48 protein-coding genes (1 of these 48 cut by a window edge) are annotated in these 57,671 nt (G+C 45.3%); 31 read left to right on the top strand and 17 right to left on the bottom strand.

The features are described 5' to 3' along the window. The 5 genes from AB4154_RS12925 to AB4154_RS12905 form a co-directional block, all read left to right on the top strand. Positions 1-673 carry the 3' portion of a carbohydrate ABC transporter permease gene (locus tag AB4154_RS12925; protein ID WP_372123252.1) on the top strand. The gene continues 275 nt to the left of window position 1, outside the view, so the window shows 673 of its 948 coding nt (coding positions 276-948); the start codon falls outside the window, past its left edge; it ends in the stop codon at positions 671-673. A 6-nt stretch (positions 674-679) separates the two neighbouring features. Beyond that, positions 680-1,960 (top strand): extracellular solute-binding protein, encoded by a 1,281-nt coding sequence (locus tag AB4154_RS12920; RefSeq protein ID WP_017064951.1) that lies wholly within the window; start codon positions 680-682, stop codon positions 1,958-1,960. Positions 1,961-2,065: 105 nt separating this feature from the next. After that, entirely contained in the window at positions 2,066-3,535 is a 1,470-nt protein-coding gene (locus tag AB4154_RS12915) for a CehA/McbA family metallohydrolase (protein ID WP_065584078.1), read from the top strand. Next, positions 3,525-4,259, top strand: a complete 735-nt coding sequence (locus AB4154_RS12910; RefSeq protein WP_017064949.1) for an HAD family hydrolase — start codon at positions 3,525-3,527, stop codon at positions 4,257-4,259. Before AB4154_RS12915 ends, AB4154_RS12910 begins: the two co-directional genes overlap by 11 nt. Before the next feature lie 56 nt (positions 4,260-4,315). Further along, positions 4,316-5,452 (top strand): ABC transporter ATP-binding protein, encoded by a 1,137-nt coding sequence (locus AB4154_RS12905; RefSeq protein ID WP_372123249.1) that lies wholly within the window; start codon positions 4,316-4,318, stop codon positions 5,450-5,452. 159 nt (positions 5,453-5,611) lie between these two features. Here AB4154_RS12905 and AB4154_RS12900 read toward each other — a convergent pair whose 3' ends face one another. The 4 genes from AB4154_RS12900 to AB4154_RS12885 form a co-directional block, all read right to left on the bottom strand. After that, positions 5,612-7,024 carry a fructose-specific PTS transporter subunit EIIC gene (locus tag AB4154_RS12900; RefSeq protein WP_102320881.1) on the bottom strand — a complete coding sequence of 471 codons (1,413 nt, stop codon included), beginning with the start codon at positions 7,022-7,024 and terminating at the stop codon, positions 5,612-5,614. Positions 7,025-7,037: 13 nt separating this feature from the next. Then, a complete protein-coding gene (locus tag AB4154_RS12895) occupies positions 7,038-7,478 on the bottom strand; it encodes a PTS sugar transporter subunit IIA (protein ID WP_017071406.1) in 441 nt (146 codons plus the stop codon). 266 nt (positions 7,479-7,744) lie between these two features. Further along, entirely contained in the window at positions 7,745-8,962 is a 1,218-nt protein-coding gene (manA, locus tag AB4154_RS12890; protein WP_372123247.1) for a mannose-6-phosphate isomerase, class I, read from the bottom strand. A gap of 89 nt (positions 8,963-9,051) precedes the next feature. Next, positions 9,052-10,956: a fructose-specific PTS transporter subunit EIIC gene (locus tag AB4154_RS12885; protein ID WP_372123245.1), complete on the bottom strand. Its 1,905-nt coding sequence runs from the start codon at positions 10,954-10,956 to the stop codon at positions 9,052-9,054. Between the two features lie 379 nt (positions 10,957-11,335). Here AB4154_RS12885 and AB4154_RS12880 point away from each other — a divergent pair, with 379 nt between their 5' ends. Then, complete coding sequence (locus AB4154_RS12880; protein WP_017061655.1) at positions 11,336-12,175, top strand: helix-turn-helix transcriptional regulator; 840 nt, start codon at positions 11,336-11,338, stop codon at positions 12,173-12,175. Positions 12,176-12,739: 564 nt separating this feature from the next. Beyond that, complete coding sequence (locus AB4154_RS12875) at positions 12,740-14,518, top strand: sodium:solute symporter family transporter (RefSeq protein ID WP_029236500.1); 1,779 nt, start codon at positions 12,740-12,742, stop codon at positions 14,516-14,518. Positions 14,519-14,673: 155 nt separating this feature from the next. Here the strand turns inward: AB4154_RS12875 and AB4154_RS12870 are convergent, their stop codons facing one another. Beyond that, positions 14,674-15,447 carry a PTS sugar transporter subunit IIA gene (locus AB4154_RS12870; protein WP_017092229.1) on the bottom strand — a complete coding sequence of 258 codons (774 nt, stop codon included), beginning with the start codon at positions 15,445-15,447 and terminating at the stop codon, positions 14,674-14,676. A gap of 7 nt (positions 15,448-15,454) precedes the next feature. Next, a complete protein-coding gene (locus AB4154_RS12865; RefSeq protein WP_017069788.1) occupies positions 15,455-15,757 on the bottom strand; it encodes a PTS fructose transporter subunit IIB in 303 nt (100 codons plus the stop codon). Between the two features lie 328 nt (positions 15,758-16,085). On the opposite strand from AB4154_RS12865, the gene AB4154_RS12860 reads away from it, so the two are divergent. Further along, positions 16,086-17,951, top strand: coding sequence for a fructose-specific PTS transporter subunit EIIC (locus tag AB4154_RS12860; RefSeq protein ID WP_372123243.1), 1,866 nt, complete (start codon positions 16,086-16,088; stop codon positions 17,949-17,951). A 125-nt stretch (positions 17,952-18,076) separates the two neighbouring features. Here AB4154_RS12860 and AB4154_RS12855 read toward each other — a convergent pair whose 3' ends face one another. Both AB4154_RS12855 and AB4154_RS12850 read right to left on the bottom strand, forming a co-directional pair. After that, positions 18,077-18,661, bottom strand: a complete 585-nt coding sequence (locus AB4154_RS12855; RefSeq protein ID WP_017064940.1) for a TetR/AcrR family transcriptional regulator — start codon at positions 18,659-18,661, stop codon at positions 18,077-18,079. Between the two features lie 139 nt (positions 18,662-18,800). Further along, on the bottom strand, positions 18,801-18,974 hold the full coding sequence (locus tag AB4154_RS12850) for a hypothetical protein (protein ID WP_372056339.1): 174 nt from the start codon (positions 18,972-18,974) through the stop codon (positions 18,801-18,803). 399 nt (positions 18,975-19,373) lie between these two features. Here AB4154_RS12850 and AB4154_RS12845 point away from each other — a divergent pair, with 399 nt between their 5' ends. Then, the gene (locus AB4154_RS12845) at positions 19,374-21,353 is read left to right on the top strand and encodes a methyl-accepting chemotaxis protein (RefSeq protein WP_372123240.1); all 1,980 of its coding nucleotides are present in this window, start codon (positions 19,374-19,376) and stop codon (positions 21,351-21,353) included. Between the two features lie 121 nt (positions 21,354-21,474). Here AB4154_RS12845 and AB4154_RS12840 read toward each other — a convergent pair whose 3' ends face one another. Continuing rightward, a complete protein-coding gene (locus tag AB4154_RS12840; RefSeq protein WP_102445711.1) occupies positions 21,475-22,638 on the bottom strand; it encodes an amino acid permease in 1,164 nt (387 codons plus the stop codon). Positions 22,639-23,119: 481 nt separating this feature from the next. Here AB4154_RS12840 and AB4154_RS12835 point away from each other — a divergent pair, with 481 nt between their 5' ends. The 3 genes from AB4154_RS12835 to AB4154_RS12825 all read left to right on the top strand — a co-directional run bounded on the left by AB4154_RS12835 (position 23,120) and on the right by AB4154_RS12825 (position 26,182). After that, positions 23,120-24,358, top strand: coding sequence for an MFS transporter (locus AB4154_RS12835; protein WP_102450448.1), 1,239 nt, complete (start codon positions 23,120-23,122; stop codon positions 24,356-24,358). Then, on the top strand, positions 24,333-25,301 hold the full coding sequence (gene yidZ, locus AB4154_RS12830; RefSeq protein ID WP_004732954.1) for an HTH-type transcriptional regulator YidZ: 969 nt from the start codon (positions 24,333-24,335) through the stop codon (positions 25,299-25,301). The genes AB4154_RS12835 and yidZ overlap by 26 nt, the downstream gene beginning before the upstream one ends. Before the next feature lie 332 nt (positions 25,302-25,633). After that, positions 25,634-26,182 carry a carboxymuconolactone decarboxylase family protein gene (locus tag AB4154_RS12825; protein WP_372123237.1) on the top strand — a complete coding sequence of 183 codons (549 nt, stop codon included), beginning with the start codon at positions 25,634-25,636 and terminating at the stop codon, positions 26,180-26,182. Between the two features lie 114 nt (positions 26,183-26,296). Here the strand turns inward: AB4154_RS12825 and AB4154_RS12820 are convergent, their stop codons facing one another. Further along, entirely contained in the window at positions 26,297-27,724 is a 1,428-nt protein-coding gene (locus AB4154_RS12820; protein ID WP_372123235.1) for a PLP-dependent aminotransferase family protein, read from the bottom strand. 124 nt (positions 27,725-27,848) lie between these two features. Here AB4154_RS12820 and AB4154_RS12815 point away from each other — a divergent pair, with 124 nt between their 5' ends. Continuing rightward, positions 27,849-28,748, top strand: a complete 900-nt coding sequence (locus AB4154_RS12815) for a DMT family transporter (protein WP_102429238.1) — start codon at positions 27,849-27,851, stop codon at positions 28,746-28,748. 103 nt (positions 28,749-28,851) lie between these two features. On the opposite strand, the gene AB4154_RS12810 is transcribed toward AB4154_RS12815, so the two are convergent. Further along, complete coding sequence (locus tag AB4154_RS12810; RefSeq protein ID WP_017061669.1) at positions 28,852-29,277, bottom strand: DUF3010 family protein; 426 nt, start codon at positions 29,275-29,277, stop codon at positions 28,852-28,854. 259 nt (positions 29,278-29,536) lie between these two features. Between AB4154_RS12810 and AB4154_RS12805 the strand changes: the two genes are divergently transcribed. Next, positions 29,537-31,174 (top strand): methyl-accepting chemotaxis protein, encoded by a 1,638-nt coding sequence (locus AB4154_RS12805; RefSeq protein ID WP_017069798.1) that lies wholly within the window; start codon positions 29,537-29,539, stop codon positions 31,172-31,174. Positions 31,175-31,326: 152 nt separating this feature from the next. On the opposite strand, the gene AB4154_RS12800 is transcribed toward AB4154_RS12805, so the two are convergent. Next, the gene (locus tag AB4154_RS12800) at positions 31,327-31,674 is read right to left on the bottom strand and encodes a DUF3316 domain-containing protein (protein WP_136974139.1); all 348 of its coding nucleotides are present in this window, start codon (positions 31,672-31,674) and stop codon (positions 31,327-31,329) included. A gap of 209 nt (positions 31,675-31,883) precedes the next feature. On the opposite strand from AB4154_RS12800, the gene AB4154_RS12795 reads away from it, so the two are divergent. After that, positions 31,884-32,753, top strand: coding sequence for a LysR family transcriptional regulator (locus AB4154_RS12795; RefSeq protein WP_136974138.1), 870 nt, complete (start codon positions 31,884-31,886; stop codon positions 32,751-32,753). Positions 32,754-32,867: 114 nt separating this feature from the next. On the opposite strand, the gene AB4154_RS12790 is transcribed toward AB4154_RS12795, so the two are convergent. Continuing rightward, positions 32,868-34,529, bottom strand: coding sequence for a methyl-accepting chemotaxis protein (locus AB4154_RS12790; protein WP_017088291.1), 1,662 nt, complete (start codon positions 34,527-34,529; stop codon positions 32,868-32,870). 275 nt (positions 34,530-34,804) lie between these two features. On the opposite strand from AB4154_RS12790, the gene AB4154_RS12785 reads away from it, so the two are divergent. From AB4154_RS12785 to phnE (AB4154_RS12730), 12 genes are all read left to right on the top strand, one after another. Further along, positions 34,805-35,317: an RNA methyltransferase gene (locus AB4154_RS12785; protein ID WP_182795505.1), complete on the top strand. Its 513-nt coding sequence runs from the start codon at positions 34,805-34,807 to the stop codon at positions 35,315-35,317. A gap of 110 nt (positions 35,318-35,427) precedes the next feature. Continuing rightward, a complete protein-coding gene (locus AB4154_RS12780) occupies positions 35,428-36,264 on the top strand; it encodes an SGNH/GDSL hydrolase family protein (RefSeq protein ID WP_372123232.1) in 837 nt (278 codons plus the stop codon). Positions 36,265-36,367: 103 nt separating this feature from the next. Then, positions 36,368-37,258, top strand: a complete 891-nt coding sequence (locus tag AB4154_RS12775; protein ID WP_102556975.1) for a LysR family transcriptional regulator — start codon at positions 36,368-36,370, stop codon at positions 37,256-37,258. 91 nt (positions 37,259-37,349) lie between these two features. Beyond that, on the top strand, positions 37,350-38,357 hold the full coding sequence (gene dgcN / locus AB4154_RS12770) for an N-acetyltransferase DgcN (RefSeq protein WP_372123230.1): 1,008 nt from the start codon (positions 37,350-37,352) through the stop codon (positions 38,355-38,357). Positions 38,358-38,414: 57 nt separating this feature from the next. Then, positions 38,415-39,401 (top strand): N-acetyl-D-Glu racemase DgcA, encoded by a 987-nt coding sequence (gene dgcA / locus AB4154_RS12765; protein ID WP_372123228.1) that lies wholly within the window; start codon positions 38,415-38,417, stop codon positions 39,399-39,401. 382 nt (positions 39,402-39,783) lie between these two features. Next, positions 39,784-41,757, top strand: coding sequence for an ATP-binding protein (locus AB4154_RS12760; protein WP_372123225.1), 1,974 nt, complete (start codon positions 39,784-39,786; stop codon positions 41,755-41,757). Next, the gene (locus tag AB4154_RS12755; protein WP_054541528.1) at positions 41,754-43,106 is read left to right on the top strand and encodes a sigma-54 dependent transcriptional regulator; all 1,353 of its coding nucleotides are present in this window, start codon (positions 41,754-41,756) and stop codon (positions 43,104-43,106) included. The genes AB4154_RS12760 and AB4154_RS12755 overlap by 4 nt, the downstream gene beginning before the upstream one ends. A gap of 313 nt (positions 43,107-43,419) precedes the next feature. Next, a complete protein-coding gene (locus AB4154_RS12750) occupies positions 43,420-44,640 on the top strand; it encodes a glycerophosphodiester phosphodiesterase family protein (protein WP_029222231.1) in 1,221 nt (406 codons plus the stop codon). Positions 44,641-44,939: 299 nt separating this feature from the next. Then, positions 44,940-45,980 carry a phosphate/phosphite/phosphonate ABC transporter substrate-binding protein gene (gene phnD / locus AB4154_RS12745; protein WP_004732989.1) on the top strand — a complete coding sequence of 347 codons (1,041 nt, stop codon included), beginning with the start codon at positions 44,940-44,942 and terminating at the stop codon, positions 45,978-45,980. 130 nt (positions 45,981-46,110) lie between these two features. Further along, a complete protein-coding gene (gene phnC, locus AB4154_RS12740) occupies positions 46,111-46,881 on the top strand; it encodes a phosphonate ABC transporter ATP-binding protein (RefSeq protein WP_004732991.1) in 771 nt (256 codons plus the stop codon). Next, positions 46,869-47,693, top strand: a complete 825-nt coding sequence (phnE, locus tag AB4154_RS12735; RefSeq protein WP_017083144.1) for a phosphonate ABC transporter, permease protein PhnE — start codon at positions 46,869-46,871, stop codon at positions 47,691-47,693. Before phnC ends, phnE (AB4154_RS12735) begins: the two co-directional genes overlap by 13 nt. After that, a complete protein-coding gene (gene phnE, locus AB4154_RS12730; RefSeq protein WP_004732994.1) occupies positions 47,693-48,496 on the top strand; it encodes a phosphonate ABC transporter, permease protein PhnE in 804 nt (267 codons plus the stop codon). Before phnE (AB4154_RS12735) ends, phnE (AB4154_RS12730) begins: the two co-directional genes overlap by 1 nt. A gap of 176 nt (positions 48,497-48,672) precedes the next feature. On the opposite strand, the gene AB4154_RS12725 is transcribed toward phnE (AB4154_RS12730), so the two are convergent. From AB4154_RS12725 to hpf, 3 genes are all read right to left on the bottom strand, one after another. Continuing rightward, positions 48,673-49,452, bottom strand: coding sequence for an HAD-IIB family hydrolase (locus tag AB4154_RS12725; protein ID WP_102540843.1), 780 nt, complete (start codon positions 49,450-49,452; stop codon positions 48,673-48,675). A 108-nt stretch (positions 49,453-49,560) separates the two neighbouring features. Beyond that, complete coding sequence (locus AB4154_RS12720) at positions 49,561-49,716, bottom strand: DUF3012 domain-containing protein (RefSeq protein ID WP_372123223.1); 156 nt, start codon at positions 49,714-49,716, stop codon at positions 49,561-49,563. A gap of 278 nt (positions 49,717-49,994) precedes the next feature. After that, positions 49,995-50,351: a ribosome hibernation-promoting factor, HPF/YfiA family gene (gene hpf / locus AB4154_RS12715; RefSeq protein ID WP_004733000.1), complete on the bottom strand. Its 357-nt coding sequence runs from the start codon at positions 50,349-50,351 to the stop codon at positions 49,995-49,997. Positions 50,352-50,771: 420 nt separating this feature from the next. Here hpf and AB4154_RS12710 point away from each other — a divergent pair, with 420 nt between their 5' ends. Together AB4154_RS12710 and AB4154_RS12705 are read left to right on the top strand one after the other, a co-directional pair. Beyond that, positions 50,772-51,356: a hypothetical protein gene (locus tag AB4154_RS12710; RefSeq protein WP_102565991.1), complete on the top strand. Its 585-nt coding sequence runs from the start codon at positions 50,772-50,774 to the stop codon at positions 51,354-51,356. 411 nt (positions 51,357-51,767) lie between these two features. Next, the gene (locus tag AB4154_RS12705; protein WP_004733003.1) at positions 51,768-53,198 is read left to right on the top strand and encodes a YfcC family protein; all 1,431 of its coding nucleotides are present in this window, start codon (positions 51,768-51,770) and stop codon (positions 53,196-53,198) included. A gap of 121 nt (positions 53,199-53,319) precedes the next feature. Here AB4154_RS12705 and glgC read toward each other — a convergent pair whose 3' ends face one another. Further along, positions 53,320-54,540 carry a glucose-1-phosphate adenylyltransferase gene (gene glgC / locus AB4154_RS12700; RefSeq protein ID WP_004733006.1) on the bottom strand — a complete coding sequence of 407 codons (1,221 nt, stop codon included), beginning with the start codon at positions 54,538-54,540 and terminating at the stop codon, positions 53,320-53,322. Positions 54,541-54,939: 399 nt separating this feature from the next. Between glgC and ompW the strand changes: the two genes are divergently transcribed. Beyond that, positions 54,940-55,581, top strand: coding sequence for an outer membrane protein OmpW (ompW, locus tag AB4154_RS12695; RefSeq protein ID WP_050643748.1), 642 nt, complete (start codon positions 54,940-54,942; stop codon positions 55,579-55,581). A 202-nt stretch (positions 55,582-55,783) separates the two neighbouring features. Then, entirely contained in the window at positions 55,784-57,610 is a 1,827-nt protein-coding gene (locus AB4154_RS12690; RefSeq protein WP_372123220.1) for a choice-of-anchor I family protein, read from the top strand. The last annotated feature ends 61 nt before the right edge of the window (positions 57,611-57,671 follow it).

Genomic DNA, 57,671 nt, shown 5'->3' with positions numbered 1-57,671 from the left:
GGAAACCTTTGTCGAAACCTTTCACAGCGCGCCGTTTGGCTTGTACATCTTCAACAGTTTTAGCGTGGCTTTGTTCACTACGTTTTTGGTGATTGTGAATTCGGCGATGTTTGCATATGCGCTGACTCAGCTGAAGTTTCGCTCAAAGACGGTGCTCTATTTCATCGTGATGGGTTGTTACATGCTGCCGGGCGCGGTGACTTACATTCCGTCTTATATCACCTTAGCAAAACTGGGTTTGTTGGATTCGCACATGGGGCTAGTGGCGTCGAACGCGGCGTCGGTTTTCGGTGTGTTCTATCTACGCCAAGTGTTTATCAAGGTGCACCCGTCGCTGATTGAAGCGGCACGAATTGATGGTGCAGGTGAGCTCAAGATCTTATGGACAATCATCTTACCGCAATGCCGAGCAGCAGTCGCAACACTGTTCTTCATCACTTTTATTACCAATTACAACAGCTACATGTGGCCAAGCCTGGTGATTACGACTCAGGATTTAAATCTGATTGCTACTGGTATTCGTCACTACTTTATTGCCGAAGGTAACTATGGGTTGAACTGGTCGCAAATTATGGCGGCGAGCACCATTGCAGTATTGCCTTTGTTAATTCTATTCGTCATTTGTCAAAAGACGATTCTTTCAGGTATCGCCGATAACGGCGTAAAAGAGTAAACGGAAATGAAACTAAAAACTCTCGCACTAGTGTGTGCTGGCGCAGCAAGCGCGTCTATGTTCTCTAGCAGTGTTCTTGCCGCAACCGAAGTTAACTTTTGGTATTCCGGTGGTACTAAGCCACAGCAAATGATGACTAAGCTCATCGAAGAGTTCAACGCGAGCCAAGATGAGTATGTGGTGAAGCCCGCATTGCAAGGTAACTACACGGAAACCTACCAGAAGCTGCAAGCTGGTTTAGCGTCGAAAACGGCACCTGAACTTGTGCTATTAGATTCAGGTCGTGCGGAAGCGATGCACGGGCGTGGTCTGAGCCGTGACCTAACGCCGTTTATGGATGAAGAGTTCAACTTCTCTGATTTCATTGGCGCGTTTAAAGATCAAGTGACGGCAGACGATGGCACCATCATTGGTCTACCTGCTTACGGTACAACTCAAGTGTTCTACTACAACAAGCAAGTATTGGCAGATAACGGCTTTACCGAGCAAGACCTAAACACATGGCAAGGTGTGGCTAAGGTCGCTGAGAAAGTCACACAGCGTGACGAGAAAGGCAACGTGACTTTCTACGGCTGGGAGCCGATGTGGGGTCAGGGCAACATGATTGACGCGGCTTTCTCTAACGGCGCTAAGATCATCAGTGATGACGGTAAGAAAGTGCTGATTGACTCTCCTGAGTGGGTTGAGGTGTGGGACAGCTTCCGTAAGTGGATCCATGATGATCAAATCATGCGAATTCACTACGGTGGTCAAGGCTGGGAATACTGGTATAAAACCATTGATGACGTGATGAAAGACAACGCACTGGGTTATACAGGTTCATCGGGTGACCAAGGTGACTTGGACTTCACTAAGCTTTCGGCAACCACACAACCGGGTTGGGGCTCAAACCCTTCTGCACCACAAGCGGGTGCGCTGGTTTATGTAATGCCAAAAGGTACAGACGAAGCAGCAGCGAAAGGTGCATTTGAGTTTGTTGAGTTCTACACCAACGCGAAAAACACGGCAGCATGGTCGATGTTTACGGGCTACATCCCTGTGCGCAACAGTGTTTCTGAAGTTCCAGAATACCAAGCGTTCACCAAAGACAACCCACAAGCTCTGATTCCGTTGAAGCAAGCAAACACGGCGACCAAAGATTTCCTTGACCCTACCAACGGTAAGATCATGGATGCGCTGAAAGTAGCTGCGGACCAAATTCAAATCCAAAACGTGCCGGCTGACAAAGCGCTAAAACAAGCGGCTAAAAAAGCACAACGTGCACTAGATCGAGCGAATCGTTCTTAATCTGCAAAGTGGATTAACACTATCTTTGCACGCATCAAGGCCCATCTATTCGGGTGGGCCTCTTTTTGACCCAGTCCTTCAATTAGGACGAATTTGGTGAAGACAATGACCCAATTTCAAGGTGAGCTGCCGTTTGGCAGAGTACGTATCCCCTTTGATGTGCCAACAGGTTCTCACAGCGTAATTATTACCGGCACAACGGTGAAAAAAGGATTCTTGTACGCATCGGCGTATGATGCCAACCAAGCATTTCGTGGCAAAGTGCTATTTGAAAAGGCGCACAAGTCACTCTCTATCCAACCGAAAAACTCTGGTTTAGGTGCGATTGATGGTGCGATTCCATCAGGTGAGTGGTTCTTAGAACTTTACAATCTTGAAGGTGAGTTTCGCACCGAGCGTGCGATGCAGTATCAAGTCGATGTACTTTGCTCTGATGAGTCAGTTAATAGCGATGCTGAGTTAGAACTGACTCCAACGGTGACAAGTGATCACGATATCGAGTTTGATTACAGCCATATGCTGAGTTCTGATTCTCGTTGGTATCGCGGCGATTTACACGCTCACACTCAGCTTTCTGATGGTCACAATACCTTGGCCGCGGCCAAAGATATTGTTGAATCACAAGTGCTCGATTTCTTCTTCTTCACCGAGCACAACATCTGCCAGCCTAAGCTGCCTGTATCAAACCAATGTTTGTTTTTACCAGCGTTAGAAGTCACGACCGATCTCGGGCATTTTAATGTGCATGGCCCGGTTAAGTCTTTAGACCTTAGAGACGTTGAGCACAGCAGCCAAGCGACGATGGAAGCAGGATTGAACTTAGCTAAAAGTGGACACAGTTCCCTTGGCATTAATCACCCGATGATGAAGCCGTGGCATTGGCATTACGATCAAGTGGATCTTAGCCAAGTGTCTACGTTTGAAGTGTGTTGTGACCCAACGTGGTCGACCTCGCCAAAAGCGACCGAAGAGGCGTTATTGGTTCTCAATGAAATGTGGAATTGTGGCCAACGCATTACGGCGATTGGCGGCAGTGATTCACACCTTGAACCCCATGAGCGCAATCCAAAATCGGATGAACCTTCTATCTACGGTGACCCATCAACTTTCGTTTACAGCCATGGTTTGAGCGGCGAAGGCATCTTGTCTGGTTTGCGTAATGGGCAGGTTTACCTAGAGCGCCGCTGTGGCCTGAAGTTTGACATCAACTTAGGTGATTTGCTGCCGGGCAACGACTCTCAAGGGCAGGCTCTCACTTATCGTATCGCTGTCACTGATTCAGAAAACCTTTACTACGCTGAGTGCGTGGTGGATGGCGAGATTGTTGAACGAATCGCTCTGAATGATGAGCTGCAAAGTATCCATATTGATGAAGGCTACCGTTGGTGCCGAGTGGATATCCGTCGTGGAGAACTTTCTTCTGCATTAATCAACAGCACTCAATCTGCATGTGACGAACGTGAGTTTGAAGGCTGCATCAATGCCGTATTCGACGGCAAACAACCAGAATTTAACCAACCCCTAGTGCGTACTTGGGGAGAACTAATGGAGCGAATGAGCCGTGATGAAGTTTAAGGCGATGTTATTTGATAAAGACGGCACATTGATAGAGTTCCACAAGATGTGGCTTAACGTTTCTCGTGGTGCTTGTGAGCGTGTGAAATCTTACAGTGACCAGCATCAGGGTAATCAAACTGTCACACCTGCTGAGTTACTCTTGGCTATCGGCGTGGAAGGTGATGTGGTTGATAACTATGGACTATTAGCCTCAAACCCAGTGGAAGATACCGCAACAGCGTGGTTCAACATGCTGCAACCTAATGTCTCGCTCGCTGAGTTCACTAAGGTGACCAAAGCCGCTTTCAATGACGAAGTGGAAGAGAACCCAAGCTGGATTGAAGCACTACCAGGTGTGGCTGAAAAGCTTGGCCTGTTTAAGCAGCAAGGCATGATTTTAGGCATCGCGACCGCAGACACCAAAGACTCAACCATCTACACACTAGAGCAATCGGGTTTGAGCGAGATGTTTGATTATGTCGGTTACTCAGATGGTGATATCGAACCTAAACCAGCGCCAGCACTGCTCAATGCCTTCTGTGAACAATGCGGTATTGAGCCTCATGAGGTGATCATGTTTGGTGACACGGTTTCGGATATGGAATTTGGCCGCAATGCAGGCGCAAGCAATGTCGGTGTTCTGACGGGGACTGCACAACACAGCGAGTTAGAGCCAGTGGCGGATCTGGTTATCGCATCAGTCGCCCATTTTGAGCTCAACCAACTGCAAGAACGTGGCTAAAACGTCCACGACAGATTGCAAAGATAGTATTTAACGAATTGATTTAAGGACAGGTTATGGCTGAAGTCACACTGAGAGGGGTAGAAAAAACCTACCCAAATGGTTTTAAGGCTGTGCACGGTGTCGATCTGAATATTCGCGAAGGTGAGTTCATGGTGTTTGTTGGGCCGTCTGGCTGCGCAAAATCTACGACACTTCGCATGATCGCAGGCCTTGAAGATATCTCAGAAGGCGATGTCTACATTGGCGATAAGCGTGTAAACGAATTGCCACCTAAAGATCGTGGTATCTCGATGGTGTTTCAGAACTACGCGCTTTATCCGCACATGTCGGTGTACGAAAACATGGCTTTTGGCCTGAAGCAACAGAAGCTGCCAAAGCATGAAATCAATGAGCGAATTGAAGATGCAGCCAAGACTCTCGATATCGAACACCTGCTAAATAATAAGCCGGGTGAAATGTCGGGTGGTCAAAGGCAGCGTGTGGCGCTTGGCCGTGCGATGGTGCGTAAGCCAGATGTGTTTTTGTTTGACGAGCCCTTGTCTAACTTGGATGCCAAGCTGCGTGTTTCGACTCGTGTCAGCATTGCACAGCTGCACAATAACCTGAAGCAAGAAGGGCAGAACGCCACCATGATCTATGTGACACACGATCAGGTGGAAGCCATGACCCTTGGCGATCGCATCTGTGTGTTGAATCAAGGTGAGATTATGCAAGTCGATACGCCAATGAACCTTTATCAGTACCCAGCAAACAAGTTTGTCGCAGGCTTTATTGGTTCGCCAGCGATGAATCTTCTCAAGGTGAGATTGGATGAGATTGATGGCGTGATGAACGTGGTCTCTGAAAGTGGGACTCGTTGGACACTGCCACAAGACAAGCAGATTATCGCTCGTGAAAAGATAGGTGAGTGGGTATGGTTTGGTGTTCGTCCAGAGCACATTCAACTGGCTAATCACGATGCGCCGCTGGCGGAAGTGAATACTCAAACGCACAGGCTTGATGTGGTTGAGTCGATGGGTAATGAGCTGTATCTCTACTTTAAACTCGGTGCAGATAAGCTGGTGGCTCGCGTGCCTTTTGATGCGGATCGCACGGCAAACAGTGGTGAAGAAACGGTGCTGCATTTCAACACCAGCCAATGTCACCTGTTCGATTTAGAAACCGAAGAGACGCTCGATCCTAAGAGCTGATTCTGTTGATCCTACGAGTTGTTTTGTAAAAAGAAATCCCCATTCGTTGACTAGACGAATGGGGATTTTAGTTACTAGGGGTAGTTACTTTATCAATAGTGAACATTCACTAATTTATTGATTATTTAGATAACCTTTGGTTTTAAATAATCTTAGGTTTTAGATAGCCACCATAGTCGCGGCTTTCTTCATTGCTTCCTTGGTTGAACACTCAATCACGTTCGCGTTAGCAAAGCGGTGAGCGTCTTTCACTTGAATATCGTGAGCCAAGATAACCAGCTTCGCGTTCGCCACATCTAGGTCGGTGATGCGGTTCTGAATACCGTTTTGACCTTGAGTTTCTACTTTGATTTTCAGACCCGCTGCCGCACCTGCTTTTTCTAGTGCTTTCGCCGCCATGAAGGTGTGTGCAACACCAGAAGGGCAACATGTTACAGCTACGATGTCGTACTCGCCTTCGCCTGCTGCAGGAGCGGCTTGAGCTTGTACTGGCGCTTCAACCATGTCTTCTTCTGTTTCTACCGCTACCGGTTTCCAGAAGCCTACGATAACGGCTGTGGTTAGCGAGCCAAGCGCAATACCGACGACGTACATTGGAATGTTGCTTGATACTGGCGCAGTGATTAGGCCGCCCCACGGTGCGTGCAGTAGAACGTCTGTCATGAAGCCGAATACACAGCCCACGATACCACCGGCAACGATTGAAGGAAGTACGCGCATTGGGTCATTTGCTGCGAACGGGATAGCACCTTCAGAGATACCGATAGAACCCATGATTGCTGCCGCTTTACCTGCTTCTTGCTCTTGTTTAGAGAACTTGTTTTTGAATAGGAAAGTCGCCAGAGCCATACCTAGAGGTGGAGTACAAATCGCGATGCCAACGCCGCCCATTAGCCAAGGTTGTGTGTCTACTTGAGTTTGGGCAAATAGGGTCGCTACTTTGTTTATAGGGCCGCCCATATCAAACGCCGTCATACCGCCAAGGATTGTACCCAGAACCATCTTAGATGCGCCAGCCATTGAAGCTAGGAACTCGTTCATAGAAGACATGAACAGTTTGATTGGTTCACCGATGCCCCACAATACGATACCTGCAGAGATTAACGTGCCTAGAAGCGGGTAGATAAAGTACGCTCCTAGCGCCGTCATATTTGCAGAAAGTGGGATCTTCTTAAGTTGGAACACCACGCCACCGGCGATAAAGCCTGCCACGATACAACCAAGGAAGCCGCCGCCCATGTCAGCCATGATGCCAGAAGAGATCATTGCAGGTGCTAGTGCTGGTTTGTCTGCAATTGAGTAACCAATAAAGCCGCCAAGAATGATTGGGAAAAGAACAAGGCCTTTGATACCGATATTAGAGATGTCTGCCAGCAAGCCGTCTGCTGGTACGGCACCTTTGCCTGATGCCATTACCGCTAACGCCAACAGAACACCACCGGCTACGATGAAAGGCAGCATGTGTGAGGTTCCGAAAAGCAGGTGGCCTTTCATGGTACTAAGGAGTTTTTTAAAGTCGCTACTACTGTTTTTATTATTAGTATTCGTAGCTTGAGTTGTTAGGGTGCTCATAATTTTCTATGCCTTATGAATTAATTAAAATATTAAGGATCTGTTGTTCGTCTTTTGCGTTATGGATATCTTGAATAAATTCATCGCTGAATTTTCCAAATAGTTCTTGTAATACATAAATATGATGGTCAGCACCGTTGTCTGGTGAAGCAATCATAAAAAATACGGTTGGATTAATGCCGTCTTCATCGCCATATTCGATGCCTTCGCACTTTACACCGACAGCGATTGCCGGCTCAGTGACCGCCTTGCTTTTTGAGTGTGGGTAAGCGATGCCGTCCATCGAGGTAATGCTTTGAGATTCACGAATTTCGATGTCTGCCAAGAAGGCTTCTTTATTACTGATTCGGTTGTTCTCAAATAACATGCTTGCCAATTCTTCAAACAGTTCTTTTTTATTATTCGCTTGAAGGTTGTTATTAATTAAGTTGACGTTAGTTAGCTGTGTGATCATTTATTAACTCATTCACTATTGAAGTTCTTGAATTAAAATTAATGGATTAACCCGATTCGCGAAATAGCAAATAAAAGCCCTTCACTGTACATTTGTACCAAGCAAAATTAAGTGTGATTTGCATCATTCATCCAGTGTGAGATGAGTCATATTTAATGGTGTACTTCGGTGTTGAAATAACTTTCTGTAGGAAGAAAAATGCCCCGCAAAGCAGGGCATGATCAGTGTTTGTATCTACTCGGGAGAGCTAGATTTACTTTTGAGAGCTAGCTGTAAGCACGCGCCACGCGTCCAACGCAATCGAGTTTGTAACTCTCAGCGTAAGCGGGAATGAATACCGATTGGCCTTTCTCTATCACGCAGGTTTCACCACATTGGTGAGTGAGCACCATGGACTCGTCGAGTGGCAATAAGATCTCGGCACCTTCGGTAGTGATCTGTCGTTGCTGTGAGTTTTGCACGATAGAGAACTTAAAATCCTCGACTGGAATTTCGTATTCCATCACGTCACCTTGTTCAATCGGGTTGAGCAGTAATCTATCTGCTGGCTTTTCATTAAATCGAGTACAAGAAACCAGTTCGTTCACGTCCATGTACTTAGGCGTTAACCCGGCACGCAGCACATTGTCTGAGTTCGCCATGATCTCTAGACCTGTACCTTTGATGTAAGCGTGAGGTGTTTCAGCGTCTAGATACATGGCTTGCCCCGGCTTTAGGGTAATCACGTTCAATAGTAGCGGAGCGAACAAACCGACATCACCTGGGTATTGAGTTTCAAGCTCTGAAATCAGTTGGAATACACGTTTATCAGAAAGCTTAGCCTTCATGAGCAGTATGGTAAGCGCCATGCCTTTTTGCTCACCCTCCAGAGACAGTAAGCTCGCAAAAAAGCAGGCTAAGCCATTCGGTGTTTGATCGCCCGCGAGATCGTTGACCATCGAATGAAGCTCTGGAATGTCGAGATAATGGAAGTGCTCTAGGATCTCGCTGATCGACCTAAAACCATTCATCGCGGTGTAGTCGGTTAGGGCATACACCAGTTCTGGCTTGTGGTTGGGATCCTTGTAGTTACGGTTGCCCGCTGTCATCGGAATGCCTTGCTGCTCTTCTAGAGCATAGCCAGATTCGGCTTGCTGCTTGTTCGGGTGAACTTGAACAGAGAGCGCTTTCTCCGCCGCTAACACCTTAAACAGATACGGAAGTTCACCAAAACGGCTCGCGACTTTCTCGCTCAGAAACAGGTTTAGGTTCTTAGAAATCAAGTTCGACAACGTGGTTTGATGACCATTGTCAGTGACTATCGAACAACCATTAGGGTGAGCGCCCATCCAGATCTCCGCTTGTGGCTCACCTGATTGGTTATCAATACCAAACAGTTGGCTAAACGAAGAAGGGCTACCCCATGCGTAGTTTTGAATTACGTTGGTCATAGGGTAGAAAAAGCGTTGTACGAACGAGTCGTTCGCTAAAGAAAAATCAGACATCGAAATCACCATGAAGGGAAACATGGCTTGAGCTCTATTCGTTCCTAAAAGGAGAGTAGAAGGGCTCAAGCCATTGGAGTTGAAATGGCTTAAGCCGCTGCTGTTGCTAGCTTGGCTTTGCGTAGATTTTTAAGTGCGATACAAGTAACCGCAGTTACGCCTGCACCAGACGCCATGCACAACAGTGCTAGCAGTGGGTAGTTCATTGCGCCAAGTAGAGCGACCACTGGACCACCGTGAGCAACACTGTTGGTGATACCAAACGAGAACGCCATTACCGCAGCAGTCATTGAGCCAAGCACGTTGGCTGGGATAACTGACATTGGATCTTGAGCCGCGAATGGAATCGCACCTTCAGAGATACCCACCAAGCCCATCGCGCCTGCTGCTTTACCTGCTTCAATCTCAGAAGATTCGAATAGGTCGAACTTACGGCCAAGTCTGGTTGCGATAGCCATACCAAGGGGAGCGACAGGGATTGCACACGCCATTGCACCCATGAATTGAGTTTGACCGCTAGCAATCATGCCGACCGAGAATAGGAACGCTACTTTGTTGAATGGGCCGCCCATATCGAAACCGGCCATGCCACCCAGTACGATGCCAAGCAGAACCACGTTGCCTGTGCTCATGCTCGTTAGTAGTGCAGTAAGCGCATCCATCAGCCCAGCGATAGGTGCACCGATAACAAAGATGAACAGACCCGCGATGAATAGAGAGCCAGTGATCGGAGCGATCATGATAGGCACAAGTGGTTGAACGAATTTGCGGTAGTTAAACGAAGTAATCCATTTAACGAAGTAACCCACTAATAAACCCGCGATGATTGCGCCAATGAAGCCAGTGCCTGCGTCAGCGCCATAGAAAGAGCCGTTGTTGGCAATCCAACCGCCAATTAAGCCAGGGGTTAGGGCTGGGCGGTCAGCAATCGCGTAAGCAATATAACCAGCCAAGATTGGGATCATCAATGTGAAGGCAACCACGCCCACTTCTAGGATTTGGTTCCACATGCTGCCAGCAGGAATCGCCATGCCAGATTCACTTGGCTCGCCGCCAATCGCCAGTGCAAGGGCTATCAATAGGCCACCAGTCACGACGAATGGGATCATGTGAGATACGCCATTCATCAAGTAACGGTAAAGGTCTGAACGTGCTTGTGAGGCTTTTTCTACAACAGATTGGTTGGTCGGCGTTTGTTCAGCTTGGTAACTAGGTGCGTTGAGCGCTTGCTTAATCAAGCCTTGTGCGTCTTTGATTGGTGCTTTTACGTTGGTGCTGATGACGCGTTTTCCGGCAAAGCGAGCCATGTCGACCTGTTTATCACAAGCCACGACAATCGCGTCGGCGCGTTCGATCTCTTCTTGAGTCGGGCTGTTTTTAACACCAATAGAACCGTTAGTTTCGACCTTGATGTCGTAGCCAAGAGCCGCCGCTCCTTTCTCTAGCGCTTCAGCTGCCAAATAAGTGTGCGCAACGCCAGCTGGGCAGCCTGTCACACCAATGATGAAGCCTTGTTTCTCAACGTTGGTTTCGGTTGCTGAAGGCTCAGGTTTGCTAAGCAGTAGTTCTAATGCTTCTTGTTCAGATTGAGCATTCATGAAGCTTTCGATAGAGCCTTCTTCAATCAGTTTTGAAGAAAGCTCTGCCAGTACTTCGATGTGGTGATCATCGCCGCCATCAGGAGAGGCAATCATGAAGAACAGTTTTGATGGCTGACCGTCATCGGCGCCGTATTCGATACCCTGCTTGTGGACGCCGATAACAACCGCGGGTTTGATCACCGCAGCGCTTTTCGCGTGTGGCAGAGCAATACCTTCTTCAAATCCGGTATTACCTTGTTCTTCACGAGCTTTAATGTCGGTAAGGAACTGTGCTTTGTCTGAAATTCGACCTTGTGCGTACAGCACCTCGATCAGCTCTTTAAATACGTCTTCTTTTGAATTAGCGCTAAGCGAAAGCTTAATCAAATTTTGGTTGATCAATGTCGTGATCATAATGAACCCCTACTCTGTTTTTATTTTGTTAGGGGTATTCTGGAATCTACGGCTTGCCTTCTGTAGTGAAGAAAAAATGCATTTACTGGATGATTGTTGCCTTATAAATGGAGTGTGATTTTGATCGGTTAGGAGTGCCTGTTTGGGGGAGTGTTGACAGCTTTTATGAGGTTATAACGCTTTTATTGATAAGGGCTTAGATTGATTTTTCTATCATGATAACAGTGTTCTAAATCTGGCCTTAGACTGGAGATTTATTTCCACTACTGGATTTTTGTAACCTAGATCTCAAATTGTGATTTTGCTCAATAGCGCTATGTTTCACTAAGGAGTATATCTATTCCCGTAGCCTTATTGCTGCTTATAAGAGTTCGAAACAATGATATTTCATGACCTAATCTCGTCGGTATTAAACGAGCGAGAACCGTTTCATAACATCTGGTTTGCGGGAGATTTTCACACGCCTTCAGCATTCAGTTATCAGGTGAACTTTCCGCGTTTAGAGCTGGTGCTCGACGGTGAGTATATTAATGAAATGGAGAGTCATGATCGCAAGATCACCAATGTTGTTGCGAAAGCAGGGGATGCGATTTTCATCCCGCCTAACTGTTGGAACAAGCCGAACTGGGATACTGATTGTTCGGTACTGAGTATGTTGTTTGGGCGTCGTCAGCTTGGTTTAAGCTTGGTGAGCAAGCGCAAAGGGGAAGAGAGCTTCTACGATATCCAAAAGCATAGTATTCAGACTCGCTCTGGCTTTGCGATTGATAATATTTTGGAGGCGCTCAGCTCGTTAGCGCGCGAGAGCAACAAGCAGCCGATGGATGAATTATTGCTGCAAGCGTTGCTTCAATACAGCAAGACGATGCTGGATGCGCCTGTCGAGAAGTCTCACAGCCGCGTACAGGATGTGTATCAAGGGATCTGTATCTATATCCAAGAGAATTTCCACCGCCAGATCACGCGAGACAGCATCGCTTTGCGCTTTAGTATTTCATCCAACCATTTGTCGCGAATGTTTCGTCAACAAGGCCACATGACGCTGGCTGAATACATTACACGTGTGCGAATCGACCGCGCCAAGTTCATGCTCAAGAAATACAATTTCAAGCTCAATGAAGTGTCGGTACGTTGTGGCTTTAAGGATGTGAATTACTTCTGCCGAGTATTCAAAAACCGCACCGGAAGAACCCCGACTGAATATCGTGGTTCAATCTAATATCCCTTCAAATTGCCATTTTTGACCAGAGCTTATACGACCGAAATTTGTATGACTAGATCACCACAGTGAGCTCTGTGTTGTGGTGATCAATTTGCTTTGTGTTTTCCTCTGCTGTTTATTTCTATACCTTATTTCCAAACCTATCTTTAGGCACGTTCTCTATTTATCCCGTTTCACTAAATAAACCCAATTAATAACATTAAGGCTTCGCTTTGCGAGTTGCTTATTGTTTTTCGTTGCCTATTTATTGAATTAAACGTGTGAGAGTTGATGTATTAACGCGATGCATTTAATGGATGATAAGTAAATTAAAAACCACTTATCGAGACGATAAAATCTTGTTGTTGTTGTCCGGCTTACTGATTTAAATGTTTTTAAGTTATTGATTTTAAATGCTTACTTCGCTTCGGCTTATTCTTTGTTTACTAACGTGTAATTCATGTCTCGAAATCAAATATTCAGGTTTATACGCCCCATCACAACCTTGACTTATAATACTACAAATTAAAAATTCTATAGATAATATGATCTTCAGATATTCATCATAAAGAAGACTTATACATGGAACTCAATACTCTGATCGTAGGAATTTATTTCCTTTTCCTTATAGCAATAGGTTGGATGTTTAGAACGTTCACCAGTACAACCAGTGATTATTTCCGCGGGGGCGGTAACATGCTTTGGTGGATGGTTGGCGCGACTGCGTTTATGACACAGTTCAGTGCTTGGACCTTCACTGGCGCAGCGGGTAAAGCGTATGCCGATGGTATGGCTGTCGCGGTTATCTTCTTAGCGAACGCATTTGGTTACTTGATGAACTACCTGTACTTCGCTCCGAAATTCCGTCAACTGCGTGTGGTAACGCCAATTGACGCGATTCGTATGCGTTTTGGTAGCTTCAACGAACAAGTATTTACTTGGTCTGGCATGCCGAACAGTATTGTTTCTGCAGGTATCTGGCTGAACGGTTTGGCGATCATCGCATCGGGCATCTTTGGCTTCGACATGACGACAACCATCGTTCTGACTGGTCTTGTTGTACTTGTTATGTCGGTGACAGGCGGCTCTTGGGCGGTTATCGCGTCTGACTTCATGCAGATGGTTATTATCATGGCGGTAACCGTAACGTGTGCTGCAGTGGCTATCGTACAAGGTGGTGGCGTTACTGAAATCATCAACGATTTCCCTGTAGCAGAAGGCGCATCATTCGTTTCTGGTAACAATCTGAACTACGTAAGCATCTTCGGAATTTGGGCATTCTTCATCTTCTTCAAACAGTTCAGTATCACCAACAACATGTTGAACTCTTACCGTTACCTAGCGGCAAAAGACTCAAAGAACGCGAAGAAAGCGGCACTGTTGGCATGTATTCTGATGACCATCGGTCCAATCATTTGGTTCATGCCACCTTGGTTCGTTGCAGGACAAGGCGTTGACCTTGCAGCACATTACCCAGACGCAGGCTCTAAAGCAGGCGACTTCGCTTACCTTTACTTCGTAGAGCAATACATGCCAGCGGGTATGGTGGGGCTTCTAATCGCAGCGATGTTTGCGGCAACTATGTCTTCTATGGACTCAGGCTTAAACCGTAACTCTGGTATCTTTGTAATCAACTTCTATCAACCGATTCTTCGTCCAAACGCGACAGAGAAAGAGCTGATGATTGTGTCTAAGTTGATGTCTACCTTCTTCGGTCTAGCTATCATCCTTATCGCGCTGTTTATCAATTCGCTAAAAGGCTTGAGCTTGTTCGACACCATGATGTACGTGGGTGCACTTATTGGCTTCCCAATGACCATTCCAGCATTCTGTGGCTTCTTCCTTAAGAAGACTCCGGACTGGGCAGGTTGGGGTACGCTAGTGGTCGGTGCGATTGTGTCTTACATCGTTGGTTTCGTGATTACCGCTGAAATGCTACAAAACTTGTTCAACCTAGAGCCTCTAACAGGCCGCGAATGGTCTGACTTGAAAGTTGCAGTAGGTCTGATTGCGCACCTAGTGTTTACTGGCGGCTTCTTTGTTCTTTCGACATTGTTCTACAAACCACTAGAAGCGTCTCGTCAGAAAGATGTTGATACCTTCTTCAACAACCTTGCGACACCATTGGTTTCTGAATCAACAGCACAGAAGAAACTGGACAACAAACAACGTCACATGCTGGGCTCACTGATCGCAGTGTCTGGTGTGGCAGTGATGGCGATGTTTGCTCTACCGAACCCATTCTGGGGAAGAATGATGTTCGTACTGTGTGGCGGTATCGTATTCGTAGTTGGTTTGCTGTTGGTGAAAGCTGTAGACGACTCGGTTGAGGATGCGAAACAAGCGAAAAAAACAGCTTAAGTTAGCTAACCAGTTAAACAAGTAATTAAACATAAAACGGCTGAGCTCTAATGCTCAGCCGTTTTTTATTGTATGAGAAAATGAGCTTATAACGATTGGATAGGTGTCACAACAGGGGATTAATGGATCCTTTGAGTTTGACCAGAAGAGATGAATTAGATAAGACGTGAAGAGATATACATCAGAAGAGCTTGTAGGTCGACACTGCTTCGAGTCTTTTGCAGACGCTCATTGACCTGATCGTGAAGCAGGTTTCGAGTTAGGTTGGTCGCCGCGACAATGTGCTCACGCTGTGGCTTGGTTGGCAGAACAAGAGCAATGGCTACATGCACTTCGCCGATACGTGATGCCCAGTCAATCGGGTCGTCACTGACGATAACCGCAATCGAGAGATCTTGAGTCGATTCAAACATCACATGCGGCAGTGCAATACCCGGTGACACGCAGGTTGAAGAGCGTTCTTCTCGCTTAATAAATGCTAGAATCAGTTCATCTGGATCTTCTGGATAAACAAGGTGAGCGAGCCCTTTTAAGCACTCAAATTTGGTCAGTTGGGTTTGCGCCTTAGCGTGGTGCCATTTGATGTCACAAGGCGGGCATATTTGTGGCATTCGCTGGATTAAATCTTTAGAGAATTCATGGTTCACTTGTGAGCCAACCATGTCGTAATGCTCAGCAATTACATCTTTGAGAACGAAACAGGCCAGCTCCGCATCAATCCCAACCGCGGTTATCTGACACAAATCACCACGAAGTAAACCTACTTGCAGCATCGCAACGGATTTGGAGAGATCAGCGGTTCGATTTTGAGTGATGTTGATAATGCGGATGTTGCTTTTGAACTTCTTCGCTAAGCGAGTCAGCGGCTGCGCGACATGTGAGTTTGCGGCAGGATCGTCAACGAAGAAGGTGATCTGATATTCGTTCATGAAAGGTTTAGGTTCGACAATGCTTAATAAAGACTTTATCGACACTCAACAACACCTCTTCCATGGGAATGAATAAGGTTTTAGCTGGGTCGAAGCGGCTTGGCTGTTCAATGTCGATATCAGAGACGATCAACACCTTGTCTGCGAGGGTAATATCTTGGGCTGTCAGTAAGTTTTCAATACCCATAGCGCCTTGCGTCTCAACCTTGATTGAAACGTTGAACTTAGGGGCTGTTTTATTTAGAGCATCAGCTGCCATATAGGTGTGCGCAATGCCTGTAGGGCACGCAGTTACCGCTACAATTCTCATTATTATTCTCGGCTTAATCTCGTCCCTGTTACGTTACAAAAGCTACCTTTCAGAAGCTACCTTGGAAAAGCTATCTTGCATGGAAAATCCAGTATAGAAAGCTCGCATGGCGGAGGGACGATATTGTTATGGGTTCTGTGGATTTTATGGATTGGCGTTTTTTATTCCAAGGTGAAAGTCACACTCTGAGTTCTTGGTTACAATAATCCAGTTAATGCACCTTTCGTCCTATATATTGAGTGCCTTCACACCGTTAATCTTTTCATCTTATTAACCTTATCACTTACGTAATTACTTCAGTCTGAAATCAGGCGAGGCAGAGCAGCATATGGATATCACCAACATTATCGAGCCCGAGATCATCTGCTTAGATTTACAAGCAGACTCAAAATCGGCGGTATTTGAAGAGCTTGTTGAACTGCTCGACCGTGCCGGTAAGCTCTCCAATAAACGTGAATTCCTTGATGACATCTGGAAGCGTGAAGCTATCGGAAATACTGGCTTTGACGATGGTATCGCCATTCCACATGCGAAAAGTACTGCCGTTGCAAAGCCTGCCGTTGCTGTGGGTATCAGCCGCTCTGGTATCGATTATGGCGCAGACGGCGGCGAGCTGTCGGATGTGTTCTTTATGCTCGCTTCACCAGACAACAACGACGACCACCATATCGAGGTACTGGCTCAGATTTCGACCAGACTTATCGAAGATGGCTTTGTTACAAAATTAAAGGCGGTGGAGTCTGTCGAGGAAGCTCAAGAGCTGTTTCTTGAAGCCAATTCAGAATCGTTCGATAGCTACGCATCTAGCCATCATGAAGTGTATGTCGAACCACTAAGCCCTTGGGCACAATCTCTTAATCGCCTCAAAGAACACTTATTATACGGCACCTCACACATGATTCCTTTCGTGGTTGCAGGTGGTGTGCTTTTGTCTTTGTCGGTGATGATGTCGGGTCATGGTGCAGTACCTGAAAGCGGTGTGTTAGCAGATATCGCACAGATGGGCATCGCGGGGTTAACCCTGTTTACAGCGGTGCTCGGTGGTTACATCGCGTATTCAATGGCCGACAAACCGGGTTTAGCGCCCGGTATGATTGGTTCTTGGGTTGCGGTGAATCAATACAATACCGGCTTTCTCGGTGCAATTGTGGTCGGTTTCTTCGCTGGTTTTGTGGTGAATCTACTTAAGAAGATCAAACTGCCAGACAGCATGATCTCGCTGAGCTCTATCTTCATCTATCCATTAGTCGGCACCTTCGTGACCTGTGGTGCGGTGATGTGGGTGATTGGCTCTCCGATAGCTCAAGTAATGCTTGAGATGAACCAAATGCTCACGGGCATGGCAGGCTCCGGAAAAATGGTATTGGGCAGTATTTTAGGTGCAATGACGGCCTTTGATATGGGCGGCCCGATCAATAAAGTAGCAACGCTGTTTGCCCAAACTCAGGTGAATACTCAACCATGGTTGATGGGCGGTGTCGGGATAGCGATTTGTACGCCACCGCTAGGTATGGCATTGGCGACTTTCTTATCGCCAAAGAAATTCAAAAGAGACGAACGTGAAGCAGGTAAAGCGGCGGGTATCATGGGTATGATTGGCATCAGTGAAGGCGCGATTCCTTTTGCTGCCGCCGATCCTGCGCGCGTTCTGCCTGCGGTTGTTGCTGGTGGCATTGTCGGTAACGTGGTTGGCTTTATGTTCCATGTAGTGAACCATGCACCATGGGGTGGATGGATAGTGTTGCCAGTGGTTGATGGCAAGATTGGCTATATCGTTGGCACACTAGCGGGGGCTCTAACGACAGCCCTGATCGTGATTCTTCTGAAGAAGAACGTGGTCGAAGGTGAAGTGAATTCTAATCAGTTGACCTGTGGTTCGGTAACGGAAGAAGGGCAAGCAGATGTATTGGCGATCACTTCTTGTCCATCTGGTGTTGCCCACACTTTCTTAGCGGCGAAGTCTTTAGAAAAGGCGGCGCATCATCTTGGGGTTCGGATTAAAGTCGAAACCCAAGGTGCCAACGGAATAGGTAATCGCATTACCCAGAAAGACATTGAAAGGGCGAGGTTGGTGATCTTTGCTCACGATGTGGCGATTAAAGAAGTTGAACGCTTTGCGAATGTGAAAACCTTGGATGTCAGTATTAAGGAAGCAATGCTTAATGCTCAGGCGTTGATCATGAGAAAGGTGTAACTCTTTAAACCGCAAAGTTTATCATCTATAAAGTTAACTAGATCAAAACTAAAAAGACTCCGCTCAGACCTGTTAAGGCGAAAGTGGAGTCTTTTTGTATTGTGCCCAATCAGTCAGGTCAAACGCTAAAAAGGGTGGTACTTAAATACGTCTTCAACCATAGAGTTGAGTAAATCGATATCGTCACAGGTTTTGGCGTAGGTACGCAGGCCTGCGATTTGAACCTGAACATGACGAGCAAGCTGAGTCGGTTCACGCTCTTTGCTTATCTCACCCAATTCTTGTGATTCTGCGATCAGCTTAGCGAACTCACCTTCCATGATTTTGAGTGATTTCTTTGCTTCTTCTAATAATTCGGCGTGTTCATCAGTCAGTTCTGCTACCGTTTTTGCCAGCATACACATGCCATTTGGCGAACTTTGTTTTGATTCGACCACAGCACGTTTGACGAAGCTTTCGAGCGCTTTGATTGGAGAGTCTGTTTCACTGCGGAAGCGGTTCAGATTCAGGATGCCAAGTTCGGTATAGCGAGCAAGCGTCTCTTTAAACAAACCTTCTTTGCTGCCGAACGTCGCGTAGATGCTGCCCGGACGCATATCAATCACGTCTTGCAGGTTGCGCATAGAAGTCGCATGAAAGCCCTTTTCCCAATACAGGTTCGTTGCTTTATCTACTACGTCTTGTCTATCGAACTTAGCGGTCTTAGCCATAACATCTACTTCATTAATCTGAACATATGTTCAATATTTTATGCTGAACGCCCGTTCTAGTAAAGGTGTGTTTAGCTGCTTTGCGCAGGCTTAGAACATCAAAGAGTTAATCAAACATCCAGATCATCAGGAAATAATCTTAATCATCAATAACTTCTACGGTCTTGTGCTGAGCGCCGTAGTAGGTGCCTTCATCGATGGTGTACATCAATGTTGCTTCGCACTCTGGACAATCGAATTCCTCATTGGGTTCAATAGCCGCTTCTTCTACCCATTCCCATCCAATGTGTTCTTCGCAAGTGGGACAGTCCATAAAAACCTCTAATTATGCTTCTATTTTAGTTGAATTCGTAACTTTTTGAGCCCGGCATTATACATAGTTGGCGCTGAATATATCGCGACAACTGAGCAGAAAAAGCGTGCGTGCGTACGTACCTCTTTAGGGTTAATAAAAACTGCCATTTTTCAGTCGCTTACGTCAATAAAATGTTGTTGCACGTTTTTTGTGTTTTCTAAAGTTGCATAGCTAACAGTTTTATAAATAAGTCAATGAATTCTGTAAGGTTAAATGCTAGCGTTATCGATTGTCGTCCGATATGGCACGGTAATTGATTAAACTAAATATTATTATGATCTCGGTAAAGGTACACCGTTTTAGAAGTGTGTCTAATTACACGATAGATAAAGATTCGTCAGCTGCTAGGAAATAAAAATGAAATTAACCGATATGTCTTTTAAGCAAAAAATCATCGCTTTGCTTATTTTACCGATCTTAGGGTTTCTCTGGCTCAGTGTTTCTGCGATATTCAAAGGCGTAGAAACAAAGACTGAAATGTCCTCATTGAATCAACTGACACGCCTTTCGGTTGTGTACAGTGAGTTAGTACATGAGTTACAAAAAGAGCGAGGCATGACAGCTGGCTTTATTGGCTCTCAAGGAACCAAGTTTGTCAGTGAATTAGCCGCGCAGAGAACCAACGCCGACAACCGACGTAATGAAAGAAACGATTATTGGCAGTCTGCCAATATCAACCTGCCACAGATCAACCGTTTGAATACAGAGATCAGCCAAAGCCTAAATCAAATCACTTCTATTCGTAATCGGGTCGATTCTCAATCGATTCCGCTGTCTGAGGCTTTGGGTTATTACACCCAACTTAATGCAAAGCTGCTGAGCGTATCGGCGTTAATTGCTGAGCTTAGCTCTGATGCTGCCATCACCACTGAAACCATCGCTTACTACAACTTTTTACAAGGTAAAGAGCGAGCGGGTATCGAGCGTGCTGTCCTAAATAATACCTTCTCTAAAAATGAATTTGGCCCAGGCATGTTGGTTAAATTCATCTCTTTGGTGACTGAGCAAAATACCTATTTCTCAAACTTTGAGGTATTGAGTAACCCAGCTAACGTTCGTTTCTTTGAACAGCAATTGAATGATCGTTCGGTGGCAGAAGTAGAAAAGCTTCGTGGTTTGGCTGAATCTAAGATGAGCGGTTTTGATGTTGATCCTGTGTACTGGTTCTCGCAATCTACCGCTCGTATTGTTCAGCTAAAGAAAACAGAAAACCACCTAGCAGAGTCGCTTATCGCACTGACAGAGAAAAAAATGTCAGAGGCGCAGTCTGCGATGATGATGAGTATTGGTCTGTTTGCTTTGATAACCTTGTTCGCGACCTTCGTGAGCTATAAGGCGATCAGCGACCTGACGATGAGAGTAAAAGATCTTACAGTGATGTTGTCTAAGGTTCGTAATGACAACGACTTAACAGTTCGCGCTAAGTTCGTTGGCAACAGCGAGCTTGGACAGATCTCTTCGGCACTCAACGAAACGCTAGAGAAGTTTTCAAACGTTATCGACAACCTGTCTCAGTCGAGTCTGACCTTAGCTTCAGCCGCTGAAGAAACCTCACAAACCTGTCACTACAATTCGAACACGCTAGTGCAACAACAAGACCAAATTGGCTTGGTTGCGACGGCGACAGAAGAGTTATCAGCAACGGTAAATGAGGTGGCGGCTAAAACTCAGCAGACAGCAAGTTCCGCTAAACTGGTCGATGAGCAGTCTCAAGAAGGTTTGAGTACGGTTCAAAACTCTTACCACTCTATCGAAAAACTGGCATCTGAAATTAATGATCTAGCGGAAAAGATCACGCACTTACACGAGAGCAGTAATAACATCAACAGTGTGATTGATGTGATTAAGTCCGTCGCTGAACAGACTAACTTGTTAGCATTGAACGCGGCAATTGAAGCGGCAAGAGCGGGTGAGCAAGGTCGTGGATTTGCGGTAGTGGCTGATGAAGTTCGCACGTTAGCACAGCGTACTCAGCAGTCGACAGCTGAAATTGAAGGTTTCATCAGCTCGTTACAGTCTGATGTGCAAACCGCGTTTAATGTGATTGATAACAGTCAGAAGATGTCGTCTAAAGCGGTTGAGGATTCAAAAGAGGTGGAACACACCTTACAAGGTATCTCAGCATCGGTGAGCGAGATCTTTAGCATGACTGAGCAGATCGCAACCGCTACCGAAGAGCAAGCGGCAGTGACTCAAGATATTGCTCAAAACGTCATGGCAGTAGAGCAGAAGTCGACAGAATCTACGACAGGTGCAACGCAAATAGCTGCAACAGCCAAAGAACAAGCTCAGTTAGCAGCTTCATTGAAAGATATTGCGAGTACGTTTAAGAGCTAACTAGCAAGCACTCCAATAAGAAGTAAAATGCCCGTTAGTCTCTACTTTTAATAGCAGGACTAACGGGCTATTTGTATCTGCTGTCTTCTAAATGGCAACAGATAGTCCATTCAATGGGGATCTACCCCATAAACCAAGACACGAAAATCAACGCACCAAAACCAAATGTCGCCATTAATGCCGTGTCACCACCGGCTGCTGTGTAGCTGCCTTCGGTTTGTAGGTGAGGGAAGTCAGGTCTGCGAACCTTAACTACCATTGCGAGTGGGCCCCAGATAGCGAGGAACACCAGCACCATACCTGCATAGTCCAGCATGCTTACAAACTGGCTAGCGAACAGCTCAGCTAATACCAAAGGTAAGATGAAGGTTAGCGCATAAGCCAACGCTTTGTTGTTGGTCACCGCATCTTTGTTTTGGTCGTAAAGCGCCATCGACACGCCGAGGAAAGAAGTCACCAAGGCCAGAGCAGAGAACAGAGCAATCACCACTTTCAACCAAGCAGATTGGCCGCTGAACGCAGAGATCAACTCAGAGATATTGTGGAACTGACTGATCGCGTCTGTGCCAAGATTGCCAATAATTGCGAATAACCAAGTGAGGTAGCAAATTAATGGAATCACTGAACCAAGCAGAATCATATTGCGGATCTGTTTTTGAGTCGCTTCTCGGTTGTAGATAACCAGTGACGGGATCACCACCATAGAGGCAAAACTGGTAAAGATAACCGCGCTGTATTGCACCACATCATTAGCGGTGTATTTGCTGGTTTGAGTCAGGTAATCAAGACGAATATTACTAAACAAAGAGGCAATAACAATAAGCAGCATCACCACCATCATGATGAATAAACCACGATTTAATTTGTCGATATACGACTTACCCGCCACCACAATCACACCCATCAATAGGCTGAAAATGGTATAGGCAACCGATGTAGACACATCGACGCCAACGTCGAGCAGCAGCTTGTGAATGATGTCACCGACACCCAAGATATAAGCGATCAGCATGCATACCAGCAACAGGTAAAAGAGTGCATTGATAAAGTGTTTACCTTTACTGCCAAGCGTTAAGTAAGCAACGCTGCTCATGCCACTGTTGTCTTTCGTTTTTGTACACGCTTCCGCTAATAGAAGCGCAGAGTAGGTGGTGCCGATAAAGATAAGTAGCATCAGTACTGAGCTGATCATGAAACCAAATTGAGCCAATACCATCGGAATGGCCAACATGCCTGCACCTAATGCAGTCCCTGAAAGAATCAAAGAACTGCCGAATAATTTCATATTCAAGAAAACAACCTCGAAGTATCCAAATAATTTTTAGTTGGATTGTAAATATTTGTTGCCAAGACTAACAAATTACTCAGTAAAGTTAGGGGTTAATTTCTAATAAATTTTGAATTTCTCTAAAAAAATTACGAAGCAATTTGTGAGGGGTATGGTTGGATGAATCAGGTGTTCGGCAGGTGAATTGTTTTAGCCTTTTTATAACCTTTGTAAATTAATCGACGTTCAATAACCCGCACTGCACCTCTGATTAAGATATGCCTTTATTTCAGAAAAACTCAGTCCAAATCTTGCTTATTTAGTGAATCTCTGTCGGATTTTTATATCTAGCACAGCTCATTTGATGAGCCCCAATCAATAGACTTCTTAGGAGAGCGTGGGGGGTTTGTCGTAAATGGAAAGATCTGTTGTCGTAGATGCCACTCGGTAGTTTTGCATTTCGCTCTTATTATCCTCACACCAATTATGTGGGGGTGTTATGTATCGTTTTCTATTTTGTAGTTTCGCACTTGTGCTTTTGTATCCAACGGCCATTGATCTGTATTTGGTTGGGTTACCTCAAATCGCCGCGGACTTAAATGCCTCTGAGGCTCAGCTCCATGCCGCGTTTTCTATCTATCTGGCCGGTATGGCAACGACTATGTTGTTCGCGGGTAAATTTGCCGATAGCGTAGGGAGGAAGCCCGTCGCCATTTTCGGTGCAATTGTTTTTACTCTCTCGTCGACCTTGGGCGGGGTTGTGAACAGTGCTGAGCCGTTTCTTATCGTGCGTTTTTTCCAAGGTGTTGGTGCTGGATCTTGTTATGTAGTGGCGTTCGCCATCTTACGAGATGTCTTAGACGATAAAAGGCGTGCCAAGGTGCTGTCGATGTTAAATGGCATAACTTGCATCGTTCCGGTACTCGCGCCTGTGATTGGTCATCTAATCATGACTGTTTACCCATGGCCGAGTTTGTTCACGACCATGGCGGGCATGGGTGTAGTGGTGTGCTTATTGTCTGTGTTGGTGCTAAGAGAGACTAAGCTCAACATCAAAGATAATGGGTTAGCCAAAGCCTCTCTCTCTGAGAAATCGCGCTTACCTGAGAAACCTGTAACCCTACATTCGACTTCAATCGAAACGTTTAAAGAGCCGTTGTTTATTAGCCGAGTGATCATGACCAGTTTCGGCGTGACCACAATTCTCACTTATGTGAATGTCTCTCCACTGTTGATTATGACAGAGCTTGGCTTCGATAGAGGTCAGTACTCTTACACCATGGCATTAACCGCCTTGGTGAGCATGTTGGTGTCATTTTCAGCCCCATTTGCATTGAATGTGTTTAAGCAGAAAAGCTTAATGCTGACCTCTCAAACGTGCTTCATTGTGGCTGCTATTTTGTTAATAGCCTCGATGGATGGTGGATTAGGACATTACGTGACATTAACAGGCTTTGCTTTCGTGTGTGGCGGATTCTCGTTAGGCTTTGGTGTCGCGATGAGCCAAGCATTGAGCTGTTATTCGCAGCGGGCAGGTGTGGCTAGTTCGATTCTTGGTGTTTCTCAAATATGTACGTCGGCATTGTTTATTTGGTTTATGGGCATTATTGGGCTAAGTGCATTGAATATGTTGGCATTTATACTAGCTGTTGGTGGAGTTATCAGTATTGCTCTAATACTATGGGTAGGTCCCTCTCAAGTTAAAAGTGATTATGAAGAAGCCACTAGCCCGTCTTGATCTGAACCTGTTGTTCACTCTGCAATTGCTTCTGCAGGAGCAGAGTGTTTCAAAAGCTGCGAAAAAGCTGAACGTCACGCCTTCTACTGTGAGTAAATCACTCACCAAGCTTAGAGATTGGTTTGATGATCCTTTGTTTGTGAAAACGCCAAGGGGATTAACGCCAACGCCACTTGCACTGAGCATGGTAAAAGATCTTCAAGACTGGCTGCAGATTGGAAGCCAAATACTGACGACTCGTGGTGACGAAGCGCCAAAAGATGTGCGTTTGAATCTAGAGGCGGAGTCTCCTTTATCTCTGATCATGCTTAACGAGTTGACGCAAAGCGTGTCTCAACGTTACCCCAACGCGAAAATCAAAATGCGAAACTGGGACTACGATTCGATAGATTCCATCGTACGTGGCGAATCGGATATTGGATTTTCAGGGAGAGAAAGCCATCCGCGTTCGAAAGAATCGCTAGACTCACTACCTTATTTCATCGACTTCGAGGTTCTGTTTCATGACTTGCCGGTTGTGTATTTGAGAAAAGATCATCCTGCATTGAAAGAAGAGTGGAATCTAGAGGCTTTCCTTAAATACCCCCACATCAATATTGTGTGGGAGAAAAGTGAAACATGGGCGCTAGATGAAGTGCTTACTGATCTACAACTAGACCGAAATATCGTCCTGACTTTAGCTGGTTTTGAGCAGTCGTTATTTATGACCGCTCAATCGAATCACACCATGACTACCGTTGCGCCGAATTACTGTCGACGTTACGTTGAACAACTCCACCCCAATCTTACCTGTCTACCCATCCCTTTAGATGAAGAAAACGTCAAAAAGCTGCTGATCCCGTTCACTATGATTTGGCACAAACGCAATGCCTACAACCCCATCGTTCTATGGTTAAAAGACACGCTCAGAGAGCTTTACCAATTTGAAGGGAAAAGCGTCTAACCTTGTGATGAGATTAGATGTTCTGAAGGCTTGTGCCATTAGCATCGATCGTTGATTGAAATAAGAATGCAGACTTATAAGCGAGCCCGCCAGTTGATACCTGGCGGGTTTTCTATTTTTAATCATGGGATTAGGGTTGGCCCCTCTAAAATAAAATCGGTTTTTTCCTAATTGTTGATTCGATAAATACAATGAAATTGAACGAGTGTTCAAAATAACACTTGAACGATCGTTCTAATTTGATCTATATTGTTTTCACACCAACGGAGAACAGTCATTAATTGCTCCGTGATTGAATAACTTTAGAATCATAAATTGATAGGGATAAAACAATGAGCAACTTCAAAATTCATTCAGTAGAATCAGCGCCAGAGCAAAGCCAACCTATTCTTGAAGGTGCTAAAAAGCAGATGGGCAGAGTACCGGGCTTGTTCGGTGTATTGGCTGAATCTCCAAACACACTTAAGGCTTACACTCAGCTTCATCAGGCGTTTAGTGACTCATCTTTCGATGCTGAAGAGCTAACGGTTGTTTGGCAAACCATTAACGTTGAACACGAATGCCACTACTGTGTTCCTGCACACACTGGCATTGCACATTCAATGAAGGTTGATCCTGTAATCACCGAAGCACTTCGTAATCGCACGGCTCTACCTACTGAAAAGCTGCAAGCACTGCATGACTTTACGCTGAGCATGGTACGCAACCGCGGCAATGTGCCTGAAAGTGAAATGGCAGCATTTTTCGAAGCGGGCTACGGTCAGCAACAAGTGCTAGAAGTGATTCTTGGCCTGTCTCAGAAAGTGATCAGTAATTACGTAAACCACGTTGCTAAAACGCCAGTCGACAAAGTTTTTGAACAGTTCGCTTGGCAAGGGTAATCGTATTTAACTAACCATCGTATTTAAGCAACTCAAGATATGATAATGATGAAAGCCCCACTCAGTTGAATGGGGCTTTGTTGTTTTGGTCTAAATGGTAATTAGAAAGGTAACCTAACGCACGTGCTTAGCGATTATTTTCGCTAGTGTCACAACCCCTTCTTTCCACTCTTTGCTCTCTTCAATGTTGGCAACAGTAAAGCGCAAGCAGTGTTTATATTGGTCGTTGGTGCCAAATACTGTTCCGGGTAAAATCCCCAACTTATGCTTTAAACAGTCTTGATAGACCGCGTAGCTATCGACCGATTCAGGCAGTGTTATCCAGTTTAAAAAAGAGCCTTCCGGTTTTGATAGGTGGTATTGCCCGACAAGGTGTGGGTAGCTATCTAGTGCTTGTATTAACAGGCTTTGGAATTGCTTTTGATTGGTTTGGTAGAGCCGCTTCATCTTAGACAAATGACTGCGATATTTGCCGGTCGTGAGGAATTGCCCCACCGCCGATTGCATTAGGTTTGAGCTGCCCATGTTGTCGCATAAAAGGTACTTTTCGACTAAAGGTTGGTAGCGCCCCGACAATAACCAACCGATTCGCAAGCGTGAGTCTAAGGTTTTAGACAATGAGTTGACGTAGATGACTCTATCTTGGTCATCAAGCTCTTTGAGGCTAGCGATTGGTGTATCGAATGCCAAGCTACCGAACACATCGTCTTCGATAATTGGCAAACATCCGGTGATCTCCAGTAATGCTTTTCGATTCGCCAATGGCATTCTTGAGCCGGTTGGGTTGGTAAAGTTTGGTGTTAGCAGTAAGGTTTTCACTTCCCATTTATCCAGTGCACTTTGTAGCGAAGGAATGTCAATACCGTGGCTAACGCTGCTTGGTATTTCAAGGGCTTGTAAGCCAAGCGATTCAAGTAAAAGTAGATTGCCGAAGTAACACGGTGACTCGACCGCCACGATGTCACCGGGCTTGGTGAGCGCACGTAAAGCCAAACTGATAGCCTGTTGAGCACCATGAGTAATCGCAATCTCTTTAGATCCCGCAGGTACACCAAGATCATGGGTGATCTTTAACAATTGCTTTACTAATTGCTCGTCGCCAGGAGGCAGTTGGTAATAACCGGGAAGCTGAGTTTGCAAACGGCTATGGCGACCGATTTCGGCATACAAGCTACGAATCGCTGGATTGTTGATGTTCGGGTGCGCGGAGCCTGCCAACAGTTTTAGGCGACCTTTTGGACGAGAGAGTACCGATTTGGTGACAGACAACAGATCGACTTTTTGAGGTTGGCTTGGTGTATCCCAGCTGGTGGTGTTCGGTGCTTTTACGCGATAGCCAGATTTAGGTACTGAATATACCCAGCCTGTCGCTTCCAGTTCTTGGTAGGCGCGAATCACGGTGTTCTTGCTCACGCCAAGCTGTTCGCTTAGTTGACGGATTGAGGGAAGACGATCGTCTGGATGAAAGAGTCCCTTATCGATCTGAGCCTTAATATGTTGTTCGGTAGCAAGGTATTTATTGCCGCTGAGTTCTGCTTCCACGTGTTTCTCCCTCGTTGCACACTCTCAACCTGTAACCATTTAAAGTGTTATATCTGTATCTTTATTAGTTATCTGTACCCAACTAAGGTAACAGCATTGATGAAGAGTTGACCAGAGGTTTGTAATGCTGATTAAAATGATTCCGTTTGTGTTTGTAATATTGTGGTCGTCAGGTTTTGTCGGCGCACGTCTTGGTGTTGAATATGCCGAACCCGCAACATTACTTTCATTGAGGATGGTAGCCAACGTGGCGCTGTTCTTGGTTTTGATTGCAATCCTTAAGCGTCGTATTCCTCGTGGTCGAGCATTCTTCCACGCAAGTGTGGTTGGCATCTTGATTCATGGTTTCTACCTTGGTGGCACCTATCTGGCGATTGATATAGGTATGCCCGCCGGGTTGAGTTCTCTACTTGTTGGCTTACAACCGATTCTTACCGCATTGATTATGATCAGCTGTACTTCGCAGCGTTTTAATTTTGCACAGTGGTTGGGGTTAGCGCTTGGTTTTGCGGGTATTAGTTTGGTGTTGATGGGCAATATTGAATGGCAGTCAGACGACCAAAAAGGCTTGGCAACGTTATTGTGTTTGGTTTCTTTGGTGGGTATTACCTGCGGCACTTTGTATCAGAAGCGCTTCTGTCAGGGGACAGATATGGTCGGCGGTGCGATGGTGCAATATTTGGCTTCTGCCGCGTTGTTTCTGCCGTTCGCAATGCGTTACGAAACTATGCAAGTAAACTGGACGATAGAATTCACGTTGACTCTAATTTGGCTGGTGGTCGTTCTGTCTTGTGTTGCCATCCTATTGTTGCTTTACATGGTAGAGCACGGTGCATCTTCAAGTGTGGCTTCGGTCTTTTACTTGGTGCCACCGACGACAGCAATCCAAGCGTGGCTTATTTTCGGTGAGTCGTTCGACATGTATGGCGCGATGGGCTTTGCTTTGTCTGCTGCGGCGGTTTATTTGGTGGTGAAAAAGCCTGAGTTAATTAAGGCTCGTAGGCGAACAGTGTTAGAGCGGTAGTTTGTATACCAAACTCATCCTACTAAAAATCGATGACTAGAAACAAAAAAGAGCCTGAATATTCAGGCTCTTTCTATATAAAATATTGGCTAGCGACTTTTGATTAGCGTTTCATCAAACAAGCGTAAGCCGTTGTAAACGGTGCTTCTTGGTATTGCTTAAGGCCGGTCTCTTTGAACTTCATCATAAGAGGGTTGCGCTTAAGGCTTTCTTTGATTTCAGCTGGAGACACAACGGTTACATCTAGGCCGTCGATTAGCTGAATTGCTGCTTCAAGTTTGAAGCCGAAACCACCGCCAGCAAATTTGCCTTTAGTCTGACGTTGGCGAATTACAACTTTTTCTACTTGGTAATCTTCCATTAACTTTGCAAAAGAGAATTGAAAGTCTTTCATATTCTGTGTGTCGTTTGCGTCGCTAATCGCAACCTTAGAAACTCGGCAATCAGGAATGTTAAATACGCCGTCTGACAGAGAAAGAAGACAGATGACTGCATCGTTACCTTTGATTTCAACACCACAAATTTTCATGTTCTTACCTACTTATTTTAGAGCCCTACATTATGGTGTTATTTCTAACACTTCTCCAGTATTTGCGCGTATCAGCAGCAAATAAGTCTAAATCAGAGAGTATTTTAGTCGCCGAAAGTTAACCTTTGATTGAAAAAACATCACACGAATTTACGGTATCGTTTTCTATGAGATGAAGCTCACAAAAGCTTAGCGGGATTTTATATGTGTGCTGTATATTGCGCGCGCATCCCTATTTGAAGTGTGGTTATTAATCCCAATGAATATCAATAATCTTTCGATTAAGAGTAAAATCGCGATCCCGCTGTTGGTGATTGTGATTGTTTTTTCTACCGTTACTGTGCTCAACGTTATCAGATCAAATGCTCAAGCTGCGATTAATAATGAGCTCAATAATGTGGTTCAGCCCGTGTTAGACAATTTGGAAGATGGGTATCGTGACATTTATCAAGTTATCGCTTCTGCTCAAGGTCTATTACTCTCGAAAGACCAAGCGGCGATTGAGTACCAAAAATTTGAATTTAAAGACAACGCTTACAAAGCGGTTCCTCGTTTTGAAAGTGTCGAAACCTTGTATCAAGCGGGCGTGTTGGACCCATCTTCACGTGGCGAGTTAGCAAAGCTTGTTAACGCGATGAGCAAGTGGGTGGCACTGCACGAGCCAATGTTCGCTGATCCAGCAAACGCAGACCAATACAATATTGATTACTCGCCAGCGCTTGACGCAGAGTTTGCGATCATTCGTACTCAACTGCGCGATATCCGAACTCTGATCGAATTGAAACAGAAAGAGCTTCGCCAGCAAGCCGATGACTCTATTGAATCGAGTAAGTTGATCATTGAAGTGGGTATGGCCGTTGCTGTTTTCGCTGCACTTTTCGCTATGTGGTTATCCAATCGGTTTATCGTTCAGCCAATCCAGAACGTAGAGAAAGCGATGAATGAGATCGCATCGGGTGACGGTAACTTGTCTCAACGTATGAAGGTCGAAGGTAATGATGAGATCGCTCGTTTAAGTTCTGCTTTCAACCAGTTTGTTGGCAAGATCCATGTCACCGTCGAACAAGTTATTTTTACATCGAATGCGGTACGCGCTGAGATGGAAAACATTAAATCGTTAACGCAAAGTGTTGCTGAATTTTCATCGAACCAACAGCGTGAAAGTGAAGTAGTCGCGGCGGCGGTTCATGAGATGCAAGCAACCAGTGAAGTGGTGAGTGGTAATGCATTAGATGCGGCAACCGCCAGTAATGTTGCCAATCATGAAGTGGAATCGGCAGACACCACGCTTGGCTTGACCGTGACTTCGATTGAACGCCTTGCGCAAGATATCGAGAACGCGGGCGGTGTTGTTCAAGAGCTGGACACAGACGTGAAGAACATTGCCTCAATCCTTGGTGTGATCAAAGGCATTGCAGAGCAAACCAACCTACTTGCTTTGAATGCGGCAATTGAAGCGGCACGAGCGGGTGAACAAGGTCGTGGCTTTGCAGTTGTGGCTGATGAAGTTCGTGCGCTTGCGAGCAAAACTCAAGACAGTACAGGCGAAATCCAATCAATGATTGAACGCTTAGAAGTGGGGGCTAAACATGCGGTTGGCGTGATGACTGAAAGCAAAGTGAGTGGCGAGAAAACCATTGTTCAAGCAGGAACTGCAGCGTCTTCATTGAGTGAGATTCGAAACTCAATTGGCAAGATGAATGACATGAACACACAAATTGCTACGGCGGCTTCGCAACAGTCTCAAGTGTCTGAAGAAGTGAATAAGAATGTTCAACGCATCGCTGAAAGCACCATGCAAATGGTTGAGATGGCAAGCAGCGCAGAAAATGCATGTATGGCATTGGCTGAACAGTGTGAAGCGCTAGATAGCCTTGTGTCTCAGTTTGAAGTGTAATTTCAAAATTAGACAGACGCATATGAGCCGATAATGGTTGCTCGTTTGAATTCCATTAATCAGCGCTGAACGAAAAAAAGCCCGTACTCTATGAGTGCGGACTTTCTTTTTGACTAGGTGATCAGTTTTTAGACCTGATCAATCACTCAGTGTTAGCTGCTAAGACCGTCTTTGTATGTGTAACGGTAGTCCACTTTTACGTTCGCTTTGTAGTGGATGTCGCCGTTCATGTTAGTGATCTTTTTCACTTCCATATTTGCATCATCAATCTTGAACGAATCGTATTTGGTTGTCTGTTGGAACTGTGGCAGTTCTCTTGAAAGCTCAAAAGGTGTTTTTGCGCGTAACTCATCCATAAGGTTGGTGCCTGCATCGTATGCTTCGACTTCACTAGCATATGTGTCAGATTTTAGCGTTGTTTCTTGAATTGTTGTTTTAGTTGCTGCAAACGCAGTGGTGCTGAGTACAAGAGTTGATGCAAGTATGATTAACTTCTTCAAAGGGATACCTTACTTTGTTGTACCAGTGTTTTAGAGATTCTCACCCTAGCAATAGGGGATGAGGTTAATGTTAGGACAAAAATATGGTTCTGTAAGGGAATGACTATAGGTGCCGAAGATTAATGCACAGCGCATATCAAGCAAGGTGACACTGATATCTAACTTCAATACACTGTATGGGTAACCAAAGTTCAGCATAAGGTAAAGGCATGGCCAATTGGGAAGGGGTAAGTGAGTTTGTTGTAGTGGCAGAGCGTGAAAGCTTTACTGGTGCGGCGCAGAAGCTCGCTACGTCGGTGGCTCAAATCAGTCGTAGAGTAGCAAACCTCGAAGAACGACTCGCAGTGAAACTGCTCAATCGAACGACTCGAAAGGTGTCTCTTACAGAGGCTGGGCAACTCTATTACCAACAATGTAAGTTGTTGGTCGAAGGTTTAGAAATTGCTGAGCTTGCGGTCACGCAGATGCAATCCACACCCAAAGGCTTACTGAAAGTCACCGCGCCTGTGACTTATGGTGAGCGCCAACTCGCCCCAATACTGCATCAATTCTTAAAGCTTCACCCGCAAGTAGAGCTTGAGCTGATGCTGACCAATCAAAAGCTCGATCTTATCGATTCGGGTGTTGATGTTGCGATTCGTCTTGGCCGCTTGGAAGACTCAAGCCTTGTGGCAAAGAGGCTGTCTCAACGCCAACTTTATGTATGTGCAAGCCCTGAATATATTGAACGTTATGGCGAGCCGCATACATTATCAGAATTAAATAATCACCAATGTTTAGTCGGTGGATTTGAACATTGGCGTTTCAAAGAAAATAGACGCCCTCGCTCAGTTCGTGTTAACGGACGCATTAAGTGCAACAGTGGTTTAGCCTTGTTAGACGCAGCTAAGCAGAGCATTGGCTTGGTGCAGTTGCCGGAATACTATGTGAGTGAAGACCTTGATTCTGGTGAGTTGGTTGAGGTGCTGTCCGATTATCGAGATGACAAAGAAGGGATCTGGGCGCTTTATCCTCAGAACCGCAACTTATCTTCAAAGGTTCGCCTGCTGGTGGACTTCCTTTCTGAGCAATTGGATTAGTGTATGGCTTAAAACCTCCACCGATAAAAACGGGCTTCAGAATAGAGATTCTGAAGCCCGACGTGTTTTAGGATTAATTATCGTTTGATTACGGCTTACTAGACCGAAAATGTATTAGACGGTGAAGCGATCCACCAAGTGATACAGCTCATTTGCGCGGCTGTTGAGGTTCTGGCTACCCGCACGGTTTTGATTCGCTAATGATGCTGATTGTGAGCTTTGATCGGAAATCACCACAATGCGTTGAGATATCTCTTGGCCAACAATGTTTTGCTGCTCTGTCGCGGTAGCAATCAATGAGTTCATGTCCATGATCGTATCAATCGACTCTTGGATTTTCGCCAGTGCTGCGGCTGCGGCATTCGCTTCTTCCACCGTTTGAGCACTTTTATTTTGGCTCGAATCCATTGCTTTTACGGCAGCATCTGAGGCGGCTTTTAGCTGCTGAATCATTTTATGAATGTCACCAGTGCTTTCTTGAGTTCGGCTTGCCAGTTTACGCACCTCGTCCGCAACCACTGCAAATCCACGCCCTTGCTCACCTGCACGAGCGGCTTCAATTGCTGCATTCAGTGCTAATAAGTTTGTTTGCTCGGCAATATCTTGAATGACCGTCAGTGACGACGAAATGTTTTGTACATCACCTTCTAATCTAGATACCACTGTGTTGGCTTCGGATACTTCGCTAGCAAGACCAGCAACAGAGTTGGCAGCAGCGTTCACTATTTGTTGAGCTTCTTTGGCATTACCCTCTGCAAGCTTCGCTGAATCCGCCGCCTGGCTTGCGTTACTGGAGATCTCTTGTGCTGTTGTTGTCATTTCGGTCATTGCTGTTGCAACTTGTTCAGTCTCTTCACGCTGACCAGTGGCAATTTCATCAACCTGAGCGGCGCGAGAAGACATACTGCTGGTTTCAGCGACGACTTGCTGGCCAACATCACTCACGCTACGGATGATGGTTTGTAGGCTAGCAACGAAGGCGTTGAAGTTCTCGCTGAGCTTAGTGAACTCAGGGGCTTTGAATTTTTCCATTCGAGCGGTTAAATCGGCCTCGCCACTTGCAAAGGCACTAATTGAACGGTCGAACTGCTCAAGAGGTTGCATGATGGTACGGTTCACTGCAACAGCGAAAACGGCTACCACTAGGGCGATCAATCCGCAGAAAATCGCGATAGCAGTCAGGGAACTTTGTAGCGCGACATTCGAACTTTCTTTCATCTCGGCAATAACAGCGTCGATGTCATCGGTGTAGAAGCCAGTACCAAGCATTAAGTCCCATTGCGGAACAAATACTGAGTAGCTGAGTTTTGGTAACGCGACAGATTGGCCTGGTTTCGGAAAATAGTAAGTCGTAAATTCACCCAATTTTGAGTTCTTGATCAGGTCTCGGATTAGGTAATTACCTTGCTTGTCTTGAAGGTCATAGTAGTTTTTACCAATACCATCGTTACTTTGCCCAACCACAACTCGGACACCTTTAGAGTCATAACCAAAAATATAGCCTGATTCGCCATATTCTAGGGTTTTCAATGTTGGTAGAGCTTCTTCTAGTGTTGCCCCTTTATCTAAAAATGGGCTGATCGAAGAGTAGGCCATTTGCAGGTACGCTTTGAGTTCCTTTTCTTTCATCGCCATCATATTGCTACGCGTCGATTCTACTTGCTGTGCGGTTAGCTCGGTGCTCTTCATATACGTCACGCTCATCATGCCAATTGCCATTAGTAGCAAAGGAATGAAAGAGAGAATATAAAGGCGGTTTTTGATGGTTAGGGTCATTTCACGCTTCCTGTGTGATTTTCTCATACAATTTTCAACACATTATTAATGTGGTTTCAAAATGTAAATGGGCTTGTTGTCTAATTGTTACCCTAGAATATTTTTGTTTGATAAACATGATGGCGGTTAAGTTTTTAATGTGAGATGCCTTGCAATTAAAGGCTTAAGAGCGAAAAAGCGAGTTTGTATCGATGCTTTTGAATTCGACGTTGTTTTGGTAGAATGCGGCCCTTTGTAGCACCTTGCTATGTTTATTCGTTAAGTGAGAAATATTCATGAACAAAAGCCATGTGATTATTGGTTTAACTAACCCAAAGAGCCCGACGAATGTTGGCGCTGTTATGCGTGCGGCTGGTTGTTACCAAGTCGACGAAGTTAAATACACAGGGCAACGCTACGAAAAAGCCGCTAAATTCCACACTGATACGAAGAGCGCAGCGCGCACGATCCCGCTTACTGCCGCTGAGTCATTTTTAAATAATCTTGACGCGGAAACTCAGATTGTGTGTGTAGAACTAGCAGAAGGTGCGACACCACTGCCTCGTTTTAAACACCCTGAAAACGCTATCTATATCTTTGGCCCTGAAGACGGCTCTATTTCTCAAGATGTTGCGGATAGAGCTGATCACGTTGTGTATGTACCAACGGTTGGTTGCATGAACTTGGCTGCGACGGTTAACGTGCTACTTTATGATCGCCTTGCGAAATCTGATGAAATGGACGAGAGCAACGAGCTGATTAAGAAAAGCCGTGATAACCGCAATCACTTATTAGTCAAAGAAAAGTAACTATTTACTTCTAGTAAAAGTAACGATCTGCTTCTAGTGTTATCTATCCCGTAAGCAATCGGATATTATCTTTGGTTCATCATTAGATAATTGAAGGGTTAGATAACACCATGGAAGACAAGCAATTACTTGCCGCGCTGCAACAACACCCTGTCCTCGATCTGTATCAGTTATTCCAAGAAGTTGGTCAAAATAGCTCTCTATACGCACTATTAGAGAGGTTATCTTCCCTTAAAGAACACCACCAACTGAGTACTCGTCTTAGCCCTTTTAAGCCACACATCGAAGGGTTACTGGCTCAATTTGATGGCACTACGCTGGATAGTGATATTCTCAAAGCGGTCGCTCTTCAGTCTGAGATTCAACAACGAGGCCATAGCATGAGCCGTTACATCATGACATCAGATAATCATCGCCATTTTTCTCCAAATGCAGACTTAGTGATGTTTGGTGATTCGATCACCGAGTGGGCCCCGTGGGCGGATATTTTCCGCGATGTCTCAATGGTCAATCGTGGCCTAGCAGGAGATACCACAACAGGCATGTTGCGCCGCATTGATACCACGTTGAATGTGAAACCAAAGCTTGTATGTTTTATGGCAGGGGTAAACGATTTAGCTCAGGGTTATGATGTCGAATATATCTACCAGAACTACATTGATATGCTTAAGGTGTGGCAAGAAAACGATATTCGAATCTTGGTGCAATCAACGCTTTATGTTGGCTCTAAACTGCAAGGTTTGAACCCTTCAGTGGAACTGCTCAATAGCAAGATAAGCGAGTACTGTTCTCAGCAAGGCATTGCGTTCTTAGATGTGAATTCTGTATTGTCACCTAATCAGCTTTTGTCGAATGAGTACTCATGTGATGATTTGCATTTGAATGCCAAGGCTTACCAAGTTTGGGCTGTGGTACTTCAACCTACGGTAGCTGAGCTACTAAAATAGACCCACGCAAAAAGCCAAAAAGCTAGCTAGACCGTTAACTAGCTTAGCTAATACAAGAAAAGCCAAACCCTAGATTTGTTTCGCGAACCATAAGGACATCAATGTGAACCTAAGACAGTTGGAAGTCTTTTACGCCATCATGCAAACCGGAACCGTATCTGGAGCCGCGCGCAGCTTGCATGTGTCGCAACCTAATGTGACTCGTATTCTGGCGCACACTGAGCAACAACTCGGGTTTGGTTTATTTGAAAGAGTTAAAGGGCGTTTAGTACCAACGGTTGAAGCGAAAACTTTGTTACCGGAAGCGGAGAAGGTCTACCAACAACTGGGTCAATTTCGTTCTTTGACCAACAAAGTGAAGCAAGGCCATCAGCATTTACGTATTGGTGCGCCGCCGATTCTGGCGACCAAATTGCTGACGCCAGTGATCGCCCAAATGTCTCGTGAGCAAGAACTCTCTTTTGAATTACTGACAGCCAACCGTGACGAACTGTGTGCTGGGCTATTAAAGCATGAGCTTGATATTGCTATCGCGTTCGGCGATGAAGCACCGCCTGCGATATTAAGTGAAACGCTATTAACCGAATCACTCAAGGTTTTGGTTCCATCCAATACGGTTGAGCAGTTACCGGCAGAATTAACGCTAAATGATCTTATCAATTATCCGCTGCCAATCATCGGGCTTGATGGCCGCGATCCATTAGGCCTCCTGTTACATCAAAGCCTTATTGCACGCGATGAGCATTATCACCATCCGATATCGGTACGTGGATATAGCGCGGCGGCGGAACTGGTGAAGCACCAAGCGGGGTTTGCGATTGTGGATCCGTGGACGGCAGAGCAATATCAAAATGACGACTCGGTTTGCGTGCTTTCACTGCAGCCGGATATCCCATTTTCGGTATCGACGCTTTGTGCAGAGCACACCCCTCAGTCGATTTCCGTTAAACAATTTATCGCTTCATTGAAGAGCCATACCCACCCTATAACTTAAGGTTATAGGCTCGCCATAAATAGGTATTCGGCAGCTATCTCATTCCTAATTAAAGTAAATCCATACAAGGACTTATTAATTAGGAATGCTCATGTCTATCGCTCAACCTTACCTTCTTTTTCTTGGGGATGTTACTGACCCACTTGCCGCAAAAACAGCCCGTGGTATTCATCAATGGCGCCCAGAAATCTGCCTAGGTCAGCTTCGTTTAACAGACGATACCGTTTCACTTGGCTTAACGGACATGACCTTGCAAGAGGCGCAAGCGCAGGGGGCGAAAACGCTAGTGATTGGCACCGCAAACCCAGGTGGTGTTATTCCTGACTCTTGGCAGCCAACCATAATGGAAGCTGCAGAAATGGGATATGAGATTGCATCTGGCATGCACCAACGATTGAGTGAATTTTCACCGCTTTCTGACATGCAGCAACAAGGATTGACTAAGCTTCATGATGTACGCCATTTTGATGGTTCTCTAAAGGTTGGTAACGGTAAGCCTCGTCAGGGTAAGCGCCTGCTTACTGTCGGAACAGATTGCTCAGTAGGCAAAATGTTCTCGGCATTAGCGATTGAAAAATCGCTTAAACAAGCGGGAACATCTGCTCAGTTTAAAGCGACAGGGCAGACCGGTATTTTGATTGAAGGCAGCGGAATTTCGATTGATGCGGTGGTTGCGGATTTTATTTCCGGCGCGGTTGAAGCGATTAGCCCCGATTTTACCGACCACGAGTGGGACATCATTGAAGGGCAGGGTTCTTTGTTCAACCCTTCGTTTGCAGGCGTGAGTTTGGGGTTATTACATGGCGCACAAGCCGATGCTTTGGTGTTGTGCCATGAAGTCGGGCGACCACATATTCGTAACCTTCCTCATGCTCAATTGCCAAGCATAGAACAGACGATTGAAGCCAACTTACAAGCGGCACGACTGACGAATCCAGATGTGAAATTGGTTGGTATCTGCTTGAACACTTCGGCAATTAGCATTGAAGACGCTGAGACATTATGCCAAGAATGGACCACACTCTATCAAGTGCCCGTGACGGACCCTGTGCGTTTTTGTGTACAACACATTACTGATCATTTGCGACATTCACTTTAACGACTTCATCATTTCTACGTTTCCATTTGTTAAAGCGAACATCAACCGAGTGAAATTATGAAGATTACAGCAGAACCCATTACTATCGCGATGCAAACGGCTTTTCGCATCTCTCGTGGCAGTCGAACTGAGTGTCACGTTGTTCGTGTTTATATTGAACATGATGGCAAACAAGCTCAGGGAGAGTGCACCCCTTACCCACGATACGGCGAGTCATCGGAGTCTGTGTTAGCGCAAATCCAACAAGCGTCTAGCGCACTTGAAGGTATGTTTGAGCGAGGCGTTACCGATCCGGCAGAGCTAAGAGATCATCTTCAGTCTTTATTGACCGGAGGGGCAGCGCGAAATGCGGTCGATTGTGCGCTTTGGGAGCTTGAAGCCAAACAACATGACCAGGTCTTCCCAAATAGCCTGTTTGAGTTACCCAATCAAATCGTGACAGCAATGACCGTCTCGATTGGTACGCCAGAAGCCATGGCGACTCAGGCTCGAGACTATGTCGCAAATGGAGCGAAACTCTTAAAAGTGAAGCTTGATGGCGAGCAAGTGGTAGAGCGTGTTCGCGCGGTACGGGAAGCGGCGGCAGATGTTCAGATTGTACTGGATGCCAATGAAGCGTGGACGGGGCTGAATCTCGAAGAGTTGTTCAATCAACTGACAGAATTTGATATTGCGATGATCGAACAACCTCTTCCACAGCAGCACGATGCGTCACTGGCACACATCAATCACCCGATCCCACTGTGTGCTGATGAAAGCTGTCATACCACTTCACAGCTCTCATCGCTGTTGGGTAAGTATGAAATGGTCAACATCAAACTCGATAAAACGGGCGGTTTGACTGAAGCATTGGTTCTTGCAGAAGAAGCCCAAAGGCTAGGATTTACGCTGATGTCTGGTTGTATGCTCGGAACTTCTTTGGCGATGCGTGCAGCTTTGCCTATCGCCGTTCAATCTGAAATTGTCGACCTTGATGGCCCAGTCTTACTTGGCCAAGACGTTTCTCCTGCTCTGACTTATCGCGATGGGATGATTATTCTCTAAGTTCGTTGAGCTTCTGGTTAGTCGATGGGCATGACATAAATGAAATCGCATGAGTGAAAGCTTGTGCGATTTTTTAGATCTATAGTCCTTAACTTATTAAATAATCAAAGGTTTTTACTGCTTGATTGAGCGCGCTATTCGTATAATTTACGGGCGTATTGATAAAGTAATCACGTTTCTGTCGGTGCGGTCACTTTCTATTATCGCAAAACAGACAGCTCAAGCTTTATAAAACAATTGTTATGATATCTTATGTGAAATGTTAATGATTACTCTTCATTTAATAGCTTCACTAAAGCTATTCGATGCAAACCTAAGTAAGGCTCACACCCTAACTAATTGAATCATTGACAGTTCCTGTTGATTATTTGATGAGAAGAAGGTGGGGCGAGTGAGCAGTCATGTCTCCGAGGTTGTAGAAAATAAGGATAGTTTCGAGCGCCCGTTCTCGATCAAAATCCCACGTCGTAAGTGGTTTGGTTGGAAAGGTATTGAGCTGCGCTTGGTACTTGCGTTAGCCATGCTATCGATGACCACTATCTTCCTCTCGGTTGTCTCCAGCTTTACTTTCGATGATTTAAACCAACGTCTTGTTGAGCTAAAGGAGACTGAAATCCCGGCCTTAGATAATGCTGCACGCCTTAATGATATGGTGCGAGTGATTATCACAACATCTTCTCAGCTCAGTGACGCTGAATCGAATTTAGAGCGCAAGCAGGCGATGCTAAAAATCGAAGACGCTATTTCCGTGATGAATAGCGTTATGGTTCAGTTCCCGGACTATCACTCCTATTTTAAAGATCTTATCGCCCAAGTTAATAACAGCCTCAGCTTGTTGTATCAAAGTGAAATTGAGTCAGAACAGCTCAACCAAGAACTTCGTAATCTACTGGAAGGTTTTTACCCGCTACTGCAACAGGCCAGTGATTCACTTGATAACTTGCCAGAGCCTGCCAAAGACCAAATCCAGTACACACAGCTCAAGTCTCTGCTTTATTACCAATTAGGCTTAGTCGAAAAGCTGTATAACGACTCCAGTTTTAATGAACTGGATTACACCAGTTTGCGATTAGAGCAGGTAGGGGAAGAGTGGTGGAAGCTCTGGGTCAGTGGTGATTTAAGAAGTGATTTTCCTCAATTAGATCATAAACTCACGGTGATTTATAACCTTGCCTCAAGCGATAGCAGCTTGTATGGGATGAAAAACAAAGCGCTCGATCATCTTTATCAAGAGCAATACTTCCTGCAAAACAGCCGCGAGCATTTGAACCAATTAACTGTGCAGATCGAAAGCAACACCAGCAAGGTGAATAGCAATATTGACCAATCGATTCAACAGGCACAGCAATCTTTGCAATCTAACCAGCGTCTCTCTCTCTTCCTTTCTCTATTTAGCGTGTTGGCTGCCGCTGCTATTTCATGGTTCTACGTGCGTAAGAGCATTTTGGAAAGACTTTTACAGCTTAAAGACAACATGTTTGCGATTTCTACCGGCCATTTAGATACCGAAGTGTCCATTCGTGGCAAAGACGAAGTGACGCAAATGGCCAAGTACCTAAAGGTATTCCAAACTACGGCCAAAGTCGTTAAGCAAACCAACCGAAAATTAGAAGCTGAAGTGGAAGAGCGAACCCTAGCCGAAGCCAAACTTCGAGTGACTCAAGATGAGTTGATCCAAGCCGGAAAACTGGCTGCATTGGGGCAACTCAGTGTTGGGATCACTCACGAGATTAATCAACCTCTGACGGCTGTGAATAGCCACGTTCGAAGTGCTCAGCTTTGGCTCGGTAAAAATAGACCAGACAGAGCACAAGAGAATCTTAAAAAGATCGAAATCCTGCTAGAAAAGGTGGCTGCGATTACTCGTCACTTAAAAGCCTTCTCACGTAAGAGCGATGGCAAGATTGATAACGTCGAGTTGGATAAGGTTGTCAGTGATGCGATTGACCTGTTTGAAACCAGACAGAGCGCAGTGTCGATTCAGTATTCCCCCCAAAGTTACCAGATGGTTCGAGCCAACAGCATACGCTTGGAACAAGTACTGGTGAACCTTATCAGCAATGCTCTGGATGCCATTGAGCATAAAGAGCAGCCTCAACTTAGTATTGCTACGCAAGTGCTTTCGAACACCACTCAGATTTTGGTTAAGGACAACGGACTGGGCATACCTGAAGAAGATATCCCGTATTTGTTTGACCCATTTTATTCCAGCAAAACAACAGGTAAGGGGCTTGGGCTAGGCTTGTCTATCGCATACAACATAATAAAAGATTTTGGCGGCTCGATTCACGTGGAATCGGTTGAACACCAAGGCACCACCTTTATCGTCACTCTACCAAAAGGCACAGGTTCATGATTTCAGAAAAACACATAGTTCTTATCGACGATGAAATAGATGTCGTCGAAGCCGTGAGCGAAATGTTAGAGCTAGAAGGGTTTAGTGTCACCACCTTTACTGATCCCAACCTTGGCCTAAAGTCGCTTAAAGCGAACAGTCAGTCGGTTGTGCTGTGTGACGTGCGCATGCCGAAAGTGGACGGTTTGACGTTGTTGAGCTCAATCCAACACCGTGCCCCGAATGTGCCCGTTTTATTGATGAGTGGTCATGGCGATATCCCAATGGCGATCGAAGCGATGAAACTGGGCGCTTTCGACTTTCTGGAAAAACCGCTTAATTCGAGTGAGCTGGTGGAGAAGCTTGATTTGGCGATTGCCCAGTGTCAGCACAGTTGCCCGTCAACCTCGGATGGCGATGGGCAAGAGGATTTACCGATTGAATCTGTGGTTATTGGCCAATCAAAAGCGATGGATACGATACGTAAGCAAGTGCTCGCTTTGGCACATACCGGCGTCGATACCATCATCAACGGAGAAACGGGAACGGGCAAAGAGGTGATAGCTCAAGCTCTGCATCAATTCAGTCGTCGTAAGACTAAGCCATTTGTTGCGATTAACTGTGGTGGCATGACTGAGAGCATTATCGAAAGTGAGTTGTTTGGCCATGAAGCGGGTTCGTTTACTAGCGCGAACAAGAAGCGTATTGGCAAAATAGAACAAGCCAATGGCGGCACTCTGTTTCTCGATGAAATTGAGAGCATGCCGATTGCGGTACAAATAAAACTGCTGCGCGTGATTCAAGAGCGAATGATTGAGCGTGTTGGTGGTAATGAGTTGATACCTGTCGACATCGTAGTGGTCGCAGCCAGTAAAGCCGATCTTGTGAGTTTGAGTGAGTCTGGGGAATTCAGAGCCGATCTCTTCTATCGATTGAACATTGCGAGCTTAAACCTTCCGGCACTGCGCCAACGAAAAGAAGACATTCAGGTGCTGTTTCGCCATTTTGTGATTCAAGCGAGCCACAAATATAAGACGCGCCCATCAACGATTTACCCTGAGCAGATACAGCAGCTATGTCGGCATGAATGGCCGGGTAACGTTCGTGAACTACGTAATGTCGCTGATCGATTTGTGTTGGGTATCGTCGGCGATGGCTTCGATCTTCAATCGCCAATTTGTGAAGCGTCCGGAGAAGATTTCGCTTTTGAAAAGCAGATGGAGCAGTACGAAAGGAATGTACTGACGGAGGCGCTAATAGAAAGCGCAGGTAACATTAACGAGGTATCAAGTAAGCTGAATTTACCGCGTAAAACCCTTTATCGAAAAATGAAGAAACACCAATTAGATAAAGAGAGTTTCAAAGCCTAATTCGTTCAGGTGTTTGTTAAATGGAAAACCAAAATCAAAATCAAAACCAAAGCCAAAATAAAAAGCACAAGACAACAATGACCCATTTAACTTTTAGTCGAATGGCTAACCGTTTCAAGTGATTGTAATAAAAGGGCTTTAACATCTGGCACAAAGCGTGCAATCCCTACATTGTGGCGTTAGCCCACATAAGGTTATTCGATGTTGAGTCAAAAAACATATGACAGCTATCTATATATGACAGCTATCCAACATTGAATGATCGAATAAAGGACATTAGAAAAATAATTGCTTGTTGCAAGGAGATACAAACATGAAGCAAATACTGAAAGGTTCGATTGCTCTGATATTAGGCATGAGTTCAATAACGGCATGGGCCGCTGCAGAACCAGCAAACTTAGGACCTCGTCCCCTCTTTTTAGTCAACAATATGGATGAGAGCCCTTTGAAAACTAAGCTGTTGAGTTGCAGCGAAGGACCTTTTCATCGTAGTGATTTTTCTATTGGGCATCGCGGAGCTGCGATGCAGTTTCCTGAGCACACGAAGGAATCCTATTTGGCGGCGATTCAAATGGGCGCAGGCGTAGTAGAGTGTGATGTGACTTTCACCAAAGACAAGGCGTTGGTATGTCGTCACTCTCAAAGTGATCTGCACACCACAACCGATGTTTTGGCGCATCCAGATCTCGCTAAGAAGTGTTCAACACCGTTCACTCCAGCCAACCCGGCGACAGGCGAAGATGCGCAGGTTGAGTGTCGTACCTCTGATTTCACGCTAGCGGAGTTTAAGACTCTTAAAGGGAAAATGGATGGTGCGAATCCAAAAGCAACCACGGTTGAAGAGTACATGAACGGGACTCCAGGTTGGAGAACCGATCTTTACAGTCAAAGTGGGACACTGATGACACACGCAGAAAGTGCAGCACTGTTTAAAGAGCACGGCGTGAAGGTCACTCCTGAATTGAAATCAGCCGCGGTAGATATGCCTTTCAATGGATTTAGCCAAGAGATGTATGCGCAGAAGTTGGTGGATGAACTGAAAGAAGCGGGTTTCAAGCCTTCTGAGACTTACCTACAGTCATTCAACTTGGATGATGTGAAGTATTGGATCAATGAAACACCGAAGTTCGGCAAACAAGCGGTTTATCTTGATGACCGTGTTTACGAACAAGCGGACTTTGTCGCGTCTGTTGAAAACATGAAAGAGCTACACGATGCGGGCGTGAATATCATCGCACCACCTCTGTTTGCTTTGGTTGAACTTGATAAGAACAACGAATTAGTGGCGTCTAACTACGCGAAACTGGCTAAGGATGCAGACCTCGACATTATCGCATGGACACTGGAACGTTCTGGCCCGCTAGCGCAAGGTGGTGGTTGGTACTACAAGAGCGTGAAAGACGGCATCAACAATGATGGCGATATGATGAAAATGCTTGATGTGCTGGCACAAGATGTGGGTGTGATGGGCGTATTCAGCGATTGGCCTGCAACGGTAACTTATTACGCTAACTGCATGGACAGCGACGCATAGGCGATTCTGAGAGCGCTGTTACGTCGCTAATTATAGCGTTTGTATAGAGAGCGCTTAGCCAAAGAATAATAAGAGAAAAAGCAGTGAACCAAAGAGCCTTCGGGCTCTTTTTTTACCACTGAAATTGTGGGACAAAAATGACCCAAATGATGGGTTTTTAGTTGGACACTTATGACTCAAAAGTAATTTGAAAGTGTGGGGTTTTATTTAAGCTATTGAAATTAAAGATATAAAAAGGTGGCACAAAGGCTGCAACAGTGAAGGTGACTTTCAACAATAAGTAAAAGTAAGGTTTGAATATGAAAATCAGTGTTAAAGGACTGTTAATCGCTAGCTCATTACTACTTCCTTCAATGGCTATGGCAAGCGACTGCTCTAGCCGTGGTGTGTTAGACGATCGATACTGTGATGAAAACCAAGATTTGGTGGCCGATTCACCAAAGAACCCAGATGAGTGGAATGACCCAAGTACGCTTGTGTTTACTTACACGCCAGTAGAAGACCCTGCGTTGTACAAAGATGCGTTTGCGGATTTCCAAGCTCACCTAAGTAAAATCACGGGTAAGCGAGTGATTTACTACACAGTTCACTCGAACTCTGCGCAAGTAGAAGCGATGCGTTCTGGTCGACTGCACGTTGCTGGTTTCTCTACGGGCCCGACTGGCTACGCAGTTAATTTAGCAGGTTACGTTCCAATTGCGGTGAAGGGCGATGAGTCTGGTTTCCAAGGCTACAACCTAATCACGATTGTGCGTAAAGACAGCGGCATTAACAAAATGTCAGATCTGAAAGGCAAAAAGGTTGCACACACTTCTGCATCTTCCAACTCTGGCAACCTAGCTCCACGTGCGTTATTCCCAGCGAAAGGCCTAGTGCCAGATGAAGATTACAAGGTACTTTACTCAGGTAAGCATGACCAATCGATTCTAGGCGTCTTTAATGGAGATTATGACGCAGCACCTGTGGCATCGGACGTGTACGATCGTATGGTAGCAGCAGGTCGTGTTGACGATTCTGAACTGAAGATCATCTACCGTAGCCCACGCTTCCCAACGTCTGCGTTTGGCTATGCTTACAACCTAAAACCAGAGCTCGTTGAGAAGATCAACGAGGCTTTCTTTAGCTACCGCTTTACACCAGAAATGAGCGCATCGTTTAAAGGTGCTGACCGTTTCTCTCCAATCAGCTACAAAGAAGAATGGGATGTGATTCGTGATATCGCTCATGCGACAGGTACGGCTTACACCAAAACTGGCTTGAAGAAACTGGCTGAAAAAGATGCGGCTAAACGCGCAAAGAAAAAAGCCGCTGAGCTAGCAAAACAAGCAAACAACGGCTAGTTCTTAGCTCTGTTGGAAGGCTAAGTTTTAGAAAGACTTAGCCCTTTGAAAAACACCTACTTCAACTAAATATCTATGCCCTCGCGGGTAGGGCATAGATCATTCGAAAATTCGCACAAGGAAATGCAGTATGGCCGTAGCAAGCTATGAAGGAATAAAGATAAACAACCTTTTCCACGAATACGTGGCAGGCAAGCCAATCCTTAAAGGCATTAATATTGATATCGATGAGCCAGGTATCATCGCGATCATTGGTCCATCTGGTACCGGTAAAAGTACGCTTCTGCGCTGTATCAACCGACTCAACGATCCAAGCCAAGGTGAGATCATATTTGATGGCGCAGACCTGACTCAATTAAAAGGTCAAGCGCTACGTAAACAGCGTCGACATATCGGAATGGTGTTTCAAGAATATAACCTCGTGGAACGTTTAACGGTTATCGAGAACGTGTTGAGTGGCCGTTTGGGTTACATGACCGCTTGGAATGCATGGCGTCGTAACTACTCTGCGCAAGACCTCGCCAAAGCGTTCGAGTTACTTGAATTTGTTGGCCTGCAAGACTTTGCTAACCAACGTGCCGACAGTTTATCGGGAGGCCAAAGACAGCGTGTCGGTATCGCTCGCGCAGTAATGCAAGACCCATATATCTTATTGGCGGATGAACCGACTTCATCACTCGACCCGAAAACCGCGGTTGAGATCATGGAGTTGATGGAGACATTCGCAGAACAGAAAAACATTCCCGTGTTGGTTAACATCCATGATGTGAACTTGGCCAAGCGTTATGCCAAGCGCATCATCGGCATGTGTAACGGTAAAGTACATTATGACGGTAGCCCTGAAGGGATCTCAGAAGAAGATCTAAAAATCATTTACGGGGGTGAGTCATGGCTGGATTAACCCCAAGTTCATCGCCAAGCGTACCGTCAAGCCAGTCGCCAGCGAAGCATGAAAACCCGTTCAAAACCTCATGGACTAACCGAGCAATCATCGCTGCGATAGTCGCTTATCTGTTTTACAGTTTCTCGACGTTAGGACTGACTTTTGATCGTTTGGTCATCGGTTTTGGTGAAAGTGAGCGGTTACTATCAAGAATGTTTCCGCCTGATTTTTCGCGTACTAGCTTACTGCTGAGTGGGTTGGCGGAAAGCTTACAAATTGCGATTATCTCAAGCTTCTTTGGTATCGTTATTTCATTGTTTCTGGGCTTGTTAGCTGCGAGAAATATGATGCCTTCAATCGTATCGACGCCAATACGTTGTTTCATCGCACTATGTCGCTCTTTTCACCCGGTGATCATCGCAATCCTATTTGTGAAAGCGGTGGGCTTCGGTGCCCTAGCTGGGATCCTGACCTTGGTCTTCGCATCGATTGGTTTCATTGCCAAGTTGTTTGCAGAAGCGATTGAAGAGATCTCTTTTAAACCGGTTGAAGCGATTAAAGCAACCGGTGCCAGTTTTATCAGCGTCATTTTGTATGCGGTAATGCCTCAAGTATTTACTCGTTTTATTGGCTTTGCTAGTTACCAGTTGGATTCAAATCTACGTAACTCAACCATGGTTGGCATTGTGGGTGCGGGCGGCCTTGGCGGCACGTTATTTTCGGCATTCCAACGTTTTGACTACGACTTTGTCGCCGCTATTTTGATCACCATTATCGCATTGATTCTTGTGGGTGAATTTCTTTCCAACATTGTTAGGAGAATCTTCTAATGACAACAGCATCTATCGATAAAGAGTGGCAGCGCTTTACGCCAAACGAACGCGTGGCTCGATTTGCCGTTTACCTTAGCTTAGTGTGTGCGATTGTTTGGTCTTGGCAGACGGTTGAAGTGATTCCTGAGTTCCTATACGACGCGCCAGCGCAGTTTGCTGACATGTTCGAGCGTATGGTGCCAGTGGACTACGCTTTCTACCCTGAATCAATCCACGCAGCGATGATAGAAACACTGCACATTGCGACGTTAGGTACCTTGTTTACCTTGATATTTGCGATTCCGTTGGCGTTGTTGAACGCGCCGAATATCACACCTAATAAAGCGCTGAACTGGGTGGCTCAATTCTTTCTGGTGTCTTCACGTTCTGTGAACTCATTGGTTTGGGCTTTGTTGTTTATCGCACTATTTGGCCCCGGTGTTCTCGCAGGCATTATGGCAATTGCCATTCGCAGTATCGGCTTTGTAGGGAAGCTGTTAGCGGAAGCGATTGCCGAAGTGAACATGGGGCCTATCGAGGCTCTGCGCGCAACCGGCGCTTCTTGGATGAGCATCTTGCTTAAAGGGTATTGGCCACAAGTGATGCCCGCATTCTACTCCATCGTGTTGTTCCGTTGGGACATCAATGTGCGTGAATCTGCGGTATTGGGGTTAGTGGGCGCTGGTGGTATTGGCGTGGTGCTAAACGATGCGCAGAACCTTTTTGAGTGGCAAAAAGTTTCGATGGTATTAGTGAGTATCTTCGCAGTGGTTATCGTTGCGGAAGCCGTAGTGATCCACATACGTAACAAACTCATATAAACATATGGTGCAATGCAGCGTGTTTTGTGTGATGTGTCAAAGTTAAGAGCTTATCTAGCATTTTGAAGCTCAAACGACCCTAGGTACTTCGGTCTACCTAGCGGTCGTTTTTTTATGTCTATTGAGTGACCTGAGACCTTGTTAGAAGTAGAAGGGCGTGACTCGTTTTTGAGTGTCTAGCTTTTAACTGTCAGCAGCGCATCCACAAATTCTGCAAACCCATAGCCACCCGGCTGCGACATCACCTTACTTGGATGATGATCTAACTTATCCCAATAATGCTTAATGTTTGCCACGCCAACGGTGAGTGGTAGTGATTCGAACATCTGTTGATCGTTCATTGAATCGCCGACATAGCAGGCTTGATTGTGGATTTGCTCAAGCGATAAGCCTTTATCAGCAAGGAAACGGTGTACTGCGTTTTTCTTTGAGTGTTCGCCATACCAAGCATTGATATGAATCGAACTTGCCGTCGCGTGTGCGCCTAAAGCGTGTATTCTTTCGAGTACGGCTTGAACAGTTTCAGGATCAACAGGCTTACGGTTTTGGCCGATATCAATCGCGACCTCACACAAGCGGTAAGATTGATCCAAAGTTAGCGATAGGTCGGGGTAACTCAACAAGATCGCTTCAACTTCTTGTTTTAGCTTTGCTTGGTTCTGACGCACTTGTTCTAGCGGTGTTTCAGATGAGAGTTGTAATGCACCATCTTGCTTCTCTAGTAAGAAGGCGCCGTTCTCTCCAAGCACGGCATCGACAGGCCAAAGCTGCGCAATATGGTCACACCAACCAGCACAGGCTCCCGTTACAGCGACCACTTTTATTCCATTGTCTCTCAGCTTTTGTAACGCAATCAGGGTTTCTGGAGGGAGTGAACCTTGCCAAGTGAGCGTGTCATCGACGTCGGTTAATACCCAGTTGATGTGTTGCCAGTCATTACCTAGTTGGTGTTCCATCCTCAAACTCACTTATTCGGGTTTATTGTGTTGCGTGGAGTGCTCTGTTCGTCGTTAAACGTCTTCTCTCAGTCTGACTAAGTGACGTTAATTAACGCTTAACCGTGTTTACAAAACACAATGTTTAGCAAAATCACCGGCTTCATTGGCAGTCCAGTCGCCTTTCGGCTTTTCTTTCATATCTGTACACCAAGCTTCACTGCCCACTTCTGTACAAGCCATCAGTTGAGTCGCTAGAAATAGAATTAGCGCGATTTTTTTCATAATAAACATTCCTTTATTCTCTAAATTTCTGCTTATAACTGTACCAAATACGACTAGAGATTGTTATAGCAGCCAGTGACATAAGTTTGCTAAAAACGATATAGAGTTGGACTTGGTTCTAAGATGAGAAGTGAAGGGGTTAGGCCATCGCGATAGTCAAAATCAAAGTAATAGATTGATAAAGAGATTGAGGGGGGATCGAAAAAGCCAGCAACATGTGCTGGCTTTGAAATTCTTGTGCGCTTCTATTCGTTAGTTCGCTTTAACTACTTATCGAGTTATACCAGTTTCATCTCTTGGATGATGTCCGAAGCGATTTCTGGCTTCGTGCTCGTTGGTTTCTCGTGTAGGTCTGCTTTCAATTGTCCCTTACGGTTACTTAGGCCTGCTTCAAGTTTCTTGAGTGCTGCAGCGATAGCTGGGTACATAACATCGTCTGTAGATTTTGCTGTTACTCGTACACCTTCGTAGTTGGTGAATACTTCTACCTGATGTTGACCGTGTTCTTTAGTAATGATGATGTCGCAACTGATCAGTGATGGGAAATGGTTCGATATCTTCTCGAATTTACTTTCGATGTCTTTGCGTGACTCGTCGTTAATTGATACGTGATGTGTTTGAACATTTATTTTCATAAATCATACCTTTCCAATGACTGTGTCATTTAAACGTAGCAAACATCGGTGAGTTTAACCAACTGCGAAATAGCACATGTGTGATTCACTTCAGTGTTATCAAATAATCTCCCATTACTCCCTTGAAAGTCCGATGAACTGGTCGCATATTATGTTTCGTGAATTTCAAACGTGTTTAAAAATCCCTCACCTTTGAAGTATTACTCCAATTCACTCTTTCAACTTAGTTTTTATCGCCCTAATCACGCATCACTCCAAATACTTATTCTAGTCTGCTTTTATAAATCCACATCCATTTTAGTGAACAAAACGTACTTGCTCTGTCGATATCACAATTACTGATATAAAGAACAATGAGATATTGAGATGAGTTTTAGTACGGGATACTCTAACAGCTATCTTCTATTTGGATCCGTTATCATGAAAATGCCTGTTAAATTCGCTGCATTTGCAGCTTCCCTTTCTTTCGCTTTCAATGCCTTTGCTGCCCCTGTTGAATTTCAGAAGATCCCTGAGATCATGCAGCAGTTTGAAACGGCAGAACTGTACGTTAAGAAGTCGGTCACCTTAGGTCGTTTACCAGCCGAGTCTGAAATTGGCATTGATTTCCCGACCTATGTTTCAGACGGTGAGGGTGGTTACAGCATCGAGACAAATAACGTAATGACAGATTCTGTCGTTATCGCAAGCATGCCGAAAGCGATTGTGGATGATGTTTTCAACCAATGGCTAGTACCTAAAGAGACATGGATCAGCAGCTACGGATCTTTGCCAACCTCGACCACTGAATTTAAGCCCTTTAAGCGTATTAAAACCATTAAAGCAATTAAGATCGATGCTGAAATGCTTGAGCTGTTAGGCAGTGAAGATGGCAACACGGCGATGATCAAAGTGAGCTGGGATGAGAAGGGAATGAAGGTTTATAAGGATGGTTACTTAGCGGATTATGAATACGGGATTGCCCCTCATGAGATGCAAGAAAACTATGAGCTAGCGCCTAAGTAATTAAGTTCAATGTAAGAAAAGCGCCAAGTTTTTGCTAGGCGCTTTTTTAAGCCCACCAAAACATGACGAAACTCACACTTTTCTGACAATTTACCGCTCGTTGTGTTAGCATGCGCCGCTTGTCTTTGTAATTGATAAAAAACATATTACTCAGCGGATTTCTTTGTTTATCTGCCCGTAATGACCTCATTCAGTTTGGCCTGACTTGGCTGAACATCTGCATTTTGCTCGGACGCAAAGAGAGTAGTACTCACTACTTCACTATGTACATTTGAGAGCACCATCTATCAAAGGCCTTTTTGAAACAGCCTAAATTAGCGCGAACTTAGTTCTGCGTGAAGGGTTTCGTTTTTCCAAAAATCCCTCTCGGCGGCTAAGTACTCCTTAGTTGCTGACAAGTAAGGAGTCTATATGACGACTACGGTATCTACGTCCGTACCTACATCTCAAGCTGGTAACACAGCTCCGATAGAGAAAGAAGTAAACCACCCGTTTCTCTCTTTGGTTATCATGGTGATTGTTGCTGCAATCGCAACTTACTTCATCCCTGCTGGTGAGTTTGAACGAGTGGTCATGAATGGCCGCACGGTTATCGACCCAGACAGTTACACACTATTAGCCAGTAACCCAACAACATTAGCCTCTTTTTTCGAATCATTTTTTAAAGGCTTCAAATCCGCTTCTGGTGTGATGGGTGTTGTGGTATTCGTTGGTGGTGCTTTCGGCATTATCAAACACATGGGTTTGTTAGACGCATCCGTCGTTGCGTTAACGACTAAGCTAAAGAAGCAAGGCTTGTACGTGATTGCACCTGTGATCATGACTGCGATCTTCTTCAACGTCACCTTCACCGGTATGCGTGAGCTTGATGTCATTTTTATCTCTTTGATGATCCCTATCTGTATCAAACTTGGCTATGATGCGATAACGGCACTTGGTGTTGTTTTACTGGCAAGTTGTGCTGGTTTTGCAGCTGCGCTAGCTAACCCATTCTTCACAGGTATCGCACACACTATTGCTGAACTGCCTATGTATTCAGGCATGTGGTACCGCTTTATTGTTGGCATGTTCATGTTGCTAACGGGTGCTTGGTATGTACTTAACTACGCGCGCAAAGTTAAGCAAGACCCGACCAAAGGTTTGTTGCATGGTACGGGTTACCACTACGAATCTAGCGTTGAAGCGAAAACACTGACTACTCGTGAAAAGCTTGCGGGCATCGCATTCTTGGGCGTATTCGCATACATGATCTTCGGCACTTTGACGATGGGTTTTGGCTTTACCGAGATTGCGGGTGCATTTGTGGCAATGGCGATCATTCCGGGTTTGGTTGCGGGTTTGTCTCCGAATAAGATTTGTGAATATTGGACCAAAGGTGTCAGCGATGTATTGGTTGCTGTGCTGATCATCTTCTTCGCTCGCTCAGTGTTGACCATTATGGAAGACGCGAAGATTGTTGATTCTATTATCTTCTATCTTGCACAGATCATTTCTGGTAGCTCTAAACTTGTGGCAGCAGCAGGGATCTACTTCTCGCAGGCTGCGATCAACTTATTCATTCCGTCTGGCAGTGGCCAAGCTGTGATCACTATGCCAATCATCATTCCATTGGCAGATATTGGTCAAGTGACTCGCCAAGTAGCAGCACTTGCTTCTCAATTGGGTGATGGTATTTCTAATTATATTTACCCAACCAACGGTGGCTTGTTAGCGGTATTGGCTATTGCAAAAGTGCCTTACACCAAGTGGGTTCGTTTCTTCTTACCGCTGTTCTTGTTTTGGTCAGTGGGCGCTTTGATTTCCGTTGTGATTGCTCAAATGATTGAGCTAGGGCCTTTCTAAGGTTTCTGTTTAATCGAATGCATGGACAGTTAAGGCTTAACTGAAGCCTTGTGAGTAAATAAGAAGGCAGCGAATTCGCTGCCTTTTTTTGTTTAAAGAAAAGCTATTCTAACGTCAAAGATTATTCTTCAAATTGGTAAGAAGAGGGCACCACAATGACGCCTTTTTTCGATATATGAAAGCGTTTAGCGTCGGCAAGTCTATCAATGCCGATTTGGGTTCCATCTGGCACTTTTACGTTTTTATCGATGATGCAGTTCTGAATGTGGCAGTTTCGCCCAATCTCGACGTCTTCAAACAGAATACTATCAATCACAATCGCGGCATTGCTGACTTTGACCTTAGGGAAGAAGATAGAGTTTTGCGCCGAACCCCCTTCAATCACCACTCCATTCGCGATCATCGAGTTGATGAATATCCCTTGGTTTCCTTCTACAGAAGCAATGGTTCGCGCAGGTGGAAGTTGCGGATCATAGGTGCGAATCGCCCAATCTGGTTGGTATAAATCGATAGGTGAGGCTGGCTTCAACAGATCCATGTTGGATTGGTAATAAGAGTCGATAGTACCAACATCTCTCCAGTACGCATCTTGTGTTACGCGCCCTTCTTCGTCACCAAACTTGTATGCGTAAACACTGTTGTTGCCGACCAATTTAGGAATGATGTCTTTACCAAAATCGTGGCTTGAGTTCGGGTCTTCGGCGTCCGCCAGTAGCGCTTGTGTTAGCACCTCTTTATCAAAGACGTAAATACCCATTGAAGCCATGCTTCGAGTTGGCCTACCGGGTACACATGCAGGGTAGCGTGGCTTCTCGGTAAAATTATTGATCTCGAGAGATTCGTCTATCTCCATCACACCAAACTCTTTGGCTTCATCAATTGAAACTTCCATGCACGCCACGGTTAAGTCGGCCTCGTTCGTTTTGTGTTGCTTGAGCATTGGCGCGTAATCCATGCGATAGATATGGTCGCCTGATAACACCACCACATGCTTAGCTTCACTACGAGAAAGCAGATACAAGTTTTGATAAATCGCATCGGCTGTACCGCTATACCAGCTATCACCGGTTCGCATTTGTGGGGGAACATTGGTGATGTATTCGCCGAGCTCGGGGTTAAGCACCGACCAACCATCCCTTAAATGTTTTTGCAAAGAGTGAGATTTGTACTGAGTCAGCACTAGAATTTGGCGAAGCCCAGAATGCAGGCAGTTCGCGAGTGTGAAATCGATGATTCGATATTTGCCACCAAAGGGCACCGCAGGTTTTGCACGGTTATCGGTGAGGGGAGAAAGCCGAGAGCCAACACCGCCGGCCAGAACGATTGTTAGAGTGTCTTGCATGGTCAGAACCTCAATGTATTTATGATTATGAACATAGACTTGCAAGCACTAAGCCAAATGTAACTCATTGAATATTAAACGAGGTGAGGCTGATTCTTGTAGATTTGCACCAAATTGATGCGTACGAGATATTGGCTTGCTCTATTTTGATCCGAAGAGATCTGGGCAAAGTGAGGGGGTGAATTAACAAGATGACGCACGGGAAAGTTGCATTACAAAACTGTCAATAAAATGAAGGAATAAAGTGATCGGGTCGATATAAATTTACATAAATAATCACAACTTTTCACAAATTGATTTCCATCAATAAAGTAGGGTTATTATGTGCTACCTTGCACGCAAAATAAGAAATGATTACTCATTCACCAATAAAAATTAAGCCCTCAAAAGGAAATTATAATGAAAAAAACAGTATGTGGTATTGCGGTTATTGCGGCTCTTATGTCTACCAATGTTCTTGCTCATAAAGAAGGTGATTTCATCATCCGTGCAGGTGCAGCAACGGTATCTCCAAACGACAGCAGCGGCGCTGTACTTAACAACCCAGATCTAGAGTTTTCAGTAGATTCAGATACTCAACTTGGCCTTACTTTCGGCTACATGTTCACTGACAACATCAGTTTTGAAGTACTAGCGGCGAGCCCTTTCTCTCACAGTATTTCTGTTAATGGCCTAGGTAAAGTTGCTGACACCAAGCACCTTCCACCAACGTTTATGGTTCAGTACTACTTCGGTCAAGCGAACAGCGACTTTCGTCCTTACGTAGGCGCTGGTATTAACTACACCGTATTTTTCGATGAAGAACTTAATGGTACGGGCAAAGATGCTGGCTTGAGCGACTTGTCTCTTGATGATTCTTGGGGTCTTGCTGCAAACATCGGTATGGACTACATGATCAATGAAGATTGGTTCTTAAACGCTTCAGTTTGGTATGCAGACATCAGCACAACAGCGAAATACAAAGCTGGTGGCGTTCAGTACTCAACAGACGTTGATATCGACCCATGGGTATTCATGATCGGTGGTGGTTACAACTTCTAATCTCCCTATTCAGTTTACTAAAGGCGCTCAAGCATCAGCCAGCTTGGGCGCTTTTTTTTGCTTGCTTGTTAATGGATTGCTCGCCTTAGATTCCTGTTGTTATGGGTAAGAGAAACTTATTGTCGTCATTTATTGTTAATAAAAGGGAAAGATAAGTGTCATAACAGCCCTCTATGATCGCGATTCAAATTATGGAGGATATATGAATCGTAAATTTAATAAGCTGACATTATTACTGCCTATCGCGGTAAGCTCTGCTCTAGTAGGATGTTCGCAGTCAACTTCAACGTCGACAACACCACCAACGACTGCTACGCCATCTCAAACATCACTTGATGCTTTTAGCCTTCAATGCCAATCCATCGAGCAGCCAAGCGCTTCCAATGCTGAGGTAACCGGAATCAGCCTAGTTGGTCGTTCAATTGCCGATGCCCCGTTTGATACTTCAGCAGCCGAAATCGTCAGCTACGATTCATGTACCGACAAGCTTTATGTCGTCAATGCTCAAGCACAAAAAGTCGATGTGTTATCGATGAACTCTGACAGCGCACCAGCATCTGAGGGCTCTATCGATCTTCAATCAGCGGCTGCAGCTTCTGGTATTGATATTGGTGCAGCGAACAGTGTGTCGACTCATCAAGGATTAGTTGCTGTCGCGATTGAAAATGCCGACAAGCAACAAAACGGCATCATTGCCCTTTATCGTTCAGACACGTTAGAGCTGATCACTACTTATACGGCTGGTGCATTACCGGACATGGTGAGCTTCTCGAAAGATGGTCGCTACATTGCCTCTGCAAATGAAGGTGAGCCGAATGCGGATTACAGCATTGATCCTGAAGGTTCAGTAACGCTGGTGGATTTAACCAATGGTCGTTTGCAAGCGACAGTCACTCAGATTGATTTCAAGGCATTCAATCAAGGTCAGCCTCGCCATGCAGAGCTAACCGATAAGGTTCGAATCTCTGCGCCGAATGCAACCGTTGCTCAAGATCTTGAACCGGAATACCTAACGTTTGCTGATAACGGAAAACTCTACGTTGTCCTTCAAGAGAACAACGCTTTGGCCGCGATTGATGTGGCGAGTGCACAAGTGGATGCGATTCTTGGGCTAGGCGGAAAGCCTTGGGACAGCGCTAAGCTAGATGCGTCAAATAAAGATAAAAACATCGGTAACCTACAAAATTATCCAATGTTGGAAGGCCTTTACATGCCAGACAGCATCACCAGCTACAGTGTTGATGGTAACACCTACATTGTGACAGCAAACGAAGGTGATGGTCGTGAATATGGCATCAAGACCACGCAAGAAATGTGTGACGAGAAAGGTTTTGAGTGGGATGGCGATGACTATCAAGGCACCGATAACTACACCACAGAAAAAGACTTTTGTATCGCTTATGTCGATGAAGTGCGTGGCAAGAAGTTAGACGTTGATGCTAACCACCCATTAGCAGGCGCATTGAAAGACAACAAGCAACTTGCACGTCTTAAAGTGATTAAGCCACAAGGCATACTCGCTGCTGACCAAAAGGTTCAAGCATTTGGTAGTCGTTCTTTCTCTATCTGGGATGAGTCGGGTGAGTTAGTGTTTGATAGTGGCGATGATTTTGCTCGAATCGTACTTGAGCAAGATCCTGCAAACTTCAACAGCACCAATGATAACAACCAAAGCGGTGACGATCGTAGTGATGATAAAGGCGTAGAACCTGAAGCGATCGAAGTGGCTGAAATCAACGGTAAGCACTATGCCTTTATTGGACTTGAGCGCCAAGGTGGCATCATGGTTTACGACGTAACGCAGCCTAAGAGTGCAAGTTTCATCAGCTATCTAAACAACCGCGATTTTACTCAGCCTGTGTGTACTAAGGTTGATGAAGACGGTGATTGCGACAACGAGACTTACAACGCTAAAGCGGGTGATTTAGGTCCAGAATCAATCAAGTATTTCACTCGTTCTGGTAACCACTTTATTGCGGTTGGCAACGAAGTGAGTGGTAGCACGTCAGTTTACCGCGTTGAGTTTTAATCACGCTTCTTACTAGCAATTAGATTGAATCAAAACAAAAGCGCCACGACTTGTTAAGTCG

The sequence above is a fragment of the Vibrio sp. 10N.286.51.B11 genome (assembly GCF_041469245.1).
Classification (GTDB): Bacteria; Pseudomonadota; Gammaproteobacteria; order Enterobacterales; family Vibrionaceae; genus Vibrio; species Vibrio crassostreae_C.
This window is presented reverse-complemented; position numbering and strand designations above follow the sequence as displayed.

Excerpts from the sequence above, each read along its gene's own strand:
- AB4154_RS12910 (WP_017064949.1), top strand. The coding sequence starts at position 3,525 with ATGAAGTTTAAGGCGATGTTATTTGATAAAGACGGCACATTGATAGAG.
- AB4154_RS12860 (WP_372123243.1), top strand. The coding sequence starts at position 16,086 with ATGGATATCACCAACATTATCGAGCCCGAGATCATCTGCTTAGATTTA.
- AB4154_RS12690 (WP_372123220.1), top strand. The coding sequence starts at position 55,784 with ATGAATCGTAAATTTAATAAGCTGACATTATTACTGCCTATCGCGGTA.
- AB4154_RS12875 (WP_029236500.1), top strand. The coding sequence starts at position 12,740 with ATGGAACTCAATACTCTGATCGTAGGAATTTATTTCCTTTTCCTTATA.
- AB4154_RS12845 (WP_372123240.1), top strand. The coding sequence starts at position 19,374 with ATGAAATTAACCGATATGTCTTTTAAGCAAAAAATCATCGCTTTGCTT.
- AB4154_RS12795 (WP_136974138.1), top strand. The coding sequence starts at position 31,884 with ATGGCCAATTGGGAAGGGGTAAGTGAGTTTGTTGTAGTGGCAGAGCGT.
- dgcA (WP_372123228.1), top strand. The coding sequence starts at position 38,415 with ATGAAGATTACAGCAGAACCCATTACTATCGCGATGCAAACGGCTTTT.
- AB4154_RS12900 (WP_102320881.1), bottom strand. The coding sequence starts at position 7,024 with ATGAGCACCCTAACAACTCAAGCTACGAATACTAATAATAAAAACAGT.
- AB4154_RS12840 (WP_102445711.1), bottom strand. The coding sequence starts at position 22,638 with ATGAAATTATTCGGCAGTTCTTTGATTCTTTCAGGGACTGCATTAGGT.
- AB4154_RS12835 (WP_102450448.1), top strand. The coding sequence starts at position 23,120 with ATGTATCGTTTTCTATTTTGTAGTTTCGCACTTGTGCTTTTGTATCCA.
- AB4154_RS12915 (WP_065584078.1), top strand. The coding sequence starts at position 2,066 with ATGACCCAATTTCAAGGTGAGCTGCCGTTTGGCAGAGTACGTATCCCC.
- AB4154_RS12895 (WP_017071406.1), bottom strand. The coding sequence starts at position 7,478 with ATGATCACACAGCTAACTAACGTCAACTTAATTAATAACAACCTTCAA.
- AB4154_RS12790 (WP_017088291.1), bottom strand. The coding sequence starts at position 34,529 with ATGACCCTAACCATCAAAAACCGCCTTTATATTCTCTCTTTCATTCCT.
- AB4154_RS12880 (WP_017061655.1), top strand. The coding sequence starts at position 11,336 with ATGATATTTCATGACCTAATCTCGTCGGTATTAAACGAGCGAGAACCG.
- AB4154_RS12885 (WP_372123245.1), bottom strand. The coding sequence starts at position 10,956 with ATGATCACGACATTGATCAACCAAAATTTGATTAAGCTTTCGCTTAGC.
- phnE (WP_004732994.1), top strand. The coding sequence starts at position 47,693 with ATGACAACAGCATCTATCGATAAAGAGTGGCAGCGCTTTACGCCAAAC.
- AB4154_RS12720 (WP_372123223.1), bottom strand. The coding sequence starts at position 49,716 with ATGAAAAAAATCGCGCTAATTCTATTTCTAGCGACTCAACTGATGGCT.
- yidZ (WP_004732954.1), top strand. The coding sequence starts at position 24,333 with ATGAAGAAGCCACTAGCCCGTCTTGATCTGAACCTGTTGTTCACTCTG.
- AB4154_RS12870 (WP_017092229.1), bottom strand. The coding sequence starts at position 15,447 with ATGAACGAATATCAGATCACCTTCTTCGTTGACGATCCTGCCGCAAAC.
- phnD (WP_004732989.1), top strand. The coding sequence starts at position 44,940 with ATGAAAATCAGTGTTAAAGGACTGTTAATCGCTAGCTCATTACTACTT.
- AB4154_RS12725 (WP_102540843.1), bottom strand. The coding sequence starts at position 49,452 with ATGGAACACCAACTAGGTAATGACTGGCAACACATCAACTGGGTATTA.
- AB4154_RS12905 (WP_372123249.1), top strand. The coding sequence starts at position 4,316 with ATGGCTGAAGTCACACTGAGAGGGGTAGAAAAAACCTACCCAAATGGT.
- dgcN (WP_372123230.1), top strand. The coding sequence starts at position 37,350 with ATGTCTATCGCTCAACCTTACCTTCTTTTTCTTGGGGATGTTACTGAC.
- glgC (WP_004733006.1), bottom strand. The coding sequence starts at position 54,540 with ATGCAAGACACTCTAACAATCGTTCTGGCCGGCGGTGTTGGCTCTCGG.
- AB4154_RS12805 (WP_017069798.1), top strand. The coding sequence starts at position 29,537 with ATGAATATCAATAATCTTTCGATTAAGAGTAAAATCGCGATCCCGCTG.
- manA (WP_372123247.1), bottom strand. The coding sequence starts at position 8,962 with ATGTCTGATTTTTCTTTAGCGAACGACTCGTTCGTACAACGCTTTTTC.
- AB4154_RS12750 (WP_029222231.1), top strand. The coding sequence starts at position 43,420 with ATGAAGCAAATACTGAAAGGTTCGATTGCTCTGATATTAGGCATGAGT.
- AB4154_RS12710 (WP_102565991.1), top strand. The coding sequence starts at position 50,772 with ATGAAAATGCCTGTTAAATTCGCTGCATTTGCAGCTTCCCTTTCTTTC.
- AB4154_RS12705 (WP_004733003.1), top strand. The coding sequence starts at position 51,768 with ATGACGACTACGGTATCTACGTCCGTACCTACATCTCAAGCTGGTAAC.
- AB4154_RS12780 (WP_372123232.1), top strand. The coding sequence starts at position 35,428 with ATGGAAGACAAGCAATTACTTGCCGCGCTGCAACAACACCCTGTCCTC.
- AB4154_RS12855 (WP_017064940.1), bottom strand. The coding sequence starts at position 18,661 with ATGGCTAAGACCGCTAAGTTCGATAGACAAGACGTAGTAGATAAAGCA.
- phnC (WP_004732991.1), top strand. The coding sequence starts at position 46,111 with ATGGCCGTAGCAAGCTATGAAGGAATAAAGATAAACAACCTTTTCCAC.
- AB4154_RS12850 (WP_372056339.1), bottom strand. The coding sequence starts at position 18,974 with ATGGACTGTCCCACTTGCGAAGAACACATTGGATGGGAATGGGTAGAA.
- AB4154_RS12865 (WP_017069788.1), bottom strand. The coding sequence starts at position 15,757 with ATGAGAATTGTAGCGGTAACTGCGTGCCCTACAGGCATTGCGCACACC.
- ompW (WP_050643748.1), top strand. The coding sequence starts at position 54,940 with ATGAAAAAAACAGTATGTGGTATTGCGGTTATTGCGGCTCTTATGTCT.
- AB4154_RS12920 (WP_017064951.1), top strand. The coding sequence starts at position 680 with ATGAAACTAAAAACTCTCGCACTAGTGTGTGCTGGCGCAGCAAGCGCG.
- AB4154_RS12825 (WP_372123237.1), top strand. The coding sequence starts at position 25,634 with ATGAGCAACTTCAAAATTCATTCAGTAGAATCAGCGCCAGAGCAAAGC.
- AB4154_RS12810 (WP_017061669.1), bottom strand. The coding sequence starts at position 29,277 with ATGAAAATTTGTGGTGTTGAAATCAAAGGTAACGATGCAGTCATCTGT.
- phnE (WP_017083144.1), top strand. The coding sequence starts at position 46,869 with ATGGCTGGATTAACCCCAAGTTCATCGCCAAGCGTACCGTCAAGCCAG.
- AB4154_RS12815 (WP_102429238.1), top strand. The coding sequence starts at position 27,849 with ATGCTGATTAAAATGATTCCGTTTGTGTTTGTAATATTGTGGTCGTCA.
- AB4154_RS12785 (WP_182795505.1), top strand. The coding sequence starts at position 34,805 with ATGAACAAAAGCCATGTGATTATTGGTTTAACTAACCCAAAGAGCCCG.
- hpf (WP_004733000.1), bottom strand. The coding sequence starts at position 50,351 with ATGAAAATAAATGTTCAAACACATCACGTATCAATTAACGACGAGTCA.
- AB4154_RS12755 (WP_054541528.1), top strand. The coding sequence starts at position 41,754 with ATGATTTCAGAAAAACACATAGTTCTTATCGACGATGAAATAGATGTC.